At 62.6% G+C, this 57,671-nt stretch carries 46 protein-coding genes (1 of these 46 running past the window's edge); 25 read left to right on the forward strand and 21 right to left on the reverse strand.

Features of this window, described 5'->3' with window-relative positions:
• The 4 genes from KBB36_RS03915 to KBB36_RS03930 form a co-directional block, all read left to right on the forward strand.
• Positions 1-1,420, forward strand: a 1,420-nt coding sequence (locus KBB36_RS03915) for a ShlB/FhaC/HecB family hemolysin secretion/activation protein (RefSeq protein WP_290977169.1), incomplete at its 5' end; no start/stop codon positions are given.
• Between the two features lie 11 nt (positions 1,421-1,431).
• On the forward strand, positions 1,432-15,309 hold the full coding sequence (locus KBB36_RS03920) for a filamentous hemagglutinin N-terminal domain-containing protein (RefSeq protein ID WP_290977172.1): 13,878 nt from the start codon (positions 1,432-1,434) through the stop codon (positions 15,307-15,309).
• A 103-nt stretch (positions 15,310-15,412) separates the two neighbouring features.
• Positions 15,413-16,171 (forward strand): SapC family protein, encoded by a 759-nt coding sequence (locus tag KBB36_RS03925; protein ID WP_290977175.1) that lies wholly within the window; start codon positions 15,413-15,415, stop codon positions 16,169-16,171.
• A 20-nt stretch (positions 16,172-16,191) separates the two neighbouring features.
• The gene (locus tag KBB36_RS03930) at positions 16,192-16,839 is read left to right on the forward strand and encodes a hypothetical protein (protein WP_290977178.1); all 648 of its coding nucleotides are present in this window, start codon (positions 16,192-16,194) and stop codon (positions 16,837-16,839) included.
• A gap of 56 nt (positions 16,840-16,895) precedes the next feature.
• Here KBB36_RS03930 and KBB36_RS03935 read toward each other — a convergent pair whose 3' ends face one another.
• Positions 16,896-18,182 carry a PLP-dependent transferase gene (locus tag KBB36_RS03935; protein ID WP_290977181.1) on the reverse strand — a complete coding sequence of 429 codons (1,287 nt, stop codon included), beginning with the start codon at positions 18,180-18,182 and terminating at the stop codon, positions 16,896-16,898.
• Positions 18,183-18,338: 156 nt separating this feature from the next.
• On the opposite strand from KBB36_RS03935, the gene KBB36_RS03940 reads away from it, so the two are divergent.
• Positions 18,339-19,328: a transcriptional regulator GcvA gene (locus tag KBB36_RS03940; protein WP_290977184.1), complete on the forward strand. Its 990-nt coding sequence runs from the start codon at positions 18,339-18,341 to the stop codon at positions 19,326-19,328.
• A gap of 109 nt (positions 19,329-19,437) precedes the next feature.
• Positions 19,438-20,430 (forward strand): sulfate ABC transporter substrate-binding protein, encoded by a 993-nt coding sequence (locus KBB36_RS03945; RefSeq protein ID WP_290977188.1) that lies wholly within the window; start codon positions 19,438-19,440, stop codon positions 20,428-20,430.
• A gap of 5 nt (positions 20,431-20,435) precedes the next feature.
• Here the strand turns inward: KBB36_RS03945 and KBB36_RS03950 are convergent, their stop codons facing one another.
• On the reverse strand, positions 20,436-21,338 hold the full coding sequence (locus KBB36_RS03950) for a LysR family transcriptional regulator (RefSeq protein ID WP_290977190.1): 903 nt from the start codon (positions 21,336-21,338) through the stop codon (positions 20,436-20,438).
• A 101-nt stretch (positions 21,339-21,439) separates the two neighbouring features.
• On the opposite strand from KBB36_RS03950, the gene KBB36_RS03955 reads away from it, so the two are divergent.
• Positions 21,440-23,590, forward strand: a complete 2,151-nt coding sequence (locus KBB36_RS03955; RefSeq protein WP_290977192.1) for a malate synthase G — start codon at positions 21,440-21,442, stop codon at positions 23,588-23,590.
• A gap of 47 nt (positions 23,591-23,637) precedes the next feature.
• Here the strand turns inward: KBB36_RS03955 and KBB36_RS03960 are convergent, their stop codons facing one another.
• The 10 genes from KBB36_RS03960 to KBB36_RS04005 all read right to left on the reverse strand — a co-directional run bounded on the left by KBB36_RS03960 (position 23,638) and on the right by KBB36_RS04005 (position 34,490).
• Positions 23,638-24,039 (reverse strand): GNAT family N-acetyltransferase, encoded by a 402-nt coding sequence (locus KBB36_RS03960; protein WP_290977195.1) that lies wholly within the window; start codon positions 24,037-24,039, stop codon positions 23,638-23,640.
• Positions 24,040-24,158: 119 nt separating this feature from the next.
• Entirely contained in the window at positions 24,159-24,440 is a 282-nt protein-coding gene (locus tag KBB36_RS03965) for a DUF1778 domain-containing protein (RefSeq protein ID WP_290977197.1), read from the reverse strand.
• Positions 24,441-24,505: 65 nt separating this feature from the next.
• Positions 24,506-27,523, reverse strand: coding sequence for an FAD-binding and (Fe-S)-binding domain-containing protein (locus KBB36_RS03970; RefSeq protein ID WP_290977199.1), 3,018 nt, complete (start codon positions 27,521-27,523; stop codon positions 24,506-24,508).
• A 4-nt stretch (positions 27,524-27,527) separates the two neighbouring features.
• Positions 27,528-28,217, reverse strand: coding sequence for a GntR family transcriptional regulator (locus tag KBB36_RS03975; protein WP_290977201.1), 690 nt, complete (start codon positions 28,215-28,217; stop codon positions 27,528-27,530).
• A 15-nt stretch (positions 28,218-28,232) separates the two neighbouring features.
• Positions 28,233-29,015, reverse strand: coding sequence for an enoyl-CoA hydratase/isomerase family protein (locus KBB36_RS03980; RefSeq protein ID WP_290977202.1), 783 nt, complete (start codon positions 29,013-29,015; stop codon positions 28,233-28,235).
• Entirely contained in the window at positions 29,012-30,232 is a 1,221-nt protein-coding gene (locus KBB36_RS03985) for a CoA transferase (protein ID WP_290977203.1), read from the reverse strand. The genes KBB36_RS03980 and KBB36_RS03985 overlap by 4 nt, the downstream gene beginning before the upstream one ends.
• Before the next feature lie 3 nt (positions 30,233-30,235).
• Positions 30,236-31,423 carry an aminotransferase class V-fold PLP-dependent enzyme gene (locus KBB36_RS03990; protein WP_290977205.1) on the reverse strand — a complete coding sequence of 396 codons (1,188 nt, stop codon included), beginning with the start codon at positions 31,421-31,423 and terminating at the stop codon, positions 30,236-30,238.
• Positions 31,424-31,526: 103 nt separating this feature from the next.
• Positions 31,527-32,846, reverse strand: coding sequence for a TRAP transporter large permease (locus KBB36_RS03995; RefSeq protein ID WP_290977207.1), 1,320 nt, complete (start codon positions 32,844-32,846; stop codon positions 31,527-31,529).
• Positions 32,846-33,427, reverse strand: coding sequence for a TRAP transporter small permease (locus KBB36_RS04000; protein ID WP_290977208.1), 582 nt, complete (start codon positions 33,425-33,427; stop codon positions 32,846-32,848). The genes KBB36_RS03995 and KBB36_RS04000 overlap by 1 nt, the downstream gene beginning before the upstream one ends.
• Before the next feature lie 76 nt (positions 33,428-33,503).
• The gene (locus KBB36_RS04005; RefSeq protein ID WP_290977210.1) at positions 33,504-34,490 is read right to left on the reverse strand and encodes a TRAP transporter substrate-binding protein; all 987 of its coding nucleotides are present in this window, start codon (positions 34,488-34,490) and stop codon (positions 33,504-33,506) included.
• Between the two features lie 196 nt (positions 34,491-34,686).
• Between KBB36_RS04005 and KBB36_RS04010 the strand changes: the two genes are divergently transcribed.
• The 4 genes from KBB36_RS04010 to KBB36_RS04025 are packed head-to-tail and all read left to right on the forward strand — an operon-like array spanning position 34,687 to position 37,369.
• The gene (locus tag KBB36_RS04010) at positions 34,687-35,124 is read left to right on the forward strand and encodes a heme-binding protein (protein ID WP_290977213.1); all 438 of its coding nucleotides are present in this window, start codon (positions 34,687-34,689) and stop codon (positions 35,122-35,124) included.
• 4 nt (positions 35,125-35,128) lie between these two features.
• On the forward strand, positions 35,129-35,809 hold the full coding sequence (locus KBB36_RS04015; protein WP_290977216.1) for an SDR family oxidoreductase: 681 nt from the start codon (positions 35,129-35,131) through the stop codon (positions 35,807-35,809).
• A 43-nt stretch (positions 35,810-35,852) separates the two neighbouring features.
• Positions 35,853-36,161 carry a putative quinol monooxygenase gene (locus KBB36_RS04020; RefSeq protein ID WP_290977219.1) on the forward strand — a complete coding sequence of 103 codons (309 nt, stop codon included), beginning with the start codon at positions 35,853-35,855 and terminating at the stop codon, positions 36,159-36,161.
• 32 nt (positions 36,162-36,193) lie between these two features.
• Positions 36,194-37,369, forward strand: a complete 1,176-nt coding sequence (locus KBB36_RS04025; RefSeq protein WP_290977222.1) for an FAD-binding oxidoreductase — start codon at positions 36,194-36,196, stop codon at positions 37,367-37,369.
• A 159-nt stretch (positions 37,370-37,528) separates the two neighbouring features.
• Here the strand turns inward: KBB36_RS04025 and pyrC are convergent, their stop codons facing one another.
• Positions 37,529-38,566, reverse strand: coding sequence for a dihydroorotase (gene pyrC / locus KBB36_RS04030; protein ID WP_290977225.1), 1,038 nt, complete (start codon positions 38,564-38,566; stop codon positions 37,529-37,531).
• Between the two features lie 186 nt (positions 38,567-38,752).
• On the opposite strand from pyrC, the gene KBB36_RS04035 reads away from it, so the two are divergent.
• Genes KBB36_RS04035 through KBB36_RS04070 form a run of 8 tightly spaced genes read left to right on the forward strand, consistent with a single transcriptional unit; the run spans position 38,753 to position 44,872 of the window.
• Complete coding sequence (locus tag KBB36_RS04035; RefSeq protein ID WP_290977228.1) at positions 38,753-39,202, forward strand: (2Fe-2S)-binding protein; 450 nt, start codon at positions 38,753-38,755, stop codon at positions 39,200-39,202.
• A gap of 14 nt (positions 39,203-39,216) precedes the next feature.
• On the forward strand, positions 39,217-41,397 hold the full coding sequence (locus KBB36_RS04040) for a molybdopterin cofactor-binding domain-containing protein (RefSeq protein ID WP_290977231.1): 2,181 nt from the start codon (positions 39,217-39,219) through the stop codon (positions 41,395-41,397).
• On the forward strand, positions 41,394-41,849 hold the full coding sequence (gene soxX / locus KBB36_RS04045) for a sulfur oxidation c-type cytochrome SoxX (RefSeq protein WP_290977234.1): 456 nt from the start codon (positions 41,394-41,396) through the stop codon (positions 41,847-41,849). Before KBB36_RS04040 ends, soxX begins: the two co-directional genes overlap by 4 nt.
• Before the next feature lie 4 nt (positions 41,850-41,853).
• A complete protein-coding gene (locus KBB36_RS04050) occupies positions 41,854-42,300 on the forward strand; it encodes a SoxY-related AACIE arm protein (RefSeq protein WP_290977236.1) in 447 nt (148 codons plus the stop codon).
• Positions 42,301-42,302: 2 nt separating this feature from the next.
• Positions 42,303-42,623: a thiosulfate oxidation carrier complex protein SoxZ gene (gene soxZ, locus KBB36_RS04055; RefSeq protein ID WP_290977238.1), complete on the forward strand. Its 321-nt coding sequence runs from the start codon at positions 42,303-42,305 to the stop codon at positions 42,621-42,623.
• On the forward strand, positions 42,620-43,357 hold the full coding sequence (gene soxA / locus KBB36_RS04060) for a sulfur oxidation c-type cytochrome SoxA (protein WP_290977240.1): 738 nt from the start codon (positions 42,620-42,622) through the stop codon (positions 43,355-43,357). The genes soxZ and soxA overlap by 4 nt, the downstream gene beginning before the upstream one ends.
• Complete coding sequence (locus tag KBB36_RS04065) at positions 43,354-44,277, forward strand: alpha/beta hydrolase (RefSeq protein ID WP_290977243.1); 924 nt, start codon at positions 43,354-43,356, stop codon at positions 44,275-44,277. Before soxA ends, KBB36_RS04065 begins: the two co-directional genes overlap by 4 nt.
• The gene (locus KBB36_RS04070) at positions 44,264-44,872 is read left to right on the forward strand and encodes a glutathione S-transferase family protein (protein WP_290977245.1); all 609 of its coding nucleotides are present in this window, start codon (positions 44,264-44,266) and stop codon (positions 44,870-44,872) included. Before KBB36_RS04065 ends, KBB36_RS04070 begins: the two co-directional genes overlap by 14 nt.
• A gap of 29 nt (positions 44,873-44,901) precedes the next feature.
• Here the strand turns inward: KBB36_RS04070 and KBB36_RS04075 are convergent, their stop codons facing one another.
• The 7 genes from KBB36_RS04075 to KBB36_RS04105 all read right to left on the reverse strand — a co-directional run bounded on the left by KBB36_RS04075 (position 44,902) and on the right by KBB36_RS04105 (position 52,255).
• Positions 44,902-46,008 carry a CaiB/BaiF CoA-transferase family protein gene (locus KBB36_RS04075; protein ID WP_290977248.1) on the reverse strand — a complete coding sequence of 369 codons (1,107 nt, stop codon included), beginning with the start codon at positions 46,006-46,008 and terminating at the stop codon, positions 44,902-44,904.
• 4 nt (positions 46,009-46,012) lie between these two features.
• Positions 46,013-47,173: an acyl-CoA dehydrogenase family protein gene (locus KBB36_RS04080; protein WP_290977251.1), complete on the reverse strand. Its 1,161-nt coding sequence runs from the start codon at positions 47,171-47,173 to the stop codon at positions 46,013-46,015.
• 1 nt (position 47,174) lies between these two features.
• Positions 47,175-48,458, reverse strand: a complete 1,284-nt coding sequence (locus tag KBB36_RS04085) for a TRAP transporter large permease (protein ID WP_290977254.1) — start codon at positions 48,456-48,458, stop codon at positions 47,175-47,177.
• The gene (locus KBB36_RS04090) at positions 48,455-48,943 is read right to left on the reverse strand and encodes a TRAP transporter small permease (RefSeq protein WP_290977257.1); all 489 of its coding nucleotides are present in this window, start codon (positions 48,941-48,943) and stop codon (positions 48,455-48,457) included. Before KBB36_RS04090 ends, KBB36_RS04085 begins: the two co-directional genes overlap by 4 nt.
• A gap of 139 nt (positions 48,944-49,082) precedes the next feature.
• Complete coding sequence (gene dctP / locus KBB36_RS04095) at positions 49,083-50,138, reverse strand: TRAP transporter substrate-binding protein DctP (RefSeq protein WP_290977260.1); 1,056 nt, start codon at positions 50,136-50,138, stop codon at positions 49,083-49,085.
• A 120-nt stretch (positions 50,139-50,258) separates the two neighbouring features.
• A complete protein-coding gene (locus KBB36_RS04100; RefSeq protein WP_290977262.1) occupies positions 50,259-51,224 on the reverse strand; it encodes a transketolase C-terminal domain-containing protein in 966 nt (321 codons plus the stop codon).
• A complete protein-coding gene (locus KBB36_RS04105) occupies positions 51,215-52,255 on the reverse strand; it encodes a thiamine pyrophosphate-dependent dehydrogenase E1 component subunit alpha (RefSeq protein WP_290977265.1) in 1,041 nt (346 codons plus the stop codon). The genes KBB36_RS04100 and KBB36_RS04105 overlap by 10 nt, the downstream gene beginning before the upstream one ends.
• Before the next feature lie 171 nt (positions 52,256-52,426).
• Here KBB36_RS04105 and KBB36_RS04110 point away from each other — a divergent pair, with 171 nt between their 5' ends.
• Positions 52,427-53,128 (forward strand): TetR/AcrR family transcriptional regulator, encoded by a 702-nt coding sequence (locus KBB36_RS04110; RefSeq protein WP_290977268.1) that lies wholly within the window; start codon positions 52,427-52,429, stop codon positions 53,126-53,128.
• Between the two features lies 1 nt (position 53,129).
• On the opposite strand, the gene KBB36_RS04115 is transcribed toward KBB36_RS04110, so the two are convergent.
• A complete protein-coding gene (locus tag KBB36_RS04115; protein WP_290977271.1) occupies positions 53,130-53,636 on the reverse strand; it encodes a PAS domain-containing protein in 507 nt (168 codons plus the stop codon).
• A gap of 165 nt (positions 53,637-53,801) precedes the next feature.
• Between KBB36_RS04115 and KBB36_RS04120 the strand changes: the two genes are divergently transcribed.
• The 5 genes in view from KBB36_RS04120 to KBB36_RS04140 are tightly spaced (at most 46 nt apart) and all read left to right on the forward strand, a layout consistent with a single transcriptional unit that may run on beyond the window.
• Positions 53,802-55,232: a cytochrome ubiquinol oxidase subunit I gene (locus tag KBB36_RS04120; protein WP_290977273.1), complete on the forward strand. Its 1,431-nt coding sequence runs from the start codon at positions 53,802-53,804 to the stop codon at positions 55,230-55,232.
• Positions 55,229-56,236: a cytochrome d ubiquinol oxidase subunit II gene (cydB, locus tag KBB36_RS04125; protein ID WP_290977275.1), complete on the forward strand. Its 1,008-nt coding sequence runs from the start codon at positions 55,229-55,231 to the stop codon at positions 56,234-56,236. The genes KBB36_RS04120 and cydB overlap by 4 nt, the downstream gene beginning before the upstream one ends.
• Entirely contained in the window at positions 56,220-56,357 is a 138-nt protein-coding gene (locus KBB36_RS04130; RefSeq protein WP_290977278.1) for a hypothetical protein, read from the forward strand. Before cydB ends, KBB36_RS04130 begins: the two co-directional genes overlap by 17 nt.
• A gap of 46 nt (positions 56,358-56,403) precedes the next feature.
• A complete protein-coding gene (locus tag KBB36_RS04135; protein WP_290977280.1) occupies positions 56,404-56,982 on the forward strand; it encodes a TetR/AcrR family transcriptional regulator in 579 nt (192 codons plus the stop codon).
• Positions 56,979-57,671, forward strand: the 5' portion of a protein-coding gene (locus KBB36_RS04140; protein WP_290977283.1) for an MATE family efflux transporter. The gene runs 681 nt beyond the window's last position; the window shows 693 of its 1,374 coding nt (coding positions 1-693); the start codon lies at positions 56,979-56,981; its stop codon lies off the right edge, out of view. Before KBB36_RS04135 ends, KBB36_RS04140 begins: the two co-directional genes overlap by 4 nt.

The following is a 57,671-nucleotide window of genomic DNA, read 5'->3' on the forward strand; positions in this document are numbered from 1 at the left end:
CGGCGAATTGCAGGCTGGCCATGCGGCGCTGATCGGCAAGGAAATCAGTGTTGCCGATGCTTTCAAGATCGCCAACGATATCGAACTGCGTTACCGCAATGCCGGTTTTGTCACCAGCCGCGTGATGGTGCCCGAGCAGGCGATTGAGGATGGCAGCTTCCGCATTGTGGTGTTGGAAGGCTTCATCTCCAAAATCGTGGTGCAGGGCGATATCGGCCCGGCCAAGGCGGCGGTGGAGATGCTGCTCAACCCGCTGCTGAACCAGACACCGGTGAGCATCACCGAAATTGAACGCCGCCTGCTGCTGGCCACCGATATCGCCGGCCTGACCGTGCGCGGCAATCTTGAAGCCGCAACTGACACGCCCGGCGCCTCGGTGATGGTGGTGCAGAGCGCGCGCAAGGATACCGATACGGTATTGACCTTCGATAACCGCAATTCAACCTATCTCGGCGGCGCCGAGACGCTTGCTTCGGTCAATTACAACGCTTTCGGCAGCAATGCCGACCAGCTTTCGCTGCGCGCCAAGCAGTCCATGCCCTGGGGGCGTTCCTGGTCGGTGGGTGGCGGCTATACCGGCCTGTTCAGCGAAGACGGCCTGACGCTTGGCTTCAACAGCAATTATTCGCGCTCCTATCCGGGCAAGGAATTGAAGCGGCTCGAAATCCAGAGCGATGTGTGGTCGCACACTGCTTCAACCACCTATCCGCTGATCCGTTCGCGCATGGAAAACCTGCGACTGACCGGCGAATTCGAATACCGCATGGTGGATACCGACCTGCGTAATGCGGCCTATAACCGTGACCGCCTCAGCATCCTGCGCGCCGGCATCAGCTATGACCGCACCGATACCTGGGACGGTATCTCGGCAGCCCGCTTCACCATGCATCGTGGCCTCGACATGTTGGGTGCCACCAATGAGAATGACGCGCAGGCTTCGCGCAGCGATGGCCATAGCAGCTACACCAAATGGACGCTGGACCTGACCCGGGTGCAGCAGCTGCCAGCCAATTTCAGCCTGCTCGCCACTGCCAGCGGCCAGTATACCCGCACAGCGCTGCTCTCCAGCGAGGAGATGGCTTTGGGCGGCCCCAATTTTGGCCGCGGCTTCGATGTCAGCGAGGTTTCCGGCGACAATGGCTGGGCGGGGCTGATCGAACTGCGTTATGCGCCGGAACAGACGCTGTTCCCCGATGGCCTGCAATTCTATGTCTATTTTGATCGCGGCCAGGTCTGGAGTGTCGGACCTGAGACCACAACGTCCGACCGGATCAGCGTTGCCTCCGCCGGCGGTGGTGTGCGCGTCAATCTCAATCAGACCCTGTTCGCTTCTCTGGAAACCGCGCGCGGCCTGAATCGGCCGCAGGCGACGATTTCCAATAAGCCGAACGTTTACTTCACCTTGAGCGCACGTTTCTGAGGTAGGTTGTCATGGATCGCAAAGATTTCCTCTCCCATTCCCTCGGTGTTGCGCGCAGCTTTCGGTTTCGTCTGCTGACCAATCTTACCAACGGCCTGGCGATATTGCCGCCAGATGCCCTTAGCGGGCGTCGACGTGGACGCGGCGCTGCCGGCCGCAAGGCCGCTTTGGGCGCCGCTGCCGGTGCATTGTCGCTCACCGCTTTGTTCAGCCATGCCGGCCAGGCGCAAACCCTGCCGCAGGGCGGCAGCGTTGTTGCAGGTAGTGCCAGCATCAACCAGCCTTCGCCCACGGCACTCAACGTGGTGCAGACCAGCAACACGGCGATCATCAACTGGCAGTCTTTCAGCATCGGCGCCGGCAATAGCGTCAATTTCCAGCAGCCTTCGTCGTCTTCGGTGACGTTGAACCGCGTGCTCGGCAATGATCCTTCGGCGATTTTCGGCACCCTGACGGCGACCGGCACAGTGATGCTGGTGAACCCGAATGGCGTGTTCTTCGGGCCTGGCTCGCGCGTCGATGTCGGCGGCCTGGTGGCCTCCACGGCGAATATCAAAGATGCCGATTTCCTCGCCGGCAAATACCTGTTCGGCACGCCTTCGGCCAATCCGGATGCGCGCATCGTCAACCAGGGCGATATCAGCATCAAGGATGCCGGCTTGGCCGCGCTGGTGGCGCCGCAGGTGCATAACAACGGTGTGATTCGCGCCCGGCTTGGCCGTGTGGCGCTGGGTGCCGCCCAGAGCTTCACGCTCGATTTCCATGGCGACGGCCTGCTCAGCTTTGGCGCCGGCAGTGAAGTGGCGGCGGTTTCCGCCAATGCCGATGGCAGTATGCCGGCAGCATTGGTCGTGAATACCGGGCAGATCAGCGCCGAAGGCGGCGTGGTGGAATTGTCGGCGCGGGCCGTCAAGGGTGTCATCGACAATGTGATCAACACCTCGGGCGTAGTTTCGGCCAAGAGTGTGGGCGTGCAGAACGGCAAGATCGTGCTGTCCGGCGGTTCTGCCGGCAAGGTGCAGGTTGCCGGCACTCTCGATGCCAGCGGCACCGGCGCGGGCGAAACCGGCGGCAGCATCATCGCCACCGGCGAATCGATTGCCGTGGCTGGCGGCGCCACGATGGATACATCCGGCCAGGCCGGCGGCGGCCTGATCGCAATTGGCAGTGACGGCAGCGGCGCGGGTGCGCGCGGCACCGGCGCCTGGGCCGGCAGCGTTTCGGTTGCGGCCGGCGCGCAGCTCAAGGCCGATGCGCTGGGCCAGGGCGATGGCGGCACCGTGGTGGTGCTGGCTGAGGACAAGACCGTGTTCGCCGGCCATATTTCGGCGCGCGGCGGCGCCCAGGGTGGCGATGGCGGCTTCGCGGAAGTTTCCGCCAAGCAGGATATTGTGCTCACCGGCAGTGCCGATCTGACGGCGGCGCATGGCAAGACCGGCACGCTGCTGATCGATCCAGCCACGCTGAAGATCGTGGCCGCCGGCGGCGGTACGCAGAACAGCAATGCCGGCGATGGCACAGTGGCGTCGGGCGATGCCGATAGCGGCGAAAACACCATCAGCGTTGCCACGCTGACCGGCCTGAACAGCACCACCAATATCGTGCTGGAAGCCACCGGCCTGATCACGGTGGATACCAGCATCAGCCTGGCCACCGGCAACGGCAACAGTGTTACGCTGCGCTCCACCGGTGCGGGCGGCGGCATCACCTTCACCAAGGCCACCGACACAATCTCCACCCAGGGCGGCAGCATCAGCCTGGAGGCGACCGCCCCCGGCGGCAGCCTGAGCAATATCGGCGGCCTCACCAGCAATGGCGGCAACATCACCCTGTTGGCAGGCGGCAATATCAGCCTGGCCGGCAATATCAATGCCGGCGGCGGCGCGCTGGTGATCTCCAGTTCGGCGGGTTCGATCACGCGCAGCGGCACCGTGCTGCTGACCGGCAACAGCCTGCGTCTCAGCGCCTTGGGCGGCCATATCGGCGCCAGCGGTTCGGCGCTTGCGTTCAATTCCGGTTCGTTGACGCTGGAAACCGGCGGCAATATCTACGTCACCACGGATCGGAAACTATCGAGCCTGTCGGTGCGCGCCAATCACGCGCTGCTGGCCAGCGGCAATCAGTACAGCGTTGTCGCCAATGGTTTGACCTTCACGGTCAGCGACGACAATGTGAGCGCCGGTCATACGCTGACCAACATCACTTCATCCGGCACCAATATCAGCTTCATCTCGGATGTTGGCATCACGGCCGGCATTGTGAATGCCGGCGCCGGCGATGGCACTGTCAGCCTGACCGCGAATGGCGGCAATATCGTGTCGGCTGCCAGCGGTTCGCCGCTGATCACCGGCAGTAGTCTCACGCTGACCGCGCTGGGCAGCACCGGCCTGAATGGCGCCATCGGCGCCAGCGGCTCGGCCTTGCTTACCGCAGTGAGCAGCCTTACCGCCACGTCCGGCAGCGGCATTGTCAATATCAGCAATACCGGCACCCTTACGCTCAGCAATATCAGCAGCACCACAACCACTGCGTCCACCATCGCCGCCACCGGCAACATCACGCTGGGCAATGTCAATTTTGCGCCGACCAGCGGCAGCAGCAGCCTGACCATCAGCAGCAGCGCCGGCAGCATCCTGGATGATGGCGACAGCGCCACCAAACTGACCGCGAATACGCTAACCCTGAATGCGGCCAGCGCAATCGGCTCCAGCGGCACGGCGCTTGCCGCAGCCAATGCCAGCTCGATCAACCTGACCGCCACTGCCGGCGACGTGTATTTCTCCACGGGCGCCACCACCACCGCCACCTTCACGTCTGTCAGCGCCGGTGGACTGATTAATTTGACCAGCGCGGCAGCTGCCACGATCACCAGCGCCGCCACCGCCGCCAATGGCAATATTGCCATCACCAGCGGCGGCGACCTTACATATTCCAAGATCAATGCCGGCACCGGCAATGTCACCTTGCAGGTTGGTGGTGGCAATCTCTCCGTGGCAATCAGTGGTTCGCCTGAAGGCATCACCGCCAACAAGCTGACCACCAGCACCACGGCCGCGACCCATACTGCCACGCTCAAGACCCAGGTCAGCGAAATCGTATCCGCTGTGGCGGGCAGCACCAGCGGCAATATCACCGTCAATCAGACCGGCTCGGTAACGCTGACCAATCTGGTCGCCGCCAGCAGCAGCGGCAGCGTCACGGTCACGGTTACCGGCGATGGCGCGGTCACCACAGTGAAGAATATCAGTGCCGGCGCCGCGGTGAGCGGCGGCACGATCTCGCTGACCACCTCTGGCGCCATCGTCGCCAGTGCCGGCAATACGCTGGCGGCCAAAACCCTTACCATCAATGCCGGTGGCGCGGTGGCCAGCAGCGCGCAGCATCTCAAGACGCAGACGGCGCAGCTCTCGCTGACCAATACCGGCAGCTACTATGTCGATAACAGCCAGGAATTGCTGACCAGCCTCACTATCAACAACAAGCATAACGGCTCAACCGCCAATGACCTCCAGCTAACCTCGCAGGAATTGGGCTTCACAGTTACCGATGATGGCAGCAAGAGCACGCTGTCGGAGATCAACAGCACTTTCCTGACCACGTTCAGCTACACCAGCGACAAGACACTGGTGGTGGGTCAGCTTGACCTAGAGAATGTCACCACGGCGAAGCTGACAACCAGCAATGGCTCGATCATTGATGACGCCAGCGCCAATACGCGTATTTCCGCCAAGGCGTTGCAGTTGACTGCCACCGAGAATGTCGGCGAAAGCGGCAATGCCATCGGCATCAACACCACCAAGCTGGCGGTGACCACCGGCGGCAACCTGCTGATCGACAATGCCAATCACTTCAGCGAACTGACCATCGTCAGTACGCATAAGGACACGTCGGCCAATTACACCTATGCCATTACGGGCCGGCATCTTGATTTTGCAATGACCGATTCGGCCGGTGGCTACACCTTCACCCGCCTGATCGATAGCGGCTTTGGCGCCTATGGCGAAAATGATGCTGCTGGCGGCTTGCAATATTTCACCTTCAGCGGTGATCGGGATATCACGCTGGGCCAGGTCAATACCGGCACTTTCAAATACAGTTACACCCCCGACAACAGCCAAAACTCCTCATCCGCCGAAAATTCAGTCTCCTTCAGCACCTCGAAGGGCGCTATCCTGGACGACGGCAACGACAGCACTTATGTGCTTGCTTCTTATATCGCGCTCAGTGCCACAAAGAATGTCGGCACCTCGGCGACAAACGGCGATATCGACATCGTGGCCAGGGGCATTGCCGTAACGGCTGGCACGGCTTCTGACCTGACCCCGGGCACTGGCGGCATCTATATCAATGCGCTGCGCACCACCGGCGCCGATAACACCGCCAATACGCTTTATCTCGGCGGCAGAACACGGACTGAGTCCGGCGGCAGCGGCAGCTTTGCCACCAATTCCGGCGATGTGGTGGTGAAGCTGCAGGTCGGCGATATCGCCACCAGCACCAGTGTTGGTACCGTGAGCGGGTCGGTGACCTTCGAAGCCCTGGCCGGCTCGATCCTCAATCCCAGCAGCAACACCATCAACGCCACCACCAAAATGACGTTGAAGGCCAGCGAAGCAATTGGCAGCAGCACCAGCGCGGTGCGTTATAAAGCCAACGAGCTTGATGCCATTGCCACCAATGGCCTGGTTTCGGTCAGCTACACCGGCAGCAGCAGCATTAAGTTCAATGAGGTGACCGCCGGCAGCACCATCACGTTAACTAGCAGCAGCGACAACGGCGTCACGCTCGGCAAGGTGATTGCCAATGCCGGCGCCAGCAAGCTGACGATCACCAGCTCGGGCAATCTCAACGATGATGGCAATGATGCCACCGTGATCCAGGGCAGCGAAATTGCGCTGAGCACCGGCAGCAGCAGCATTGGCGCCACCAACCAGCTCAAGGTCAATACCCCCAAGCTGACGGTTACCAATAACGGTTCGGTCAATATCGTTTCGTCCCAGGCGCTGACCGATCTGACCATCAGCCGCAGCAGTTCCGCCTCGACAATCAGCATCGCCGGCACTAATCAGACTATCAGCATCAGCAGCAGCAGCGGCTATGCGCTGAACACGATCACCAGCAGCAGCAACCTGAATTTTGCCCTGAATGTCAGTAGTTCCACTGCTGTTTCGGTGGGCGCTGCCAATGTCGGCACCGGCAAGTTCACTGTGTCCACCGCCAGCAACATCACTTACAGCGGCAGCGGCGAGATCCGGGCCGGTGATATTGTCCTCACCGCAGGCAGCTCCAGTTCCATCGGCACGTCCACCAGCGCTGTTGCCGTCAATGGCGGCAAGCTGACAGTTGAATCCGGCCGCAATATCTATGTCGCCGGCGTCGTGGCGTTGACCGACCTGACCGTCGTCAGCACCAATTCCTCCACGTCCACGGTCAGCAATTTCGGCATCAGCGGCACCGGCGGAAAAGAGTTCTCGATCACCGATAGCGGCACCACCAATACAATTGATGTCGCGGGCAATAGCGGCTCGGTCACCAACTTCAGCTTCACCGGCAAAAAGAATATCGCCGTTTCGGAGATTGTCGCCACCGGCGCCGTGACGCTGAAAACCGATGGCGGCGGGGTCAATTCCAACATCACCATGGTCGGCGGCGGTACGATTAGTGGCAGCAGCGTCACGCTCTATGCCATCGGCAGTGACACCAAAGACAGCATCGGCAATGGCTCAATCGGCACCAGTGGCCGGGCGATCAAGCTCGGCGCCACTTCTTTGACTGCTGTCAGCAATGGCAATATCTACATCGACAACAGCAGCACCGCGCTTAGCACGATTGACCTGACGCTGACGCACAAGACTTCGGCGACCACAGACAACAACACCTACAGCTTCAGCAATATCGGCACCGACGGCAGCCTGACGATCGGCGATAGCGTAGGCGTCATCACCGTTTCTGGCTCGTCCGGCTCCGGCACGATGGATTTCACTTTAAATGCCGACCGCGCCATTTTGACCGCCGGCATTGACGCCGGCACCAACACCACCGGCAAGATCACATTGCAATCAACCGGCGGCGCCACCAACGTGGCCGGCACGATCAATCGTGATAGCGGCACGCTTACTGCCGGCGAAGTGAGCCTCATTGCCAAGGCCAGCACCGGCAGCCATGTTGGTAGCTCCGGCCAGGTCACCACTGCCACTAAGAAGCTGTCGATCAGCAGCGGCGGCAGTATAGATGTCTCTAATAACACCACGCTGACCGATCTCAGCCTTGATGTCAGTTTCAAGGCTTCCGGCACCGCGAGTAGCAGCACCTACAGCTATGCGGTTGCCGCTACGGGCCTGACTTTCACTGTAGAAGATGTGGTCAGCAGTGGTTCGGTAAACGCCTTCAAGCTGACCAGCATTTCTCAGAGCGGCCTGAATCTGACGGTCACTTCCGCCAAGACAATTCAGGTTACCAATGTCAATGTCGGTGCCGGCACGGTGAAGCTGACGGCGGATTCCAGTTCCAACATCAATGCCACCAACACCAGCAGCAGTGTGATCACTGCCGGCCGCTTGGAAATGACCGGTTCGAGCATCGGCAATAGCAACAATGGCAGCTCGACATTTTATGGCACGGTCGGCACGCTGAGCATCAGCGCCAGCGGCACCGTCAATTATAATAATCAGGGTAATCTGGCGGTCGATGGCCTTAGCAATCGCGGTTCATCCGGCAGCGACAACACGCTCACCTTGACCGTGAATAGCGGCACGTTGACCCAGGCCTCTGGTTCCACGGCGGCGATTTCGACCAATAAACTGATCCTGACCGTGGATAACGGCGCCATTGGCACCAGCGGCACGCCCCTGGTGATCAATGCCGAAACGCTGACGCTTTCCAGCGGCAGCAATGTGTATTTCACCAATCAGGCCGATCTCTTCACTTTCGACTGGACTGTGAAGCACAATGTTGGCGGCACCAACAGCTATGGCATCACCGGCAAGAATCTGAGTGTCACGATGCCGGACAGCGCCAGCGCCGGCAGCACCACGCTGACGCAGTTTGTTGATACTTCCGGCCTTGATTTCACCTTGTCTACCGCCACCGGCTTGGCGCTCGGCACGGTGAATGTGCAAAGCGGCCGCCAGCTATCGCTCACCACTACCGGCACCACCAAGAATATCACCACCACTGATACCTCGCTGGCGGTCACTGCCGGCAAACTCAGCCTCACGGCCACCGGCAGCGTCGGCGCCTCCGGCACCGCGATCAAGACCAGCGCTCAGGATCTATACGTTACCACCGTCGGCAACGTGCATCTGAATAACAGCTCGGCTGATCTGCAAACCCTCAGTATCACCAGCACGCAGGCCACTGGCGGCTCTGCCCCCACCTTCGGCATCACCGGCGAGAATCTGACCCTTACCATCACCGATAGCGGTGTGGCGGCGGTGTCTGTGGTGGATACCACCGGGCTGGATTTCACTTTCAGCACCAAGCGCGGCCAGGAGTTGGGCAAGATCGACCTGACCAAGGCCGGCACCGCCACTCTGTCCAGCAGCAGCGCAGCCATCACCACCACCGGCACCAGCACTGATCGCCTGACCGCGGCGGTGGTCTCAATCACCGGCACGGCGCTGGGCTCCAGCACCAACAAGCTGCGTGTCGATTCGCCTTACCTGACGCTGTCCACTGGCGGCGACGTGTATCTGACTTCCAATCTGCATGTCGAAAAACTGAAGCTGACCAATTCCACGGCCAGCAGCACGGCAGACCGTACCTTCGATATCACCGGCAAGAAGCTGGATGGCACCGATGGCATGACCGCGCAGGCAACCTTCACCAATGCGGGCGGCACGAAATTCTCCACCATCAGCGATACCAGCGGCCTGGATTTTGAATACTCAACCAGCGGCATGGTCACATACAGCACCATCAATGTCGGCAAGGCCAACCTGCTGACGATCACCGCTCCCTCCGGGATTCGCGAAACCGATGGCACGTCCAGCATGCTCGCCGGCAAGATTTATCTGGCGGCATCCAGTGGCGCGGTCGGCCAGACCAGCGGCACCGGTGGCGGCCTGCTCGATATCACCACTTCGCAGTTCAAGACTGCTGCCAATAACGGCGCTTATATTGATCTGAAGCAGAAGGCCAAGGTTGCGGGCTTCACCGTGGGCGGCACCAGCGAGATCAAGGTCAGTGCCGGCGACCTGCAAATCGGTACTAGTAACGATACTGATGGCGGCCTGTCGCTGAATGGCGCCACCACCACGATCACGGTGGTGAATGGTTCGATCTTGGGCGGCGGAAGCATTAGCGGCTCCGGCACCCTGACACTGAGCGCCTCGGGCGCTATCGGTTCGGCCAATAGTGCGTTGACGACCAGCGCCAATAGCAGCGGCACCACCACGCTGACCGCCACGGCCAGCGGTGGCGGTATCTATCTGATGGAAAGCTACAGCCTCACTGTGTCGTCGATGACGGCAGCCGGCGATGTGGTGCTGAACAACGGCAGCAATAATGCCGGCAATAACTTCACGCTGGCCGGTGCGCTCACTGCCACTGGTCATAACGTGTCAATCATCACGTCGGGCACCGGCTCCATCACATCCAACACGGCCAGCACGATCGATGCGGCCAGCCTCACCCTGAGCGCCATCGACGGCTCGATTGGTGCCAGCACGAATGCCAATACCAGGGTCAAGACCACCGCCACCAAGCTCACCATCAAGACCATTGGCGGCTTCGTTGTTGGCAGCAGCAGCGACTTGACCGATCTCAGCATCGACCGCACGCCGACTAGCGGCACCAATAACAGCAGCGGCACGGTTTCGATCACTGCGACCAACCTGACCTGGAGCGCTACAGATTCCAGTGGCACGATCACCTTCACTGATGTGTCTGATACGACCGGGCTGAATTTCACCTACCAATCGCGTGGCAATATCGCCGTGAACACGCTGAATCTGGGCAGCGGCACGGCTTCACTCACCGCCACACAGGGCGTTAGCACCGCAGCCGCCACCATCACCGGCACCGGCAGCAACAAGCTCACCGCCGGTGCGCTTACCCTGGCCGCCAACACGGGAACCGCCGCTGCCATCGGCAGCAGCGAAACCGCGCTGGGTTTGAGTGTCTCCAGCCTCGCAGCCTCTGCCGGTACCGGCGGCATCTTTGTCAGCAACGACAAGGCGCTGACCACAGGGGCGATCAGCTCCAACGGCGCGCTCAGTGTCAAAACCACCACTGGCGATCTGACATTGAATGGCGCCACCAGCTGGGGCAGCGGCACAGCGTTGACCTTGGAGGCTGCCGGTGCGCTGCGTAGCAACAATATTGCTCTCACTGCCGGCTCAAACGCCAATTCCTCGATCACGCTGAAGGCCGGCACCGGCATCGGCAGCGCCGATAGTGCGATCCGTATCGCGCCGTATACCAGCGGCAGCACCGGCTCGACCGTCAGCGCCACGGTCACCGGCACCGGCTCGCTTTACCTGAATGTCACCAGCAGCCTGGTCGGCGGTCTCACCACATCGGTGAATAACGGTGCCACGGTGGTGACCGGCGCCGGCAATATGACTATTGCCGGCATGACATCGACCACTGATGCAGCGGGCAACGACATCAACGTCACCCTGTCCAGCGGCAACCTGACGATTGGTTCCACCGGCGCCGCCGCCACAATCAGCGCCGGCATGCAGAATGGCAAGGTGGTGCTCAACGCCCAGTCCGGCAGCATCAGCCAGGGCAATGCCAACAGCACCATCAATGGCGGTGGCGTGCTGCTTAAAAGCAGCGGCGTGATCGGCGCCAGCGGCTCGGCGCTGGGGGTGAATTCGCGGCGCCTGGAAGCGGCACTGACGCAATCCGGCTCGGCGATCTACCTCAAGACCACCAGCGAATTGAGTGCTGCTCTGTTGTCGACCAACAATGGCACCATCAGCATCGCCGCTGGCGATGCGGCTGCCATTGACCTGAATTCGGTCACCTCCGGCGGCGGTATTATATCGGTCACCACCACCACCGGCGGCAGCAGGATTGGTATTGGCAATGTGAATGCCGGTAGCGGCGCGGTAACGGTGAATGCCGGCACCGGCACGGTGTTTGACGATGGCAAGAGCGACACGCTGATCACCGCCAGCACCTTGAGTGTTTACGGCGGCGCCGGCGTTGGCAGCAGCAGCGCGTATCTCAATACCAAGACCGCCACCATCACCGGCGGCGCCGGCACCGGCTCGGTCTATATCGCCGATAGCGGCACAACGGGCATCTCGCTCGGCACCAGCGGCACTGCCTTGTCGGTGACGGATGGCTCGCTGGTGGTCACCACCGCCGGCGCCACCGCTGTGGTCAATGTCACGCAGACCACCGATGGCAGCGGCAAGGATGTAAAGATCACCGGCAGCAGCGGTAATGTCACGGTCACCAAACTCTATGCCGGCGCTGCCGCCAGCACAGGTTCGCCCAGCAGCAGCCTGGCCGAAATCAGCGCGGCCGGTTCAATCCTCACCAGCGGCAGTGACACCCATATCGTTGCCGGCAAGCTGTCGCTGACCTCCACTGGCGGCAATATCGGCGCCGTCACCGATAGCGCCACTGGCGCCGGCTCGCCGGTGCTGGTCAAGGTGGGTGGTATCGACAAGCTCTCGGCGGCCACCAATGCCTCAGTGATCTCGGTCAGCAACAGCGGCACCACAGCGGTCACCCTGGGCAGCACCGCCATCACGCTTGGCACCGGTTCTTCGGCCTATATCAAGACCGCCGGTGATATGGATGTCAGCGCCGGCCTGTCGGTCAGCAATGGCAACCTGCTGCTTGAATCCGGCGGCACGCTGACGCTGCCGGCTGCCGGCAGCATCACCATCACCGGCGCACTGACGCTCAAGGGCACCACCGATGTGGTGGCCAGTGGCGGCGGCCGTGATCTGACCATCACTGCCTCCGGCCTCACCTTCACCAGTGGCTCGACGGGCGGCAACACCAAGCTGACCACCACAACCGGTGCGCTGAATGCCAGCCTGACCGGCACCGGCAAGAACCTGACGGTGAGCAATACCGGCACGTTGACCGGACTCACCCTGGCGGCGAATGGCGATATCGCCTTCACCAACTCGGTTGGCTTCACCGCCACCTCGGTCACCGCCACCGGCACCAGCCGTAATGTCAAGCTGACCGCCACGACCGGCAATCTCACTGTGACCACGGCGAATGCCGCGGCCACCGGCACGCTGGAATTGGCCGCGGCGGCGGGCAGCATCCTGGGCGCTTCCGACGGCAGCATGACGGCGGCGGAACTCAAGATGACCTCGCAGACCGCCATTGGCACCAGCAGCCAGGCCTTCACCACGGCAATCAGCAAGGTATCGGCCACCGTCACCGGCACCGGCGATATCTACCTGGCCTATACCAGCAATGGCGCCACCACCGGCGATCTCAGCACCGCCAGCGGCGATATCAACGTGTCGCTCAATACCGGCACGCTGACCGTGGATGGCAGCAAGATCAGTGCCGGCAATAGCGGCAGCCTGTCGCTCAAGTCGGGCGGCACCGTGGCGCTGACCGGCGGCTATATCAACAAGGGCGGCGACACAACCAAGTCCGGCCTGGCTGTCGAAGCCAGCACCATCACGCTGGCCGGCGCCATCAACACCACCGGCGCCCAGGTCTACAAGGGTGCCGCTACCGTCAAGGGTGACCTCACCGCCAAGTCGATCTCCTTCGACAAGCAGGTGAAACTCAGTGACACCGCGGACCAGACCTTCAATACCAGTGCGGCCAATGGCGATGTCATCCTGGCCGGCGGCTTCTTTGGCCAGGCCCAGTCGCTGGAGATCAAGGCCGGCACCGGCAAGGTGGCGATCCAGACGGCAAGCTCCAATGGCGGCAGCCTGACCATCTCTGGTGGCACTATCGAGCTTGCCTCGATCACCACGGAAGGCGCGCAAAGCTATACTGGTGCCACCACGCTGAATGGCAGCAGCTACACCACCAATGGCGGCGCCTTTGGCGTGACCGGCGCCACCACGCTGGCCAGCGACCTCACAATCGCCACATCGAATGGCGGTGTCAGCTTTGGCGGCACGCTGGATGGCGCTCACACCCTGACCGTCAATAGCGGTAGCGGCGATATCAGCTTTGGCGGTGCAACGGGCAGTACCACCCGTCTCGGCGCGATAACGCTGAACAGCACCGGCGCCACCAAGCTCGTCAACGGCATCAAGGCGGCGTCGCTCACCACCAACAGCGACGGCACATTGCAGCTTGGCGGCAGCATCGACACCACCGGCACCCAGAGCTATGGCGAACTGGCATCGCTGCAAAGCAATACCAGCTTCACCGGCACCACGGTGACATTGAGCAAGGGCGCCCAGGGCACGGCTTCGGGCAGCCAGACCATCGGCGTCACCGGCAATCTGGTGCTCACCGAAGGCTTTGGCACGGACGCGAATGCGGTCGGCGGCCTGTCCGTCAGCGGCACCACCACACTCGGCGTCACGGCGATCGGCACCACCGGTGCGCAGACCTATACCGGCAAGGTGACGCTGGCGCATGGCACCACCACTTTCACCGGCAGCACGGTTTCGCTGCTGGATGGTGTGGTGAATACTGGCGGTGACAGCATCGCAATTGTTGGCAATGGCGCCTTCAAGGGTGATTTCGGCACCACCAACACGCTTGCACAAGTCACCGTCAGCGGCACCACCAGCTTCGGTGGCGGCACCATCTCCACCTTTACCAAGCAGAGCTATACAGGCGCGGCCAGCCTTACCGGCAACCAGATCCTGAAGGATGTCAGTGTTGCCACCATCACCTTCGGCAGCACCATCGACAGCAGCAACCAGTCCAACCTGACGCTGGAAATCGACGGTTCTTCGGTGGTGTTCAATGGCGCCATTGGCAGCACCGGCAAGCTCGGCACCTTGACCATCAATGCCGGCACCACCGGCAAGGCCACGTTTGCCAGCACCGCCCATACCAAGCTGGCCGGCGATCTGGTGCAGACCGGCGGCGCCAGCATCATCCTGCCGGCAGTGCTGGACGTGGATGGCGCCATCACGTTGGGCATTGTCACCAGCGCAGATGGCAAGGCCCAGGCCATCACCGGCCCCAGCGTCACGGTCCCCACCGGCCAGGTGCAGATCAGCGCCGGCAAGGATATCGTGATGGGCAGCCTGAAGGGTGAAGGCGATATTCAGCTGACCATCAACAGCAGCAATGGCTTCATCAAGATCGGCAGCAAGGATGTTGCCGGCGAAGAGGCGCAACCGGCCAGGAAGATCGTGGTCGCTTCGCTCACCTCGTCGCGCGCCACGGCCATCAACATGTATGGCACGGTGGCCGGTCGTTCGGATGCCACGGCGGCCTATATCGTCGGCCCGCTGCGCGATCCGCCGTATTTCATCAACGACATGCGCTGGGGTCCGCTCGACGTGGTAATCATCCCGCCCTCGGTGGTGCCGCCGGTGGTGGCGGTGCCCAGCACGCCGGGCGCGTCGTCGCTGTTCACCGGTAATGTCAATCCGGGCGGCATCACCCCGAACGCTCTGGCGGCCTTCGCTGCGCCGCCGGTGCTCACCGTGTCGAACAATCTCGGCGGCGGCATCAATCCGGGTCTTGTGGTGCCAAGCCAGTCGGGCGGCGTCATCGGCAGCCCGGGCGCGGGCAGCGGCGGCAGCACCCCAGTTGGCGGCGGCAATTCGGGCGGTGGCACTGGCGCCATCCCGGTAACACCGACTCAGGGTTCGGCTCCGCTTGGTTCGTCCACGCCCAGCCAGGGCCAGGGTTCCGGCCAAAGCCCGCAGGGTCAGGGCCAGGGCCAGGGTCAGGGTTCCGGTCAAAGCCCGCAGGGCCAGGGCCAGCCGCAGGGTGAGCAGGAGCGGCAGGGCGCTCAGCCGGGCGGTTGATCCAGCAGATAACCATCGGCCCGGGCCAGCGCAGCCGGGGCCGATGGTTCATTTTCGGCGCCAGTATGGCTAAACTGCCGCAAATTTATCGTGAGGATATGTCTTGAGCACCACACCGTCCAAGAGCGAGCCGGCGGAGGCTTCGGCCGGCCTGCCGCTATTCTACCAGCAGCCGCGCCCGCTGATCGCCGAGCGTGATGCCGAGCTCAGCATCGGCGCAATCGATGATCTTGGTTTTGCCGCCAACACCAATTCCCTGCCGGTGGTGGGGGCAGAATTGCCGGTGGCCTGCAAACATTTTCCGATCCTGTTCACCACCGGGCCGGAGCCGGCCATGGTGGCGTTGCTGGGTCTGCGCTCGGGCGAAAATCTGTTTGTGGATGCAGCCGGCGCCTGGGCGCCGGGGGTATATATGCCGGCCTATCTGCGGCGCTACCCGTTCATTTTCATGGAAAACAGCGAGCGTGGCGAATTGACGCTGTGTCTCGACATGGCGGCATCCTGCGTCGGCAAGGCCGGCAACCGGTTATTCGAGGCCGGCGAACCGACCGACTTCACCAAGGCGGCGCTGGATTTCTGCCGCGAATACCAGTCGCATTTTGCCTTCACGGCCGATTTCATAACCGCCTTGCGTGAGGCTGATCTGCTGGTGGATAATCGCGCCGATATCACCATGGCGGATGGCCAGAAACTCAGCCTGGGCGGTTTTCAGGTGATCGACGAGGCGCGCTTCAACAGCCTGTCGGCAGAAACCTTCCTGGATTGGCGCCAGCGTGGCTGGCTGCCGATGGTGTATTGCCATTTGATCTCCACCGGCAACTGGGCCGGCCTGATCGACCGTGCCGGCGCACGACCGGCCTGATTACGCGAGGAAGCAACGCCATGTTGAAATCGCTGCGCGCCGCTGGTCTATGCCTTGGCCTGCTGTTCGGTTTGTCCCTCATTGGCGCGCAGGCTGGCGCGGCCCAGGCGCAAGATCGCGCGTCGGCCCCCAAAGCCGCGGTTGAAGGTTTCCGCAGCGCCAAATTCGGCATGGATGAAGCCGCTCTGCGCAAGGCGGCGGAGAAGGATTTTGGCAAGGCGGCAATCTCGGTGGAGACCAATCCGCTGGAAAAAACCAAGGTGCTGTCGCTGGAAGCCGTTGATCTGCTGCCCGGTACCGGCAAGGGCCGGGTTTCGTATATCCTGGGCTATTCCAGCCAGAAGCTGACCCAGGTGACGGTGGTGTGGCTTGGCGCCGCCGCCAATGAGGCGGAAAACAATCGCCTGCGTGGCATCGCCTCCGCCTTGCAGACCTATTTCACCCAGGCCGGCTATGTGAAGGAAAGCATCATCCTGGAAGGCAGCATGCCGGATGGTTCGCAGGTGGCGTTCCATGGTGCGGATGACAAGGGCCGACTGACCCTGCTGCGGTATTCCATCGGCCGTGCCGACGACAAGGGCAAGATGGATGTGCCGGTGGTGGTGCTGACCTATACCGAGAATCCGAAAAATCCGGATGTGTTCCGCATCAAGCCGGGTTCTTTCTAAACCGCTCAGATCGATTGAAAAACGCCCCGCAGGTTGAAGCCTGCGGGGCGTTTTCGTTACAGGCCGGCCAGTGCCTGGTCAAGATCGGCCAGGATGTCGTCGATATGCTCGATGCCGACTGAAAGCCGCACATAACCCGGTGTGACGCCGCTGGCCACTTGTTCATCGGGGCTGAGCTGGCTATGCGTGGTGGTGGCGGGATGGATTGCCAGGCTGCGCGCATCGCCGATATTCGCCACATGGTAAAACAGCTTCAGCGCATTGATGAACTTGCGCCCGGCCTCGGCTCCGCCTTTCAATTCAAAGCCCAGCAGCCCGCCATAGCCGCCGGCCAGATACTTGTCGGCGCGGCTGCGCGCTTCGCCGCTTTGCAGGCCGGGATAGATCACATGCTGCACCGCTGCATGTTTCGCCAGGAATTGCGCTACGGCGGCGGCATTGCGGCTATGCTCGCGGATGCGCAATGGCAGGGTTTCCAGGCCCTGAATGATCTGGAAGGCATTAAACGGGCTGAGCGCCGCACCCAGGTCGCGCAGCAGGGTGACGCGCGCCTTGATGATATAGGCCACCGGGCCGATTGGCTTAACCGCCTCGGTCCACACCGCGCCGTGATAGCTCGGATCAGGCTGGTTCAGCAGCGGCTGGCGCTTCGGGTGTTTCGCCCAGTCGAAATTGCCGCCATCGATGATCACGCCACCAATCGAGGTGCCATGGCCGCCGATGAATTTGGTGGTGGAATACACCACCACGGCGGCGCCATGGGCCAGCGGCCGGGCCAGGATCGGCGCAGCAGTATTATCCACGATCAGCGGGATGCCGAGCGCGCGGCCGATGGCGGCCACTTCGGCGATGGGGAAAACCTGCAATTTCGGATTGGGCAGGGTTTCGGCATAATAGGCGCGGGTACGCTCATCCGTGGCCCGGCGAAAATTCTCCGGATCGCCCGGGTCAACAAACCGCACCTCGATACCCTGCTGCTTCAGCGTGTTGGCAAACAGGTTCCAAGTGCCGCCATAAAGGTCGGTGGAACTCACCACATTGTCGCCGGCCACAGCCAGATTCTGCAGCGCCAATGCCGAAGCGGCCTGGCCCGAAGCCACTGCCAGCGCTGCCGCACCGCCTTCCAGCGCCGTCAGGCGCTGTTCCAGCACATCCACGGTCGGATTCATGATCCGGGTGTAGATGTTGCCGAATTCCTTCAGCGCAAACAGGTTGGCGGCATGCTCGGCATCGCGAAACTGGTAGGAGGTGGTCTGATAAATCGGCACCGCCACCGCGCCGGTGGTCGGGTCGGCGCGATAGCCGGCATGCAGGGCAATGGTTTCGGGATTGCTGTAAGCCATGATGTTTGAGCCTCGAATGGGTTCGATGGAGACGGGTACTTTATTTCACAATAAATAACTGTTTACAAATTAATTTAACATCAAATTTGACATAATAACATTCGTTGTTAGTATTCATGGTGTGAAAAATCTGCCGCAGCCAGCCGAGATCAGCCCATGAACCAGATTGCCCGCGCCGTGCCGGCGCTCCAGTTGCCGGCCAAGCCGAATATCGCTGCATTGCCCAATGCAGCGGCCCGGGCAGCGCCCAAGCGCCGGTTGCCGCCGCTGGGTGCGTTGCGCACTTTTGAAGTGGTGGCGCGCCATCTCAGCCTGGCCCGAGCTGCCGATGAGCTTTGCGTCACCCCGGCGGCGGTCAGCCATCAAATCCGCACGCTGGAAGATCATCTCGGCGTGCCGCTGTTTCGCCGCTCGGGGCGTAACATCCTGCTCACTGATGCTGGCCAGGCCTGCCTGCCGGGTATTCGTGACGGCTTCGAACGCCTGACCAGCGCGGTGAACCAGATCGACAGTTTTGGCCAATCCGGCATCCTTACCGTCAGCGTGGCGCCGTCTTTTGCGGTGAAATGGCTGGTGCCGCGGCTGGACCGTTTCCAGGAACAGCAGCCCGGCATCGATATCCGGGTCTCGGCTTCCAATCAGTTGGCCGATTTTGCCAGCGATGATGTTGATCTGGCGATCCGCTATGGCTCGGGCCGTTATCCCGGCCTGATGGTGGAGCGCCTGCTGCCGGAAGCGGTGTTCCCGGTTTGCAGCCCGGATTTGCTGGCGCAGATCAAAAGCCCGGCCGATTTGCAAAGCCAGATGCTGCTGCATGACGATAGCCCGGATGATGACCAATCCTGCCCCACCTGGCAGATGTGGCTGCGCGCTGCTGGTCTGGCCGATGCGGAGTGGAAGCGCGGCCTGCGCTTCACCCAGTCCAGTCTGGTGCTGGAAGCAGCGATCCATGGCAAGGGTGTGGCGTTGGCCAAGGCCACCCTGGCTGAAAGCGACCTCGCCAGCGGGCGGCTGGTGCGGCTGTTCGGGGATGCCACGCCGCTGGATTTCGCCTATTATGTGGTAGGCCCGGAACGTAAGGTGGGTTTGCCCAAAGTGGCCGCCTTTATCAATTGGCTGCGGGGCGAGGTGGCAACGCCTGCGTAATTCTCTGATAGTTTTTTGTAAATTATAAAACAAAAACCTCTCAGTATGTAAAATAAAGCGGGTGGCCTAGTTTGAAGCCTGACGGTTACCAACAGCCAGGAGGCTCAGCATGAAACGGTTTGCCAAATCCCTTGCCTTTGCACTGGCGCTTGCCATGGCAGGCGGCGCTGCGCAGGCGCAGGACACATTACTCAATGTTTCCTACGACCCGACCCGCGAATTATACCAGGAGGTTAATGCCGCTTTCGTCAAACAGCTTGGCCGCAAGCTGACCATCAACCAGAGCCATGGCGGCTCGGGCAAGCAGGCGCGTTCAGTGATCGATGGCCTGGAAGCCGATGTCGTCACCCTGGCGCTGGCTTATGATGTGGATGCCATCGCCGAGCGCGGCCTGCTGGCCAAGGATTGGCAGAGCCGGCTGCCCGACAATGCCTCGCCCTACACTTCCACCATCGTGTTCCTGGTGCGCAAGGGCAATCCCAAGGCGATCAAGGATTGGGATGACCTGATCCGCAGCGATGTGAAGGTGATCACGCCGAATCCAAAAACCTCGGGCGGTGCGCGCTGGAACTATCTCGCCGCCTGGGGCTATGCCGAGCGCAAACCCGGCGGCAGCAAGGAAGAGGCGCGCAAGTTTGTGCAGGCGCTGTACAAGAATGTGCCGATCCTTGATACCGGCGCGCGCGGCTCGCTTATCACCTTCACCCAGCGCCGCCAGGGTGACGTGTTCCTGAGCTGGGAAAACGAAGCCTTTCTGGCAGTGAATGAACTGGGCAAGGACAAGTTCGACATTGTGGTGCCGAGCGTGTCGATCCTGGCCGAGCCGCCGGTGGCGGTGGTGGACAAGGTGGTGGACAAGCGCAACAGCCGTGCCCTGGCCGAAAGTTACCTGAAATTCCTCTACACCAAGGAAGGCCAGGAAATCGCCGCCAAGCATTATTATCGCCCGCGTCTCAAGGAAGTGGCCGACCGGCATGCCGCCACCTTCACCAAGGTGGAATTGTTCACCATCGACCAGCAATTCGGCGGCTGGGCCAAGGCACAGCCCGAGCATTTTGGCGAAGGCGGCGTGTTCGACCAGATCTACAAGCCGGGTTCGTAGGGCGTTTATTGTGGCAGGTCGGCGTCCCAGTAGGGCGCCGGGCCATACAATGCCCGCAGATGGTCGATGAAGCGGGCCAAACCGGCGGGCACAAAGCTGCTCGCCGGATGCACCGCGAAGATGCTGACATCGGTGGCGCCGGGATGCTCGGGCAGCACCACACGCAGCCGCCCGGCGCGCAGGTCTGGCCCGATATCCCAGGTTGAACGCAAGGCGATGCCCAAGCCCGCCAGGGCCAGTTCGCGCACCACTTCGCTGGAATTGGTGCGCAGGAAGCTGCTACCGGCTACATTCACCGGACCATGGCGGCCTTGCAGGCGCCAGGGCAATTGCCCCTCGGCGGCCAGCAGGCGATGGCGGCTCAGATCCTTCAGCCGCAACGGCGCGCCATGCTCGGCCAGATAGGCCGGGCTGGCGCAGAGAAAGCGCCGGTTCGGTGCCAGGCGATGCCCGGTCAAGCCGCCTTCGATGCCGGCCGCCACCCGGATCGCCACATCGATCCGCTCGGCCACCAGATCAACATAGGCATCCGATAAATCCAGCTCGACTTGAAGCCGCGGCCAGCGATCCAGGAAGGGCTTGAGATGCGGCGCCACATGCAGCCGGCCAAACGAGGTTGGTGCCGAGATGCGCAGCAGGCCACTCGGATCGCCGGCCAGGCCAGTAACCAGCGTTTCCGCTTCGCGCGAGGCGGCCAGGATCGCCACCACCCGCTCATAAAACCGCTGCCCGGCTTCGGTGGTGGAAAGTTTGCGTGTGGTGCGATGCAGCAGCCGTGCGCCGAGCCTTTCTTCCAGCCGGGCGATGCGCTTCGATACCATGGCCGGCGACAAGCCCAGCGAGCGCCCGGCGGCGGCCAGGCTGCCGGTCTCGATCACCCGGGCATAAAGCTGGTATTCATGGTCCATCGCCATTGTTTCCCATAAAGAACGACTGTGTTCAATTATTGCCGGCTTTTGCAAGAATGTAGCAAAGGCTATGCTGCCGCCATCGCATAGGGGAAACGACCATGACCGAGACCGTAGACCGCGCCGGCCTGCATGTGGCCACTTCGCTGGCCCGCTTCATTGAGGACAAGGCATTGCCCGGCACCGGCCTGGACGCCGCCGCCTTCTGGCGCGGTGTGGCCGATATCTACGCCCGCTTCACGCCGGAAAACCGTGCCTTGCTGGCCAAGCGCAATGATCTCCAGGCCCGCATCGATGCCTGGCACCAGGGCCGTCGCGCCGCCGGCCAGCCGCATGATGCCGCTGCCTATGAGGCCTTGCTGCGTGAGATCGGCTATCTGGTGCCCGAGCCGGCGCCGTTCAAAATCGCCACCGAGAATGTTGATCCCGAAATCGCCGTGATGGCCGGGCCGCAATTGGTGGTGCCGGTGCTGAATGCGCGTTTCCTGCTCAATGCCGCCAATGCGCGTTGGGGCAGCCTGTATGATGCCTATTACGGCACCGATGCGATTCCGCAGTTGCCCGGTACCAAGCCGGGCTACGATCCGGCGCGCGGCGCCTTGGTGATTGCCAAGGCCAAGGCGTTTCTGGATGCCGCCGTGCCGCTGGCCCAGGGCAGCCATGCAGAGGTGACCGGTTGGCGCGTGGTGGGCGGCAAGCTGGAGCCGGCGCTGCGCGATGCAGCGGCCTTTGCCGGCTATCGCGGCGATGCGGCGGCGCCCAGCGCGGTGCTGCTCAAGCATAACGGCCTGCATATCGAACTGGTGCTGGACCGCACACATCCGATTGGCAAGTCCGACCCGGCTGGCCTGGCCGATGTGATCCTGGAATCAGCCCTCACCACCATCGTCGATCTGGAGGATTCGGTGGCGGCGGTGGATGCCGAGGATAAAGTGGAAGCCTATGCCAACTGGCTGGGCCTGATGCGCGGCGATCTGGAAGCCAGCTTTGAGAAGGGCGGGCGCAGCATCACCCGCGCCCTTGAACCGGATCGCGACTATACCGCGCCGGATGGCGGCAGGCTCAGCCTGCCCGGCCGCTCGCTGCTGTTTGTGCGCAATGTCGGCCATCTGATGACCAACCCGGCGATCCGGCTGCCCGATGGCAACGAGGCGTTTGAAGGCATCCTGGATGGCATCGTCACCAGCCTGATTGCGATCCACGATCTCAAGCGCCAGGGCCGCTTCGTCAACAGCCGCGCCGGCTCGGTCTATATCGTCAAGCCGAAGATGCATGGCCCGGAGGAATGCGCTTTCACCAACCGGCTGTTCGATGCCATCGAGGATCTGCTCGGCCTGCCGCGCCACACGGTAAAGGTGGGCGTGATGGACGAGGAGCGCCGCACCTCGGCCAATCTGGCGGCCTGCATCGCCGCTGTGCAATACCGCATCGTGTTCATCAATACCGGCTTCCTGGATCGCACCGGCGACGAGATGCACACTGCCATGCAGGCCGGCCCGATGGTGCGCAAGGCCGAGATGAAATCCAGCGCCTGGATCAATGCCTATGAGCCGCGCAATGTCGCTATCGGCATTGCCTGCGGCCTGTCCGGCAAGGCGCAGATCGGCAAGGGCATGTGGGCGGCACCGGATCGGATGGCGGACATGCTGGAGCAGAAAATCGGCCATCCGCGCACCGGCGCCAACACCGCCTGGGTGCCAAGCCCCACCGCCGCCACCCTGCATGCCACGCATTATCATGCCGTGGATGTGTTCAAGCGCCGCGAGGAAGTGGCGCGCGAAGGCGTGCCGCCGCTCGGCAACCTGCTCACCCTGCCGCTGGCCGTGGGCCGGAACTATTCCGAACAGGATGTGCGCGACGAACTCGACAACAACGCCCAAGGCATTCTGGGCTATGTGGTGCGCTGGGTGGATCAGGGCGTCGGCTGCTCCAAGGTGCCGGATATCCATGATATTGGCCTGATGGAAGACCGCGCCACCCTGCGCATCTCATCGCAGCATATCGCCAACTGGCTGCTGCATGGCCTGTGCACGCCCGAGCAGGTGGATGCGGCCCTGCTGCGCATGGCGGCCAAGGTGGATGCGCAGAATGCCGGCGATCCGCTCTACCAGCCGATGGCGGTTGATCCAGAAAGCAGCCTGGCTTTTCAGGCCGCGCGCGCCCTGGTTTTTGAGGGCCTGGTACAGCCCAATGGCTATACCGAGCCGCTGCTGCATTCCTTCCGCCAGAAAGTGAAGGCGCAGACGGCGTAGGGCTTGGGTTGAATTATCTGCTTGGTCAGCGGGGCGTTGGTTTCTTCCTACGTCCCGCCGGCCAGACGCCGTATGGTCGCCATTGGCAGAAAAAGCCGTTTTTCGCTGCGGTTGAACGGAATGAAACCGTATTTGCGGTAGAAGGCTGCGGCAGCATTGTCCTTTGCATCCACGATCACGGCATTTACAGCGAGTGTTTGCGTTGCCAGCAGGATGCGGTTCAGCGCATCCATGAGCAGGAAGGCCCCGAGCCCCTTGCCCTTCATGCTGTGATCAACAGCCAGCCGGCCGAGCAGGGCGGCCGGCACCGGATAGTGCGGCAGGCGCTTCGCCTGATCGGGCGGCAGGCTGTCGCGCTGGAAACTGGCGGCACTCAGGCTGTAATAGCCGCAGAGCGTTGAGGTGTTATTTTTCAGGGCAACAAAGACGCGGGCCACATCCCGCTTCACATCCTGCGAAGCATGTTCTCGAATATACCTGTCCAGATCAGGGCTGCCGCACGAGAAGCCCGCCCGATCATGGGTCTTGCTGTCGAACGGCGTAATTTGCCAGGGCGTTTGCGCCGGCCTCATCCAGTCAGCTTTTTGTACTTGGCGAATGCCTTGCGCAAAGCTGCATTGGGCTCCGGCGGGTTGGTCAGTGCGTCATAGAAGATTTTCCAGTCCGGGCCAGACAGGGTAACAACCTCATTCTCGCGGATGACCTTTTCCGCCTCTTCCAGCGCCGTTGCCAGCACAAACTGGCTGACCGTTTTGTGGCGATAGCTGGCGGCGCGCTGAAGCATGTGCTTGGCTTCAGCATCCAGGCGCACCTGGAGCCGGTCGTCCTTGGCTTCCGCCATACGGGGCATGACAATTCTCCTTGTCGCTGTACTCACAAATGTGATCCATTTGTGAGTACATTTCAAGGGGGCGTTTAGACCAGCAATTGCGCCAGCAGGCGGGCGACATGTACCGCTTGCCGGCTGGTGCCATCGGCAATCTGGTGCCGGCAGGAAGTGCCGTCCGCCACCAGGATGGCATCGGGTGCCTTGCGGATGGCCGGCAGCAGGCTTAATTCGGCCATCTGCATCGAGATGTCGTAATGCTCGGCCTCATAGCCGAAGCTGCCAGCCATGCCACAACAGGAAGATTCGATCAGTTCCGGCTTGGCGCCGGGAATCAGCTTCAGCACATCCAGGATCGGATTGACCGCGCCGAAGGCCTTTTGGTGGCAATGGCCATGCAGCAGGATCGGCTGCGCTGCCGGTTTCAGTTTCGGCGCAAAACGCCCGGCCTTGGCCTCGCGGGCGAGGAATTCCTCAAACAGCATGGCCTGGCCGGCCACGGTTTCGGCCTTGGGGCCAAAGCCGAGCGACAAGGCTTCATCGCGCAGGGTCAGCAGGCAGGAAGGCTCCAGGCCAACTATGGCAAGACCGGCTTCGGCCAGCGGCAGGGCGGCATCCAGCAGCGCGCCCAGCCTGGCCTTGGCGGCGTCGATCATGCCGGCAGCCAGATAGGTGCGGCCGCAGCAATGCTGGCCGCCGGCTTTTTCCAGCAGATGCAGTGTATAGCCGGCAGCTTGCAGCACTTGGGCAGCCGCCAGGGCATTCTCGCTTTCGAAAAAGCCATTGAAGGTATCCACAAACAACACCACGCCCTTGGCGCCGGCGGCGATGGTGGCGGCTTGATCAGCAAAGCCCAGATCCTGCGCGCTGCGCCAGAAGGTGTCGCTGCGCCAGCGCGGCAGGCTGCGCCGGGCGGAAAGGCCCAGCAAAGTCTCGCTCAGTTTCGCCGCGCCGGGTATCTGGTCGCGCAGATTGAACAGCCAGGGCAGCCGGCTGGCGCTGGCGGCATAATCCGGCAGATGCGCAATCAGCCTGTCTTTCAGTGAATGGCCATGGCGGGCTTTGTAATGGCCCAGGAATTCCAGCTTCATCTTCGCCATGTCAACGCCGGTGGGGCAATCGCGCTTGCAGCCCTTGCAGGAGACACAGAGATCCAAAGTCTCGCGCATCGCCTCGCTGGTGAAGGCGTCCGGGCCAAGCTGGCCGGAAAGCGCCAGCCGCAAAGTGTTGGCGCGGCCACGGGTCAGATGCTGCTCGTCGCGCGTGACACGATAACTCGGGCACATCGTGCCAGCATCGAATTTACGGCAATGACCGTTGTTGTTGCACATCTCCACGGCCATCGCCAGGCCGCCGGTGCTGTCGCCGCCGCTACCCGGCGGCGTGGTGGCTTCGGTCACGGCATCGGCTTGCAGATTCCATGCTGACCAATCCAGCTTGGGCTTTAGCGCGATACGGCGATAGGGCTTGGGCGCGGCTTCCGAGGGAAAGCGGAACAGGCTCGCATCGTCCATCTTCGGCGGGTCGATGATCTTGCCCGGATTGAACAGGTTGAGCGGATCAAGCTGCTGCTTGATGGCGCGGAAGGCATCATTCAGCTTGGGGCCGAATTGCCACTCGATCCATTCGCCACGGCACAGGCCGTCGCCATGCTCGCCGCTATAGGCGCCCTTGTACTTCCGCACTAAGGCGGCGGCTTCCTCGGCGATGGCGCGCATTTTAGCTGCGCCGCCTTCCGGGCCGGCGCGGCGCATATCCAGGATCGGGCGCACATGCAGTGTGCCCACCGAGGCATGGGCATACCAGGTGCCGCGTGTGCCATGGCGGGCAAACACCTCGGTCAGCGCATCGGTGTAATCCGCCAGATGTTCCAGCGGCACGGCGCAATCCTCGATGAAGCTGACCGGCTTGCCGTCGCCTTTCAGGCTCATCATGATGTTGAGGCCGGCTTTGCGCACTTCCCACAGGTTTTTCTGCCGCGCATCATCGGGCATTTCCACCACGCTGCCGGGCAGGCCGAGATCGCCCATCAGTTCCACCAGCTGGCGTAATTTGGGCAGCAAAGGCTCGCGGCTGTCGCCGGAAAATTCCACCAGCAGGATCGCCGCCGGGCGGCCGATCAGCGCGGTTTCCATGGTCGGGCGGAAAGCCGGATTGGCCAAAGCCAGTTCGATCATGGTGCGATCAACCAGCTCCACCGCCGTGGGGCCAAGCTTGACGATATGCTGCGCCGCTTGCATGGCAGCGCGGAAGGTGGGGAAATTCACCACGCCCAGAACTTTAGCGCGCGGCAATTCGGCAAGTCTCAGGGTCAGGCTGCGGGTATAGGCCAGGGTACCTTCGGCGCCCACCAGCAGATGCGCCAGGTTCACACTGTTGTCGGCGGTGTAGGGCCGTTCGCTCTGGTTATCGAAGATATCCAGATTGTAACCGGCGACGCGACGCATCACCTTGGGCCAATGCGCGGCAATCTCGCCGGCATAACTGCGTGCCAGGGCTTCGGCGAAGATGGCGATTTCGCGGGCAGCGCTGCTCAGTTGCGGCACCGGGCCAAAATCCAGCAGGCGGCCATCCGACAGCCAGGCACTGATGCCCTGCACGTTATGCACCATGTTGCCATAGGCGATGGAACGCGAGCCGCAGGAATTGTTGCCGGCCATGCCGCCCAATGTGGCCTGGGCCGAGGTGGAAACATCCACCGGATACCACAGGCCATGCGGCTTGAGCGCGGCATTCAGATGATCCAGCACCATGCCGGGCTGCACCGTCACCTGCCGCTGCTCCACATCCAATGCCAGGATGTTGCGGATATGCTTGGAATTGTCGATCACCAGGGCGGTGCCGGTGGTCTGGCCGCATTGGCTGGTGCCGCCGCCGCGTGGCAAGACCGGCACTTTCATGTCACGGGCGATGTCGATGGCGCTGGCAATATCGGCTTCGGTCTTCGGCACCAGCACACCCACCGGCATGATCTGGTAGATCGAGGCATCGGTGGCATAACGGCCGCGCGAGGGCAGGTCGAACAACACCTCGCCTTCAGTTTCGTTTTGCAGCCGGCGGGCCAGCAGGTCACTGGTATCGGTATGGTGCTGTGGGGCAGCAGACATCACTTCACGCTTTCAGGTTTGCCGGATAAATCTCGCCGGCCCGCAGCAGGTCCAGGATGGTGTCACGCTTGCGATACAGATGCTGCACCAGCAGGGCTTTCATTGCCGCCGCATCATGCGCTGCCAGAGCCTCCACCATCTGCTCATGCTCCTGCACCGCCAATTGCCACTTGGTCTCATTCTGGTTGGTGCGGAAACGCAGCGACTGCACCCGCGCATTGATGGCGCGATAGGCATTGCCCAGTACCGGATTGCGCGCCGCATTGTTGATCGCAGAATGAATCCGCGCATTGATGCGGTAATAGCCGGAAAGATCACGGCGCGCGAAACAGGCCATCATCTCGTATTGCAGGGCGCGGATTTCGGTCAGTTCGGCATCGGTGATGCGTTGTGCCGCCAATTCGCCAGACATGCCTTCCAGCATCGCCAGTACTTCGAAGGTGTTCAGCACATCGGCTTCGGTCAGCTTCACGGCGATGGCACCGCGATTGGGCAGCAGGTCCACCAGACCCTCGGCGGCCAGCAGCTTGATCGCCTCACGCAACGGCGTGCGTGATACGCCCAGGCGTTCACAAAGTTCGCGCTCATTCAGCTTGGCGCCGGGCTGGATCAAACCTTCCACCAGCATGGTGCGCAGCCGCGCCGCCACCTGATCATGCAATCCCAACCGGGGGATCTCTACAATATCAGCCATGGCCTGCCCCTTGTTTCAGCTGCCGGACCAGCGCGGTGTCCGCTTGGCAACAAAAGCGGCAACACCTTCGCGGAAATCTTCGCTGCCGTAAACCTGGCGGACCAGATCGGCATCTGCAGCTTGCGCGTCATTGCCCAGGCGGCGCAACGCTTCCTTGGTGGCCTGCAAGGTCAACGGCGCCAAGCCCGCGATATGGCCAGCCAGGGTGGTGATCCGTTCCTCCAGCGCATCGGGCGGCACGATTTCCACATAGCCAGATGGTAGCGTTTCGGCTTCAGGCATTTCGGCTGCCAGCAGCATGCGGCAGACCCAGGCTTGCCCCAGCTTGAGGCACAGCCGGCGCAGATTGGCAGCGGAAAGGCAATTACCCAGCGTGCGGCCAATCGGCACGCCAAAGCGGCTGCCCGGCGTGGCAAGGCGCAGGTCGCAGGCATTGGCCAGTGCCATGCCGCCGCCCACGGCCCAGCCCTCGATCACAGCAAGGGTCGGTATCGGCAGGCTTTCCAATGCGCCAACAAACTCATCCACGCGCTTTTCGTAGGCGATGCCATCCTCACCTGAATTGAAATGCTGGAACTGCTCAATGTCGGTGCCGGCCACAAAGGCCTTGCCGCCAGCGCCGCGCAACACCGCCACGCGGATCGCCGGGTTGGCGGCAATGGCGGCGCAGGCGGCGGCAAGCTGCTCATACATCGCCCAGGTCATGGCATTACGCGCCGCCGGGCGGTTGAAGGTGACATGGGCAATGGCGCCATCCAGCACTAGATCGGTGCTGCCGGCTGGATCGCCCGGGCTCATGGCAAAAATGCTCCGCCGGCTCGCAGCCGCTGGCGCGCCGCTTCATCCAGGCCCAATTCGTCCAGGATTGCCTCGGTATGCTCGCCCAGCAGCGGCGGATGGCGCCGCACCTGCTGCGGTGTGCCGCGCAGCTTCACCGGAAAGCCGATATTCGGCACGCTGCCTTCAATGGGATGCGCGATTTCCATGCGCATCTGGCGTTCGCGGCCCTGTTCGCTGGCATAGGCCTGCGGGTAGCTATACATGGTGCCGGCCGGCAGGCCGGCGGCCAGTAATATGTCCACCCATTCATCCGAAGTCTTTTCAGCGAAAGTCTTTTCCAGTTCCTCGATCAGCACCGGGCGATTGGCCAGCCGCGCCGGATTGTCGATGAAGCGCGGGTCGGCGGCCAAATCCTGACGCTGCATCACATCACAGAGTTTGAGCCACAGTTTCTGATTGGTGGCGCCCATCACGAACCAGCCATCCTTGGAGCGCACCGCCTGATAGGGTGCACTCATCCGGTTGGCGGTGCCAACCGGTTCCGGCTCGCGGCCGGTGCCCCAATATTCCGCCGTGTCCCAGATCGAGAAGGCCAGCGCGGCATCAAACAGGGCGGCGTCGATATATTGGCCCTCACCACCATTCTTCACGCCAATATAGGCGGCCAGCACGGCATAGACGGTGAACAGGCTGCAACCGATATCGGCCACCGGCACGCCGGCCTTCACCGGCGGGCTGCCGGGATGGCCGGTCACGCTCATCACGCCCGACATCGCCTGGGCCATCAGATCAAAGCCCGGCCGGTCGGCCCAGGGGCCGCTCTGGCCAAAACCGGAAATGCTGGCATAAATCAGCTTGGGATTAAGCGGACGCAGATCGTCATAGCCGCAGCCCAGCTTGCGCATCACGCCGGGGCGGTAATTCTCCACCAGGATATCGGCGGTTTTCGCCAGGTCGTGAAACAATTCCCGGCCAGCCGGGCTTTTCAGGTTGATCGCAATCGAGCGTTTGTTGCGGTTCATGTTGAGGAAGCCCAGGCTGTCATTGCCCTTGAGCTTGAAGCCCATGGCGCTGCGGGTCTGGTCGCCGCTGCCGGGCGGCTCGATCTTGATCACATCAGCGCCAAGATCGCCCAGCAACATGCTGCAAAACGGCCCCGCCATCACCTGGCTGACATCCAGCACCCGCACCCCTTCCAGCGGCAGCGGGCGCGGCTTTTCGGCGGTGGCGTTCATTCCTTAGGCTCCGGCCTGCTGCGCCAGATAATCCATCGCCGCCTGCACGCCGCCCTTGTTATGCGGCAGCTTGGCCAAGCCCAGGCCCATTTCCACCCCGGCCAATGCGCCCAGGATGGTCAGGTCGTTGGTATCGCCCAGATGGCCGATGCGGAAGACACGGCCCTGCACCTTGCCCAGCCCGGTGCCGAGCGAGATGTCAAAATGCTCCAGCGCCACCTGGCGGAAATCATCGGCATTATGGCCTTCCGGCAGCAGGATGGCGGTGAGCGACGAGGAATAATCCTCTGGCTTGCGGCACAGGATTTCCAGCCCCCAGGCGGTGACGGCACGGCGCGTCGCCTCGGCATGGCGGTCATGGCGGGCAAACACATTCTCCAGGCCCTCTTCATGCAGCATGTCGATGGCTTCGGCCAGGCCGTAAAGCAGGTTGGTGCCGGGTGTGTAGGGGAAAAAGCCCTTGGCGTTATGCGGCAGCATTTCCTCCCACGACCAGAACAGCTTCGGGCTGCGCGAGGCCTTGGCGGCGGCCAGCGCCTTGTCGGAAAGCGCGTTGAACGACAGGCCGGGCGGCAGCATCAGGCCCTTCTGCGAGCCGGAAATGGTGACATCCACACCCCATTCGTCATGCCGGTAGTCAATCGAGGCCAGCGAGGAGATGGTATCCACCATCAGCAAAGCCGGATGCCCTGCCGCATCCATCGCCTTGCGGATCGCCGCAATGGGCGAGACGCAGCCGGTGGAGGTTTCGTTATGCACCACGCAAACCGCCTTGATCGCCTGCGCCTTGTCGTCGCGCAGGCGGGCCTCGATGGCGTCCGGATCGGCACCGGTGCGCCAGTCACCGGCGATGAATTCGGCATCCAGCCCCAGCTTGCCGGCCATGTTTTTCCAGAGTGTGGCGAAATGCCCGGTTTCAAACATCAGCACCTTGTCGCCGGGCGACAGCACATTCACCAGCGCCGCTTCCCAGGCTCCGGTGCCGGAAGCCGGGTAGATCACCACCGGATTGCTGGTGCGGAAGATGGTTTTCATGCCTTCCAGCACGCGGCGGCCCAGTTTCTGGAAATCCGGGCCGCGATGGTCGATGGTCGGCATGTCCATGGCGCGCAGAATCCGCTCCGGCACCGGGGTGGGGCCAGGGATTTGCAGAAAATGACGCCCTGCCTTGCGTGCGGCATTGCTGGCCATGATGTTGTTCCGTCCTTTTTTGTTTCGTTTGAACGCTACGCTACTGACCGGTTAACAATCCTGCCCGGCAAAAAATGCATTATGAATGCAAAATCCTGATACCTCAACTGCCTGGTATGCTGCCGATGCTGGGATCGCCATAGAACCATTGCGTCGGCGCCAGTGCCAGCCAGGGCACATAGGTGCAGATCATCAGCACGGTCAGCAGCACCACCAGGAAGCCGATATTGGCCTTGGTGGTTTCCCAGATATCCGATTTGGCAATGGAGCATGAAGCGATCAGCACTGAGGCGACCGGCGGGGTTTGCTGGCCGATGGCCAGGTTAAGGGTCAGCACCAGGCCAAAATGCACCGGGTCGATGCCCACCTCCTGGATCAATGGCAGCACCACCGGCACGGTGAGGATGATCGCCGCGGCCGAATGCAGGAACATGCCCAGGATCAGGAACAGGATGTTGAGCAGCAGCAGCACCATATAAGGATTGGTGGTGAAGCTGGAGATCGAACGCGCCAGAGCCTGCGGCACCTGGCTTTCGGTGAGGAAGGTGCCGACCAGGGCGGAAGCCGCCACCAGCAGCATCACCACGGCGGTTTGCAGCGCGCCATCCACCAGCGCCTTGTACAGCGCCTTCAGATCCAGTTCGCGGTAGATCACGATGGAGATGAACAGGGCTGCCACCACTGCCAGTGCGGCGCCTTCCGTCGCGGTGACAAAGCCGCCGAAAATGCCGCCCAGGATGATCACCGGCAGCATCAGCGCCCAGGCTGCTTCCTTGGTGGCCTGCACCAGATTGCTCCAATGGAATTTCTGCTCCACCGGAAACTTGTATTTCAGCGCATAGATATAGCTGGCCACTGCCAGGCCGAAGCCGCCGAGCAGGCCGGGCAGCAGGCCGGAGATGAACATCTTGACCACCGAAACCTGGGCCATCACGGCATACAGGATCATCGGGATCGACGGCGGCAGGATGATCGCCAGGCTGGAAGCCGAGGAGGTGACGGCGGCGGCGAATTCTTTGCTATAGCCACGGCTTTTCATTGCCGGAATCAGCAGCGAGCCAAGCGCCGCCACGCCAGCCACCGCCGAGCCGGAAATCTCGGCAAAGAACATCGAGGCGCCAACCGTGACCATGGCCAGGCCGCCGCGAATGAATCCCAGCAAGGCGGTCGCCAGCCCGATCAGGCGGCGCGAAATGGACGAGGAATTCATCACCCCGCCGGCCAGGATGAAGAGCGGGATTGCCAGCAGCGGGAAATTGGTGGCGCCCTCATACATCACCAGCGCGGTATTCACCAGCATGTCGCTGCCCTGGCTGGTCCAGATCGCCACCACGGCCACAACGCCCAACGCAATGGCGATCGGCACATTCAGCAGCACCAGGGCGAACAGGCCAACCAGCATATAGAGCATGATGCCAGACATCAGCGCTGCCCTCCCTTATCGGCCGGATTGCCGTTTTCCAGATTCTCCAGGGCCTCCTTCAATTCATGATCTTCAAAGCCGCCGCCGCGCGCCGCTGCCAGAACATCGGGCAGGCGCAGCAATTCGGCGATGATGAACAAAATCGCCGTCACCGGGATCACCGATTGGGTTATCTGCAATGAAACCCCCGGCAGCGACACCATTGTGCTGCCTTTGAGAATATCCACCACCTCAATGCCGGTGACAGCCAGCAGAATAAAAAAGCCGATCACCACGGCTTCGGCAAACAAAGCCGCTGCAACGCGCAGGCCACGCGGAAAGGCATTGACGATGCCGGGAAAGCCGATATGGGCGCCACGCAGGGCGGCCAGCGCACTGCCGTAATATGTCAGCCAGCACAGGCCGATGGATGCAATTTCGTCATACCACACCAATGACAGGCCGATGGCGCGAAATACAAAGCCCATCACGATGACGATGGTGAGCGCCGCCATCAGGAAGGCGGAGATCACTTCCAGCAAGCGGTCATAGCCGCGCCGGAAAGGCAGCAGCGGCGCAGGGTAAGCAGAGGTGGCGGACATGCTTTGGCTTTCAAAAATCAACGTGACGGAACTAAATGGCCCGCCGGTTTATATCGGCGGGCCATGTCGTGTCGGATCAGGAGCCGCCCTTGACCAGGCTCAGTGACTTGTCGACCAGTTCCTTGCCGCCCGGCACTTCCTTGGCGAACTGCTCATAAACGCCCTTGCTGGCGGCAACAAAAGCGGCCTTGTCCACCTCGTTGATGGTGATGCCGGCGGCCTTCATCTTGCCGAGCAACTCATCATCCAGCTTGGCGGCAATATCCAACGCCACTGGTTCCATTTCGATAGCGGTGTCTTTCAGCGCCTTCTGCACATTGGCCGGATATTTGGCCCAGGAGCGGCCGGCGGTGAGATAGGCCGGGGTGTAAACATGGCCCGACATGGAGAGATATTTCTGCACTTCCTGGAAGCGCGACGGATAAATCTGCGCCAGCGGATTTTCCTGGCCATCCATCACGCCGGTCTGCAAGGCTACAAACACTTCCGATAGCGCCATCGGGCTGGGTGTTGCGCCATAGGCCTGGAACATGCGCACCCGCCACACACCCTGCGGCACCCGCAGCTTGATGCCCTTCAGGTCATCCGGCTGCTTGATCGGGCGTTTGCTGTTGGTGATATGGCGCACGCCGTTTTCCCAAACGGCGATGATGTCGTAACCCTGCTTGGCGGCAATCGGTACCAGCGTGGGCTTGATCACGGCCTCGCGGATGCGCGCGGCATGGCCACGATCCTGCACCAGATAGGGCATTTCGAACACGCCGAATTCCGCCGCCACAGTGGTCATTACAGTGGAGGGCAGCGCCAGGTCGACGGTGCCGAGCTTGAGCTTCTTGAGCAATTCGGTATCGCCACCGAGCTGGCTTGAGCCATAGGTGGTTACCTTGGCGGCATTGCCCAGTTTGGCATTGGCGCGTTTGGCATATTCCTGGCTGGTCACGTCAAACAGCGAGCCCGGCTCGCCGACATGGCCGAGCTTGATTTCCAGCGTCTGGGCGCTGGCGGCAGCGGCAAACAGGGCTGTACCGAGAAAAGTGCAGGCGAAGCGGACCATCTGTCCCATTGGTTCCTCCTTGGGGTTTCCTCAAAAATTTTTGGGCCCGAAGGGCCGGTTGCCATTGCTACAGGCGTTGATCGCGAACCTGGCTCCCGGTGCCAGGGGTAATTTTGAATTATGAATGCAAATTATTTCGACTTTGGCAAGGCAATACTGTTTTATTGTCTCACGCTTGTGTTGTTTCGCCGTTTCGGAGCCGATCATGACCGACCTCAGCCTGGCCGCCGCGCGCCAGATTCTCGATACCGCTCAATTGCATGGCCGCAAGGCCGGGCTGAAGCCGCTGGCAATTGCCGTGCTGGATGCGCGCGGCGCGCTCAAGGCCTTTCTGGCCGAGGATGGCACCAGCCTGAAACGCGCCGAGGTGGCGCAGGGCAAGGCTTTTGGTGCCCTGGCGCTCGGCCTTGGCTCGCGTTCGATCCACAAGCGCGCCCGCGAGCAGGATTATTTCATCGCCGCCGTCAGCCATGTGGTGGGCGGCGCGCTGGTGCCGGTGCCGGGCGGGGTGCTGATCCGCGATGCCGGTGGCGCTGTGATCGGCGCGGTGGGGATTTCCGGCGATACATCGGATAACGACGAGGCCGCCGCCATTGCCGGCATCCAGGCTGCCGGCCTGGCGGCCGATCCGGGCGTGGATTGAACCGATGAGCGGCATGCTGGCCGGCAAGCGGGTGGTGATCACCCAGGCCGATACATTCATGGGGCCGACGCTTTGCGCGGTCTTTGCCGCCCATGGCGCCGTGGTGATTGCCGATGATCGTGTGCTTGCCGACCCGGCCTTGCCGGCGCAACTGATCGCGGCTGCCGGGCATGTGGATGTACTGGTGGCCAATCTGGCAATTCCGGCGCCTAGCACCCCGGCGGTGCAGGTGCAGGAAGATGAATGGCGCATGGCCTTCGCCCATATGGTCGATCCGCTGCCACGGCTCTGCCGCGCCGTGCTGCCGCAGATGCTGGCGCGCCAAAGCGGCAAGATTCTGCTGATGGGCAGCGCCTCGGCTTTGCGCGGCATGCGCAATGCCTCCACCTACAGCGCGGCGCGCGGCGCACAACTGGCCTATATCCAGGCTTTGGGCGTGGAAGTGGCGCCGCAGCAAGTGCAGGTCAACGCCATCGCGCAGAACTTTGTTGATAACCCGACCTATTTTCCAGAGAGCGTGCAGCAGAATCCGCGTTTCCAGGAACGGCTCAAACGCGAGGTGCCGCTTGGCCGCCTGGTGGCGCCGCAGGAAGATGCTGAATTCGCCGCCTATCTATGCAGCCCGGCCGCCAATTGCTTCGTCGGCCAGATATTCCCGGTCTGCGGCGGCTGGGCGCCACGCTGAAAAGCCGCTAATTTTGCCGGCGAATCAGCCCGAGGGAACCGCCATGATCCATGTTGTCGCCGTCATCACCGCCCAGCCCGGCCAGCGCGCCGCCCTGCTGGAACTGTTCAATGCCAATGTGCCGGCAGTGTTGGCCGAAGCCGGCTGCATCGAATATGGCGCGGCGGTGGATATCGATGCCATCGGCAAGGCGCAGGCGCGGTTTGGCGATGACAGCTTTGTGGTGATCGAAAAGTGGGAAAGCATCGAGCATCTGCGCGCCCATGCCGTGGCGCCGCATATGCAGGACTATGCCGCCAAGGCCAAGCCGCTGATCGCCAACCGCGCCATCCATGTGCTCGGCCCGGCCTGACGCCATAAAACAAATCCCGGCACGATAAATCTATGACCAGTTACGATGTTGTCATCATCGGCGGCGGGGTGATCGGCTCGTCCGTGGCCTATCACCTCAAGGCGCTGGCGCCGCAGCTTGGCGTGGCGGTGGTGGAGCGTGATCCGAGCTACAAGACCGCATCTTCGGCGCTTTCGGCTTCCTCGATCCGGCAGCAATTTTCCACCCCGGTGAATATCGCCATCTCGCGCTTCGGCATCGAATTCCTGCGCCGGCTGCCTGAGGTATTGGCAGTGGATGGCGAGCAGCCGGCCATCGGCCTGGTTGAGCCTGGTTATCTCTACCTCGCCACGTCGGCCGGTGCGGCGGTGCTGGCGGAAAATAACGCTATCCAGCGCGCTCATGGCGCCGACATCGCATTGCTGACGCCGGATCAATTGGCGGCGCGTTTTCCCTGGCTCGCCACGGGTGATCTGGCATTGGGCGCGCTGGGCCTGCGCGATGAAGGCTGGTTCGATGGCTATGGCCTGTTGCAGGCTTTCCGCAACAAGGCACGCGCGCTCGGCGTGGTCTATATGGCGCAGAATGTTGTAGCGCTGGAGCATGCCGCCGGCCGCGTCAGCCGTGTGAGGCTGGAGAATGGCGACAGCCTGACCTGTGGCCATGCCGTCAATGCCGCCGGGCCGCATGCCGGCAAGCTGGCCGCCATGGCCGGCCTGGATTTTCCGTTGGTGCCGGAGCGGCGCTGCGTGTTTGTGTTTTCCTGCAAGGACAGCCTGCCTGATTGTCCGCTGCTGATTGATACATCCGGCGTCTGGTTCCGCCCGGAAGGCGCTTATTTCATTGCCGGGGCGCCGCCGCGTGATGGTGATACACCCGAGCAACATGCTTCGCTTGAGGTTGATTACGGGCTATTTGAAGACGTGGTGTGGCCGGCTCTGGCCGAGCGCGTGCCAGCCTTCGAGGCGATCAAGTTCGTCAATGCCTGGGCCGGGCATTACGACATGAACCTGTTCGACCACAATGCCATTATCGGCCGCGCGCCGGGCTTCGAGAATTTTTATCTCGCCAACGGCTTCAGCGGCCATGGCATGCAGCAATCGCCCGCCGCCGGGCGCGGCGTGGCCGAACTGATCCTGCATGGCGGCTATCGCAGCCTGGATCTTTCCGAACTTGGCCCGGAGCGCCTGCTGCGCAACCAGCCGATCATCGAGAAGAATATTATCTAGCGCAAAGGCGGGAGCTTCGCGGCTGCCTCGCTCATCCCCGTCGTCATGCGCGGACTTGATCCGCGCATCCCTTTCTGCCCGGTCGGCTGAATTTTTGTCTGGCAAAAAACAGATCGCCGGGTCAAGCCCGGCGATGACGAACGAGAGGGCAATCCGGCTTCAGCCGATGCTCCAGCGCAGCGGCTGCTCGGCGGCGAATACCACCAGGCGGTCGCTGCCGAGCGGGATTTCGGCAGGCTGTTGCTGTGTAGCCTTGCGCAAGGTCAGCTTGCCGCTATTCACCGGCAGGCCATAGAAGCGCGGGCCGTTCAGCGAAGCGAAGGCTTCGAGCTGGTCGAGCGCACCTTCCTCCTCAAACACCTGGGCATAACACTGCATCGCCGTGGGCGCGTTGAAGATGCCGGCGCAGCCACAGGCGGCTTCCTTGGTATGCGCGGCATGCGGCGCCGTGTCGGTGCCGAGGAAAAAGCAGGCATCGCCCGAGGTGGCGACGCGGCGCAAAGCCAGCCGGTGTTCCTCGCGCTTGGCGATCGGCAGGCAGTAGAAATGTGGCCTTATGCCGCCGGTGAAAATATCCGTGCGGTTGATCATCAGGTGATGTGGCGTGATGGTGGCTGCCAGTTGCGGCGCATGTGCCTGCACAAAAGCCGCCGCCTCGGCGGTGGTGATATGCTCCATCACCACTTTCAGTTCCGGAAAATCCTGTAGCAGCCGGATCAGGATCTGGTCGATGAACACCTTCTCGCGGTCGAAGATATCAACACTGTGGTCGGTCACCTCGCCATGCAGCAGCAAAGGCATGCCGATCCGTTCCATCATCGCCAGAACCGGGCGGATTTTGGCGATATCGGTCACACCATGCTGTGAATTGGTGGTGGCCCCGGCCGGATAGAGCTTGGCTGCCACCCAGGCGCCGGTTTCATGGCCGTGGCGGATTTCCTCGGGCGCGATTTCGTCAGTCAGGTAGGCGGTCATCAGCGGCTGGAAATCGCTGCCGGCCGGCAAAGCGGCCAGGATGCGGTCGCGATAGGCCAGGGCCTGGGCCGCGGTGGTGACGGGCGGCTTGAGATTCGGCATCACGATGGCGCGGCCGAATTGGGCCGCCGTGTGCGGCACCACGGTGCCCAGCACGTCGCCGTCGCGCAGATGCGCATGCCAATCGTCGGGCTTGGTGATGACCAACTCGTTCGCGCTCATGATGCTCAAGGCTCCTGCAACAATTTTGTCCATTTTGGCAAAAAGCGCGGCTTACGGCCAGTGCGGGCGCGGGTATTGCGGGGCGTTTTATCCGCTTGCGGAAATGTTACTGGCTGCCTGTTCCGCCCGAGGCTAGGCTGGCTGGCAATTCGCCCCACCAATAAGAAGACATCCCGGAGGACAATCATGGCCAAGCTGAATGTGAATGGTCGCGTTGTGGAATACCAGGCCGAGGAGGATACCCCCTTGCTCTGGGTTTTGCGCGAGCAGCTTGGCCTGACCGGCACCAAATATGGCTGCGGCGTGGCGCAATGCGGCGCCTGCACGGTGCATGTGGATGGCGAGGCGATGCGCTCCTGTGCCATGCCGGCTGCCGGCTTTGACGAAAAGCAGAAGATCGTCACCATCGAAGGCCTGTCGCCGGATGGTTCGCATCCGGTGCAGAAAGCCTGGGCAGCGCTGGATGTGCCGCAATGCGGCTATTGCCAATGCGGCATGATCATGGCCGCTGCCGCCCTGCTCAAGAGCAAGCCGAAACCCACCGATGCCGATATCGATGCCGAAATCACCAATATCTGCCGCTGTGGCACCTATAACCGCGTCCGCGCCGCCATCAAGGCGGCGGCGGCCGGCTGAAGGGAGAGCAAGTCATGACCATGCTGAAACCGCTCTCGCGCCGCCATTTCCTCGCCGGTTCCGGCGCCGCCATCGGCGGGCTGTGTGTCGGCTTCCATATTCCGGCCCAGGCCAAGATGGCAAATGCCGGCGCCATGCCGCCCGAGATCAATGCCTGGGTGGTGGTGAAGCCGGATGATACCGTGGTGATCCGCATTGCCCGTTCCGAGATGGGCCAGGGCACACTCACCGGCCTGGCCCAGCTGGTGGCCGAGGAACTGGAATGCGACTGGTCGAAGGTGACCACCGAATACCCGACGCCGGGTCAGAATCTGGCGCGCAACCGCGCCTGGGGCAATTTCTCCACCGGCGGCAGTCGGGGCATCCGTGAATCGCATGAGTATGTGCGCAAGGGCGGCGCGGCGGCCCGCCTCATGCTGGTTCAGGCCGCAGCCGAACACTGGAAGGTGGCGGCGGCGGAATGTGTAGCCGCCAACAGCATCGTGACGCATCAACCCAGCGGCCGCAAATTACGCTATGGCGAACTGGCCGCCGCTGCCGGCAGGCTGCCGGTGCCAACCGACGTGGTGCTGAAAGACCCGAAGGACTGGAAAATCGCCGGCCAGCCGGTGAAGCGGCTGGATACGCTGGACAAGCTGACCGGCAAGCAGGTTTATGGCGCCGATCTGAAACTGCCCGGCATGCTCAATGCGGCAATCCGCGATTGCCCGGTTTTTGGCGGCAAGGTGAAAAGCGTTGACGAAGCCGTGGCCTTGCGCATGCCGGGGGTGAAGAAGGTGGTGCGGGTCGGCGACAGCGCCGTGGCGGTGGTGGCCGATAGCTGGTGGCGCGCCAAGAGCGCCCTGGATGCACTGCCGATCGAATGGGATGAAGGCCCGCATGCCAAGGCCAGCAGCGAAAGCATCGCCGCTTTCCTGCGCGAAGGGCTGGATGCCAAGGAAGCCGCCGTGGGCAACAAGCAGGGTGATGCGCTGGCAGTGCTGGCTTCGGCCAAGCGCACAGTGACGGCCACCTACGGCTATCCATTCCAGAATCATGCCTGCATGGAGCCGATGAATGCCACGGCGCTTTACACGGCGCAGAAATGCGAAGTGTGGACGCCGACACAGAATGGCGAGGCGGCGCTGGCAGCGGCTTCCGAAGCTGCCGGCCTGCCGCCAGCGCAATGCGAAGTCTACAAGCTGCATCTCGGCGGCGGCTTCGGCCGGCGTGGCGCGGTGCATGACTGGGTGCGTCAGGCGGTGCTGATCGCCAAGGAAATGCCGGGCGTGCCGGTGAAGCTGCTGTGGTCGCGTGAGGAGGATATGCTGCATGGCCGCTATCATCCGATCACGCAATGCAAGATGACCGCGGCACTGGATGAGCAGGGCGAGGTGACCGCACTGCATATGCGTATCTCCGGGCAATCGATTCTGGCCGGCATCTTTCCGCAGAATATCCGCAACGGCGTCGATCCCGTGGTGTTCCAGGGCCTCAATCCGGGCGGCGCAGAAGCCGCCATCGGCTATACTTTCCCCAACCTGCTGATCGACCATGCCATGCGCAATCCGCATGTGCCGCCGGGCTTCTGGCGCGGCGTCAACCTGAACCAGAACACCATCTACCTGGAATGTTTCATCGATGAACTGGCCCAGGCCGCCGGCAAGGACCCGCTGGAATTCCGCCGCAAGCTGATGGCAAATCATCCCAAACATCTGGCGGTGCTGAATGCGGCGGCGGAAAAGGCCGGCTGGGGCAAGCCGGCGCCTGCCGGCGTGTTCCGTGGCTTGGCGCAAACCATGGGCTTCGGCTCCTATGTTGCCGCCTGTGCCGAAGTCAGCGTGTCGAAAGCCGGGCAGATCAAGGTGCATCGTATCGTCGCCGCCACTGATCCAGGTTATGTGGTCAATCCGCAGCAGGTTGCGGCCCAGGTCGAAGGCTCTTTCGTTTATGGCCTGACGGCGGCTTTGCATGGCGAATGCACGGTGGCCAATGGCCGTATCGAGCAGGAGAATTTTGATACCTATCCGATGCTGCGCATGGACGAGATGCCGGCGGTGGAAACCGTGACGGTGCCATCGGGCGGTTTCTGGGGCGGTGTGGGCGAGCCAACCATCGCGGTGGCGGCGCCGGCGGTGCTGAACGCGATTTTTGCCGCCACCGGCAAGCGTATACGCACCCTGCCGCTCAAGCATCACGACCTTAAATCGGCGTGAGGCTGCGCTATGGTATTGCTGCGCTGCTGATGATGCTGGCCGAGCCAGTGGCAGCGCAGCAAATACAGGCGGCAGCGCAGCAAATCCAGGTGGTGCAGGATGGCATCCCGCTGGCTTTGGGCGGGTTTGCTGGCGATGCACAGCGCGGCCGCGCTATCGTGGCGGATCGTCAGAAAGGGCTATGCCTGCTCTGCCATAACGGGCCGTTTCCGGAGCAGCGTTTCCAGGGCAATCTGGCGCCCAGTCTGGCCGGCGCCGGCGCGCGCTGGAATGTGGCACAGTTGCGGCTGCGCATCGCCGATAGCCGCCGTCTCAATCCGGCCACACTGATGCCGTCCTATTACCGCACCGACGATCTGGTGCTGGTCGGCAAGGCCTGGGCCGGCAGACCGGTGTTGAATGAACAGGAGATCGAGGATGTGGTCGCCTTCCTTGCCACCTTGCGGGACTGAAACCATGCCGAGCCGGCGCCGGCTGCTGGGGGCTGCGCTTTTGCTGCCGGTATTCTCCATTGTGGCCCACCCGGCGCGGGCCACGCCGGCAGCCATGCAGGCGGCGATCCGTGAACTGGTAGGCGAAGCGCCGTTGCGCCAGGGCCGCATCAAGCTGGAGATTGCGCCGCTGGTGGAGAATGGCAATACCGTGCCGGTCACTTTGCAGGCCGACAGCCCGATGACTGCCGCCGATCATGTGCGCCGCATGGCTTTGTTCACTGAAGCCAATCCGCAGCCGCAGGTCGCGGTGTTCCATCTTGGCCCGCGTGCCGGCCGTGCCATGGTTTATACCCGCATGCGGCTGGCAACCTCGCAGGCGGTGACGGCGATTGCCGAGATGAGCGATGGCAGCCTGTGGCAGGATAGCGCACAGGTGATTGTCACACTGGCTGCCTGTGTGGAGGGCTGAACATGGCGCGCGCGCTGATCAACTTTCCCCGCAATGCCCGCAAGGGCGAGGTGATCGAGATCAAGACCATGATCTCGCATGTGATGGAAACCGGCTATCGCCCCGGACCGGATGGCACAGTGGCGCCACGCGACATCATCCGCCGCTTCACCTGCCATTATGCCGGCGAGGAAGTGTTCCGCGCTGATCTCTATCAGGCCATCGCCGCCAATCCGTTCATTGCCTTCACCACCATCGCCACCCAGAGCGGCACGCTGAGCTTCACCTGGGAAGGCGATAACGGCTTCCGCCAGAGCGAAACCATGGCCATCATCGTGGCATGAAACGTCTGGTTTTTCTGCTGCTGTTGCTGGCCGGGCCGGTGCAGGCCGATGAGCGCCGCTCGGGCTTTGCCGATATGAGCCGCGAAACCCAGGCGATGCAGCAGGATGATGCGCTCAATCCAGCCATGTTGTGGGTGGCGGAGGGCGAGGTTTTGTGGAACAGCGGCTCGCCTGCTTGCGCCAGTTGCCATGGCGCGCCGCAAGCCATGCGCGGCGTGGCGGCGCGCTATCCGGCTTATGATGCGGCCAGCGAAAAGGTTTTTGATCTGGCGCGGCGGGTAAATGCCTGCCGCAGCCGGCATCAGGGCCAGGCGCCGTTTGCGCCGGAGAGTGACGAGATACTGGCGCTGACGGCGCTGATCGGCCAGCAATCGCGCGGCCTGCCGTTGGCGCCGCCGGATGATGCGCGACTGGCGCCGCATCGCCAACGCGGCGCGATGCTGTATCGCCAGCGCATCGGGCAACTGAATTTCTCCTGTGTGCAATGCCATGACGACAATGCCGGCCGCCGCCTGGCCGGCAGCATCATCCCGCAGGGCCACCCGACCGGCTATCCGCTTTATCGCCTGGAATGGCAGGGCCTGGGTTCCTTGCAGCGCCGCTTGCGCAATTGCATGATCGGCTTGCGGGCCGAGCCTTTTGCCTATGATGCGGATGCGATGATCGAACTGGAATTGTATCTTGTTGAGCGTGCGCGCGGCATGCCGGTGGAAACCCCGGCGGTGCGGCCATGAGCGATATCACGGAATGCGGCGCGTCACCCTTCCTGGCCGGTTTCCGGCTGGTGGATGTGGCGCTGGAAAACGGCATCCGCATCCGGGCGGCGCTTGGCGGCAGCGGCCCGCCCTTGCTGCTGCTGCATGGCCATCCGCAAACCCATGCCACCTGGCACAAGATCGCGCCGGCCCTGGCTGAACATTACAGCGTGGTTGCCGCCGATCTGCGCGGCTATGGCGATAGTGCCAAGCCGGATCCGGGGGATTATTCCAAACGCGCCATGGCGGCCGATCAGGTGGCGCTGATGCGCCGGCTCGGCCATCAGCAGTTCCGCGTGGTGGGGCATGATCGCGGCGGCCGTGTGGCGCATCGCATGGCGCTGGATTTTCCCATCCTGGTGCAGAAGCTGTGCGTGATCGACATCGCGCCCACTGCCACGATGTATGCCCGCACCGACAAGACCTTTGCCACGCGCTATTTCTGGTGGTTCTTCCTGATCCAGCCGGCGCCTTTGCCGGAGCGCATGATCGGCGCCGATCCGGAATTTTTCCTGCGCCACCATATCAACGGCCAGAGCAAGACGCCGGGCGCCACCGGGCCGGCATTATTCGCCGAATATCTGCGCTGCTACCGTGATCCGGCGACGATCCATGCGATCTGCGAGGATTACCGCGCCGCTGCCGGCATTGATCTGGAGCATGATGCTGCCGATGCCGAGGCGCGTATCCAGGCGCCTGTGCTGGCGCTATGGGGTGCCAAGGGGGTGGTGGGCGCGCTCTATGACGTGCTGCAAACCTGGCGCGAGAAAGCCGTGGATGTGCGCGGCCGGGCGCTGCCTTGCGGCCATACCTTGCAGGAAGAATTGCCCGAGGAAACGCTGGCCGAATTGCTGGCCTTTCTGGGTGAAAAAAAGGAGGGACGGGATGAAACTTTATAATCTGAAAGCCGGGATGAATCCGCGCCGCGTGCGTATTTTCATGGCCGAAAAGGGCCTGCATTGCGAGACGGTGGATATCGACATGGAGGCGGGCGAAAACCGCCGCCCGGAATTTCTGGCCAAGAATCCGCTCGGCACCCTGCCGGTGCTGGAACTGGATGATGGCACCATCATAGCGGAATCGATGGCGATCTGCCGCTATCTTGAGGAACTGCATCCGGAGCCGGCCTTGCTTGGCCGTACCGCCCTGGAGCGCGCACAGGTGGAGATGTGGAACCGCCGCATGGAACTGGAAATCCTGGTGCCAACCACCAGCGTGTTCCTGCACACGCATCCATTCTGGGATGGCCGCATCACGCAATATGGCGATTACGGCCAGAGCTGCCGCGACCTGCTGCTCAAGCGCTTTGCCTGGCTGGATGGTGAAATCGCTGGCCGCGACTACATAGCCGGCAACAGCTACAGCGTGGCCGATATCACGGCGCAATGCGCGCTGATCGTGGCCAAAGCTTGCAAGCTGCCGGTGCCGCCGGAACTGGCCCATCTCACAGCCTGGTTCGCCCGCGTCAGCAGCCGGCCGACGGCGCGGGCCTAGAATGTATTGCGATTAGATTGCTGGCGGCTTCAGGCAAATTCCGCACGGATCATGTCGGTATGCTGGCCCAAGGCCGGCACTGCGCCTTGCGCAATCTGCTGGCGGCCGGCCGGGCGCGGAATTGCCACTGCCTCGCCATTGGGCAATGTCACCTCGGCACGGCGCAAAGCCGGATGCTGCGACAGATCGGCCACGGTTGACACATTGCCCCAGGCAATCTGTGCCGCTTCCAGGCGGGTGATCATCTGCTGGCGCGTTTCGGCGGCAAAAACCGGCGCGATCTCGGCATCCAGCGCGGCGCGATTGGCCACGCGCGCGGCATTATCGGCAAAGCGGGCATCATCGGTCAGGTCCGGTCGCGCCAGGGCGGCGCAAAGCCGTGCCCATTCGGCCGGATTCTGGATGGCGATGACAATCTGGCCATCCTGGCAGGCGTAAGGCCGGTAGGGATATATCGAGGCATGCGCCAGGCCATGACGATGCGTCTCGCGCCCGGCTGCTTCCAGATGCAGCAGCGGCACGCTCATCCAGTCGGCCATGGTGTCAAACATCGCCACTTCGATCTGCTTGCCGCGCCCGCTGCGGCTGCGTTCGATCAGGGCTTCCAGGATCAGCGCATGGGCCTGCATGCCGGTCGCGATATCGGCCACGCTGACGCCGACCTTGGACGGCACATCCGGCGTGCCGGTGACGGCGCAGAGGCCGCTTTCCGCCTGCACCAGCATGTCGTAGGCGCGCATGGCGCGATAGGCCGTGTCCTGGCCATAACCCAGGATATCCACCAGGATCAGGCCGGGATTATGCGGGTGCAGATCGGCGGCACCCAGCCCAAGCCGGGCGGCAGCGCCGGGCGCCAGATTCTGCACAAACACATCGGCCTTCAGCAGCATGCGGCGCAGTATGCCTAGATCATCGGCGGCCTTGAGATCGAGCACGGCGCTCTGCTTGCCGCGATTGAGCCAGGCGAAATAGGCGCTGGTGCCTTGCACCGCCTTGTCGTAATGCCGCGCCGTCTCGCCCTCGGCGCGTTCGATCTTCACCACCCGGGCGCCGCCATCGGCCAGCCTCAGCGTGCAGACCGGCGCCGCCACCGCCTGTTCGATGGCTACAACCAGCAGGCCGTCCAGCGCACCCATGGTGTCAATACGAACGCGGCATGCCAAGCACATGCTCGGCCAGGAAACTGAGGATCAGGTTGGTGGAGATCGGCGCCACCTGATACAGCCTTGTCTCGCGGAATTTGCGCTCGATATCAAATTCCTCGGCAAAACCGAAGCCGCCATGGGTCTGCACGCAGGCTTCGGCGGCGGCCCAGGAAGCTTCGGCGGCCAGCATCTTCGCCATATTGGCCTCGGCGCCGCAATCCGCGCCGGCCTCGAACAATTCCGCCGCCTTGTGGCACATCAGTTCGGCAGCACGCATCTGCGCATAGGCGCGCGCGATGGGGAACTGGATACCCTGGTTCTGGCCGATCTTGCGGCCGAATACCACGCGCTCCTTGGCATAGGCGCTGGCTTTCTCGATGAACCATTTGGCATCACCGATACATTCGGCAGCAATCAGGATGCGTTCGGCATTCATGCCGGAGAGGATGTAGCGGAAGCCCTTGCCTTCCTCGCCGATCAGGTTCTCCGCCGGTACGCGCACATTGTCGAAGAACACTTCCGTGGTGGAATGGTTCATCATGGTGCGGATCGGGCGGATGGTCAGCCCGGCCTGGCGGGCCTGCTGCATGTCCAGGATAAAGACCGACAGGCCCTCGGTGCGCTTTGCCACCTTGTCCTTCGGCGTGGTGCGTGCCAGCAGCAGCATCAGGTCGGAATATTCCGCCCGCGAGGTCCAGATTTTCTGGCCGTTCACCACGTAGTGGTCGCCCTGGCGCTCGGCGAAGGTGCTGAGCGAGGTGGTGTCGGTGCCGCTGCCCGGCTCGGTGACGCCAAATGCCTGCAAGCGCAACTCGCCGCTGGCGATGCGCGGCAGATACTGCGCCTTCTGCGCCGCGCTGCCATGCCGCAATAGCGCGCCCATGATATACATCTGGGCGTGGCAGGCGGCGCCGTTGCTGCCGGAACGCTGCATTTCCTCCAGGATTGCCGCCGCCGCCGAAAGCGGCAGGCCGGCGCCGCCATATTCCTCCGGGATCAGCGCCGCCAGATAGCCGGCTTCGCCCAAAGCCTGCACGAATTCCTTCGGATAGGCCATCTCGCGATCCAGCTTGCGCCAGTATTCACCGGGGAAGCGGGCGCAGAGCTTGCGGATCTCGTCGCGGATTTCGGGGAAGCTTTCAGTTGGCTGGCGCATCTTAATACCCCAGTGACTTCGGCAGCCAGGTGACGATATCCGGGAAGGCGATCAGTGCCACCAGCAGGATCAGCATGGCAAGCACAAACCAGATCACCCAGCGCACGGTCTGTTCAATCGGCACACGTGCCAACCTGGCTGCCACCATCAGGTTGACCGCCATCGGCGGGGTGAATTGTCCGATAGCCACCATATAGGTGAGCAGCACGCCGAACCAGACTGGGTCCCAGCCGAAGCCACGCATGATCGGCAGCAGCAGTGGAACAAAAATCAGGAAGATCGACACGCCATCCAGCACCATGCCAACGAGCAACAGCACCACAACGATAACGGTCAGGGTGGCATAGGAGCCGAAGCCGGAAGCGGTCACCAGCTTGGCCAGCGGATCGATGATGCCAAGCGTTGAGACTGCATAGGCGAACACACTGGCCAGGCCCAGCACCACCATGACGATGCCCGAGGTTTCGGCCGCTTCCACCAGGATCGAACCGATATCGCGTATCCGGATGGTGCGATGGATCACCATGCCGACGAACAGGCCGTAGAACACTGCCACCACGGCGGCCTCGGTGGGGGTGAACCAACCAGCGCGCATGCCGCCCAGGATCAGGATCGGCGCCACCAGGCCCCAGCTTGCTTCATACAGCGAACGCCAGAAGGGCGGGCGCGGCTGGTTCTTTTCGCTGGCACCGAAGCCATATTTGCGCGACAGCCAGACAGCGGGCACCATAAGTGCCAAACCGGTCAGAATGCCCGGGATGATACCGGCGGCAAACAAAGCCGGCACCGAAGCGCCCGGCACCAGCACGGAATAAACGATAAAGGCTATCGAGGGGGGGATGATGATATCCACCGCCGCAGATGAGCCGATCACGCTGGCAGAGAAAGCCGGCGGATAGCCGGCACGAGCCATCGCCACCAGCATCACACTGCCCACGGCAGCGGCGGTGGCCGGGCCGGAGCCGGAAATGCCGCCAAGCAGCATGGCCACACTGATCGCCACCACCGGCAGCATGCCGGGGCCACGCCCGACCAAGGCAGTGGCAAAATTTACCAGCCGTTGCGCCACGCCAGAGCGATCAAAGATGACACCGACCAGGATGAACATCGGCAAGGCCAATAGCGGATATTTCGCCAGGCTGGGAAAGAAGTTGTTGGGAATCGACATCATGCCGAGATCGGCAAAGCCGATGCCGATGGCGCCGCCGAGCAGCAGGGCAACGCCGATGGGAACGCCCATCAGCATCAGGATGCCAAAAACCAGGAAGATGCTGAACGCGATCATGCCTGCCGCCGCACTTTGAGGAATTGCTGAACTGCCCGCAAGGTAAGCGCCAATCCGAGAACCGGCAGCCAGATACTGTACCACCATTGCGGTAGGCCAATGCCGGGTGAGGTGACTTCAAAGCGGTAATCATCGTAAGCAAAACGACTGCCCAGGCCAGTCAGAATGGCAAAAGCCAGCGCGCTCGCCAGGGCAGAGCATTGCGCCAGAAAGTGGCGCCGTTCAGCTGATCCGGTCAGAAAGAAGATCTCGATCCGGATATGTCGATCGCGGATCACGGCTGCACTTGCTGCCGCCATGGTCAGGATCACCATCAGCCCGGTGGAGATTTCCTCGGTCCAGGCAAAGGACTGGTCGGTGAAATAGCGCGCCAGCACATTAGCGAAAGTGATCAGGGCAAGCAGGCCTAGCGAGAAGCCGGCAAGCCAGTCTTCCCAGCGCAGCTTTTCGGCGGTTGGGGCCGCCGGGCCGGGTTGCGGTTTCATCGATGTCGACATCCGCGATGCCTCCTCACACGCTAGGTCTACGCTGGGGCTTTACGTTGGCTTTACGCACTCCCCGGATAAACAAAGGCCGGGATAAACCCGGCCTTTGCCGCTTGCGTTATCGGGCCGTGTGGCCGGATCAGGCCTTCTTGCGCGAAGCCGCCACGGCGGCTTCGGCCTGCTTCACCAGATCGGCGCCGATTTCCTTGGTCCACTTCTCATAGGCCGGCTTCACCGCCGCCTTGAACGCATCCTTTTCGGCCGCGCTCAGTTCGGTGACGGTAACGCCGAGGCCCTTTACTTCATTCACCAGGGCGAGGTCGCCCTGCACCAGGCCCTTGCGGGCGATGGCGATTTCCTGCTTGCCGGCATCCATGGCTGCCTGGCGCACGATGTCGCGGTCCTTGGCCGACCAGGAATTGAACACATCCTTGTTGGCGGCAAAGATCAGCGGATCGGCAACATAGCCCCAGCGGGTGACAAACTTCTGCGCCAGGTTATGCAGCTTGGCGGCGGTGAAGATGTGCAGCGGGTTTTCCTGGCCTTCCACGGCGCCGGAAGCCAGCGCCGGCTGGGCATCGGCCCAGCTCATCTGGGTCGGATTGGCGCCCAGGGCGGTGAAGGTGTCGTTGAAGATCGGCGAGCCGACAACGCGGAACTTGAGGCCCTTCATATCGGCCGGGGTGCGGATTTCGCGCTTCGAATTGGTCACTTCGCGGAAGCCGTTCTCGCCCCAGGCCAGCGGCACCACGCCGGCCTTCTCCACCAGGTCCATCATCTGCTTGCCGATCGGGCCCTGCACCAGGGCATCCAGGCCGGCATGGTCCTGCGCCAGGAACGGCATTGAGAACAGGTTGAGCTGCTTGAGCTGCGGCGACCAGTTGATAGTCGAGCCGATGGCGAGGTCGATCACGCCCTGGCGCATGGCGTTGAATTCGCGGGTCTGATCGCCGCTGACCAGCGACGCACCCGGATACATCTTGATGTTGATGCGGCCCTCGGTGCGCTCACGCACCAGGTTGCCAAGGATTTCGCCACCCTGGCCCCAGGGGAAGGGCAGGCCGACCACGGTGGAGAGTTTGTATTCGGCCTTGTAGCCGGCTTGTGCCCAGGCTTGGCGCAGACCGATCAGAGCAGGGGCGGCAACGAGGCCAAAGCTGGCAACGCCCGCCTTGAGCAGGGTACGACGATTCATCGGGTATTTCCTCCGTTTCCCAGATACACAGCGGAAGGTTCAGTCCTTCCAGTTCAAATGTTTACAAATGATTGCCCTAAACTTTGCACAGCTTCTGCGGCAATTCCAGCCCCTTGCGCCCTATTTGCCACGCTTGAGCAGGGCCCGGGCGCGTTCGGCGATACGCGCCGGCGTCACCCGCACCTCGGCTTCCAGCTTCGGCGCATAGCCCACCGGCAGGCGCAGGCCACCCAGCCGGCTCACCCGCGCCTCGCTCTCCTCGGCCAGGGTGGCGGCGATTTCGGCGCCAAAGCCGGCCACCTGCACGGCTTCATGCGCAATCAGCACATGGCCGGTGCGGGCGGCGGAAGCCAGCACGGCGGCGCGGTCCCATGGCCACAGGCTGCGCAGGTCGATCACCTCGGCCTCAATGCCCTCTGCGGCCAATGTCGCGGCAGCTTCCAATGACCAATGTACGGCGCGGCTCCAGGTCACGATGGTCAGGTCGCGGCCCGGGCGGCGGATTGCCGCCTTGCCGATCTCGGCCGGCATGGCCGTGTCGACCTCGCCTTCCATACCCCAGAGTTCCTTATGCTCAAAATACGTCACCGGATCGCCGCAGGCGATGGCGGCTTTGAGCAGGCTGTAATTATCCTGTGCCGTGGCCGGCGCCAGCACCACGAGGCCCGGCACATGGGCGAACCAGCTTTCCAGCGATTGCGAATGCTGCGCCGCCGAGGCGCTCCAGATGCCGATGGGCATGCGGATCACCGCCGGCACGCGGCCCTGGCCGCCAAACATGAAGCGATTCTTGGCCGCCTGGTTGACAATCTCATCCATGGCGCAGAGGGCAAAATCCACCACGCGCATTTCCACCACCGGCTTCAGCCCGGTCAGCGCCATGCCCACGGCGGCGCCGACAATGGTGGCTTCCGAGATCGGCGTGTCCATCACCCGCTCGGTGCCAAATTCCTGCTGCAAGCCGCGATACTGGCCGAAGATGCCGCCACGACCGATATCCTCGCCCAAGGCCACCACGGTGGGGTCACTGCGCATTGTGTCGCCCAAGGCCGCCACGGCGGCGCCGGCATAAGTCATCACAGCCATTGCCCGGCCCCCGTATCCTGAATCTGCGTATAGGCGGCCTCGAGCTCCGGCCAGGGTGCCGCCGCCGCACTGGCCAGCGCGGCTTCCACTTCCTGGCGCGCTTCGGCCAGAATGGCATCAATGGCGGCATCGTTCATGCCGCCGGCCAGCATCTGGCGCCGGGCGATCAGGAACGGGTCGTTGCCGAGCGCCGCCTGCAATTCAGCCGGGTCGCGATAGCTTGCCGGGTCCACCGAGACATGGCCCTTGAAGCGATAGGTCTTGGCATGCAGCAGGCGCGGACCCTTGCCGGCACGGATATCGGCAATCAGCTGCTTGGCGGCTTCATGCACCGCCCAGGCATCATTGCCATCCACCATTTCGGCCGGGATGCCATGGGCGCGGGCGCGGGCCGCAGCACCTTCGCCGGCCGACATCGGCCCGGTCTTGGTGGTGGCCGACCATTGATTGTCTTCACACACGAACAGGATCGGCAGCTTGAAGGCGGCAGCCCAGTTCAGGCTTTCGGCAAACGGGCCGCGATTGATCGCGCCATCGCCAAAGAAGGTGACCGCAATGGCATCCTGCTTGCGGATCTTGATTGATTGCGCGGCGCCCACGGCAATCGGGATGCCGGCTGCCACCACACCATTGGCGCCCAGCATGCCAACCGAGAAGTCGGCGATATGCATTGAGCCGCCACGGCCGCCGCAGAAGCCGCTGGCGCGGCCAAACAGCTCATGCATCATGCCGGCCAGATCGGCGCCCTTGGCCAATGTGTGGCCATGGCCGCGATGCGTCGAGGTCAAGTAATCCGCCGGCTTGAGATGGGCGCAAACCCCGGCCGGCACGGCTTCCTGGCCGGTGGAAAGGTGCAGCGGGCCGCGCACCTGGGCGGTGCCGGCGGCGGCCTGGCCAAAAGCGGCAACGCCGCCCTTGCTGGCGGCTTCGGCGGCATCTTCGAAGGCGCGGATACGGCACATGGTGCGATACAGCGCCACCAGGGTGGGCAGCGCAATATTGCTGGCGGTGGCTGGAATGGTCTGGGTCAAAGCGCCGGTTCCCGGTTTTCTATTTGCTGGGGCCGTTGTTGATAGCAAAGCCCGGGGCATCGGTTCAATGGCGCCGGCTGTTCAAACGAACGGTTGTAAGAATATTCTCATATGGTAGGTATGCCCTAAGGAAACTGCCCGACTTTCGCCAGGGTTTGGAAGGAAGCCATTGTGAGCAATACCAAGCGGGCAGCGGCCAAAGTGCAAAGCCCGGCCCTGGCTGTGGCGGCCGAGGCTGAGCCGGGCGGCGAAAGCCGCGCCCTGGCGCGCCGCCGCATCATCATCACCGAAGCCGCCAAACAATTCGTCAAGCAGGGTTTTGACGGCACCTCGATGCGCGACATTGCGGCAGCCTCCGGCATCATGGCCGGTTCGCTGTATTACCATTTCGCTTCCAAGGAAGAATTATTCGTGGCGGTGCATGGCACCGGCATGGATCTGATCGAGAAGGCGGTGCGCCGCGCCATGGCCGGCTTGGACGATCCCTGGCTGCGGCTGGAAGCGGCGGCGGCGGCGCATTGCGAAACCATGCTGGGCGGCTCGGATCTGGGCGCCATCGTGACGCAGCATTTCTCGCCCTCGATGGCCAAGATCAAGCCGGAGCTGATTGCCCAGCGCGATAAATACGAAATCCTCATTAAGCAATTGGTGGCCGATCTTGACCTGCCGCCCAGCATTCCGCCGGCCGTGTTCCGGCTGCATTACCTTGGCGCCCTGAACTGGCTGCCGACCTGGTATCGCCCCGGCCAGGGCCTGCCGGTGGCGCAATTGGGAAAGCTGCTGGTGGCGATGCTGCGCGGTGCCGGCGCTTTTCCTGATCTGACGCTGGGCGCCGAGCCGGTGTTGCCGGCACGTAAGCCAAAGCGCAAATAACTCAATATATCCGGCGGCCATCCTGGTCGTAGAGATGCGAATAGGCGGCGATGATGCCGCCGAGGCCCGGATGCTGAAACGGCAGGAACAGGTTTTCGATCCGGGCCCAGTCGCGTTGTGCGATCATGCGCGGCTTGCCGCGCCGGAAATTCGGCCGCACCTGAGCAATCGCATCGGTATAGCGCTGGGTATAATCCGGCTGCCCGGCCAGATGCGGCCAGATTTCGTCAAACCACTTGCCTGTTGTCTCATGGCCAAACGAGGCGACGATGCGGGTGCCAACCAGCCGGTAGCGCAGGCGTCGCGGCGCCTCGTGCACTTCCACCACCCACAGGCAGGCCAGATGCTGCGGCACCTGGATTGGATCAAAGCTGCGCCAGGGCGGCAGGCCGCCGGCGGCATCGCGCAGCAGCTGCCAATATTGGAACAACGCCACATGATCGGCGCCATAAGGCGCAAGCGCCTCGGCGGCCTCAATCGGGAATGTTGTGTTGTCGATGCTGGTCATGGCGTGGCTATGGCCCGCTATACAACGCACTGCGTAGGCTGTCGAATCGATAATTCGACTTAGCGTTATGCTTGCGGCAATCCGCCACGCGGCAAATTGCCGGATGGCTATGACGGCTGGAATATGTGAAATTCAGCCCATTCGCAGCAACACTTCGGGTGGAAGATGGACCTGCTCCTCGATGCCGTGTTTCTGGCCCGGGCGCAATTTGCCTTCACGGTTGCCTTCCATATCGTGTTTCCAGCCTTCACCATCGGCCTGGCGAGTTACCTTGCCGTGCTGGAAGGGCTGTGGCTGTGGACCGGCCGCGAGGTCTATCTCCAGGTCTTCCGCTTCTGGCTCAAGATTTTTGCCGTCAGCTTCGGCATGGGCGTCGTCTCCGGTCTGGTGATGAGCTACCAGTTCGGCACCAACTGGTCGGTGTTTTCCGACAAGGCCGGCCCGATCATTGGCCCGCTGATGGGCTATGAGGTGCTATCGGCATTTTTCCTCGAAGCCGGCTTCCTGGGCGTGATGCTGTTCGGCATGAACCGGGTCGGCAAGCGGCTGCATTTCACTGCCACGCTGATGGTAGCGTTTGGCACATTCCTCTCGGCTTTCTGGATTCTGGCGGTGAATAGCTGGATGCAGACCCCGGCCGGCTATGCCATTGCACCGAATGGCCAGTTTGTGCCGGCAGACTGGTTTGCGGTGATCTTCAATCCGTCCTTCCCCTATCGCCTGGTGCATATGGTGCTGGCGGCCTATCTCACCACTGCCTTTGTGGTTGGCGCGGTTGGTGCCTGGCATCTCCTGCGCGATAGCGGCAATGCCGCCGCGCGGGTGATGTTCTCGATGGCGATGTGGATGGCGGCCATCGTGGCGCCGGTGCAGATCGTGGCCGGCGATTTCCACGGCCTCAACACATTGCAGCACCAGCCGGCCAAGGTGGCGGCAATGGAAGGGCATTACGAAACCCACCGGGGCGCACCGCTGATCCTGTTCGGCTGGCCTGATAACAAGGCGGCGGAAACCAAATACGCTATCGCCATCCCCAAGCTGGGCAGCCTGATCCTGACGCATGACTGGGAGGGTGAGGTGAAGGGCCTGAAGGCCTTCCCACGTGAGGATTGGCCGCCCACCGCTGTGGTGTTCTGGAGTTTCCGCATCATGGTCGGTATCGGCCTGCTGATGGCACTGCTCGGCGCGGTCACGCTGCTGTGGCGCTGGCGCGGGCGGCTTTATGCGGCACCCTGGCTGCATCGTTGTGCCCTGGTGATGGGGCCAAGCGGCTTTGTTGCCGTGCTGGCCGGCTGGGTCACCACCGAAGTCGGGCGCCAGCCCTATACCATCTATGGCCTGCTGCGCACGGCGGATTCCGTTTCGCCCATCGCCCTGCCCGGCGTGGCTGCCTCGCTGGTTGCCTTTGTGGTGGTGTATTTCATCGTCTTTGGTGCCGGCATCTTCTACTTGCTGCGGCTGATGGCCAAGCAGCCGGGGCCGGAGATGCTGCATGAGCCGGCAGTGGAAGCGCCGTTGCGCAGCGCCGGCAGCGCGCCGGTGGTGGATCTGCTCAGCGACGGCAAACAAGCCGAAATACAGGGAGGCCGGCCATGAGTCTCGATCTGCCGCTGATCTGGGCCGGGCTGATCGCCGTGGCCATCCTGGCCTATGTGATCCTGGATGGCTTTGATCTTGGCGTCGGTATGCTGTTTCCATTGTTCAAGCGCGAAGCCGAGCGCGACACGCTGATGAATTCCGTCGCCCCGGTCTGGGATGGCAACGAAACCTGGCTGATCCTGGGCGGTGGCGGCCTGCTGGCGGCGTTTCCGCTGGCTTATTCCATCGTGCTGCCGGCGCTGTATGCACCACTCACGCTGATGTTGCTGGGCCTGATCTTCCGCGGCGTGGCGTTTGAATTCCGCTGGCGCACCACACGCTGGAAAGCCGTGTGGGACTGGAGCTTCGCGGTGGGTTCCTATATCGCCGCCTTCACGCAGGGCATCGCGCTCGGCGGCCTGATCCAGGGTATCAAGGTATCGGGCCGCGCCTATGCTGGCGGCTGGTGGGATTGGCTCACCCCGTTCAGCCTCGCCACCGGGCTGGCGCTGGTGCTGGGCTACAGCCTGCTCGGCGCCTGCTGGCTGATCATCAAGACGGATAGCGAGATTCAGGCGCGCTGCTACAGCCTGGCGCGCCGCCTGGCGCTGGGGCTGGTGGTCATGATCGGCCTGGTCAGCCTGTGGACACCGTTTCTCGATCCACGCTTTTTTGCCCGCTGGTTCCACTGGCCCGGCCTGGCGCTCACCGCGCCGATGCCGCTGCTGGTGTTGGCCGCTGCCTGGGCCTTGTGGCGCGGCTTGCAGGATAAGCGCCGCGAAAAACAGCCATTTCTGGCGGCATTGGCGTTGTTTGTGCTGTCCTATCTCGGCCTTGGCATCAGCTTCTGGCCGCTGATGGTGCCGCCGGATATCACCATCTGGCAGGCAGCGGCGCCCGATGCCAGCCTGGGTTTCCTGCTGGTGGGGGCGGTCATCCTGCTGCCGGTAATCCTGGGCTACACGGCCTATGCCTATTGGGTGTTTCGCGGCAAGGTGGATAAGAATGCCGGCTACCACTGATTCAAAAGCCGGCGAAGCACCGCTGGCGCGGCGCCTGCTGTGGTTCGTGGCGCTCTGGGCTGGCGGTGTAGCCAGCGTGGCTCTGGTCGGTTTTGCCCTGAAATGGTTGCTGCGGCCGTAACTTTCTCACGCTTGCCTTTATGATGATCATCATCATATTGTGCCGTATGAACAGCCAGCCAAAAGCCACCAGCCGCAAACAGGAAACCCGCGAAAAGGTGCTGGCCGCTGCCGCCCGCGCCATCCGCGAGCAGGGGCCCACCCGGGTCGGGGTGTTGGAAATCATGCGCGAAGCCGGCCTGACTCATGGCGGCTTCTACGCCCATTTCACCTCCAAGGACGATATGGTAGCGGCGGCCATCGATTGGATGTTTGCCACCACCCGGGCGCGCAAAGCGGCCCGGGCCGAACGCGATCCGGCCAGCGATACACTGGCGCAATGGATCACGGAATATGTTTCGCCGCGCCACCGCGACGATGCCGGCCAGGGCTGCCCGCTCACCACGCTGACCAATGATATCCGCCATGCCAGCGCCCCGGCCCGCGCCGCTTTTGATGCCGGCGCCGCCGCCATGATCGGCCGCATCGCCGCCCGCCTGCCGGCGGATGAGCCTGAACCGGATAAGCGCGCCATGGCGATCCTGGCCCAGATGGTGGGGGCGGTGGCCCTGGCCCGCGCGGTCAGCGACCCGGCTTTGTCGGATGCCATCCTGGCCGCCACAAGCCAAGACCTGGTGCAGCCATGAGCCTGGCTGCCAGCCCCGCCAGCGCTGCGGCAAGCCATCGTGAAACCCTGCTTGGTGGCGCTATCCTGCCCACATTGCTGCGCCTCACCATCCCCACCACGGTGGCGATGCTGGCCACGGCATTAGCGGCGGTGGCGGAAACCACCTATGTCGGCCTGCTCGGCGTGGCGCCGCTGGCGGCGATGGCGCTGGTTTTCCCGATGGCGATGCTGATGCAGATGATGTCGGCCGGCGCCATGGGCGGCGGCGTATCCTCGGCGATCAGCCGTGCCATCGGTGCCGGTGATATAAACCGCGCCAATGCGCTGGCTTTGCATGCCATCGCCATTGCCGGCATTGCCGCTGCCGTGTTCACGCTGTTTTTCCTCAGCCTCGGCCCGGCGATCTATGCCCTGCTGGGTGGCCGCGGCGAAGCACTGGCGCAGGCCGTGGTTTATTCCAACACCTTGTTCATCGGCGCGATCTGCATCTGGATGTTCAACACGTTGTCATCGGTGCTGCGCGGCACCGGCAACATGAATGTGCCATCGCTGCTTGGCCTGCTGGTGGCCGGCGCCCAGGTGGTGATCGGCGGCTGCCTCGGGCTTGGCTTGGGGCCGTTGCCGCGCCTCGGCATGGTTGGTTTGGCGCTGGGCCAGTTGCTCGCTTTTGGCGGCGGCGCGCTGGTCTTGCTGTGGTTCCTGCGGTCC

It is taken from the genome of Ferrovibrio sp. (assembly GCF_017994015.1).
Taxonomy (GTDB): Bacteria; Pseudomonadota; Alphaproteobacteria; order Ferrovibrionales; family Ferrovibrionaceae; genus Ferrovibrio.

Coding starts and splice junctions, on each gene's coding strand:
- KBB36_RS03920 (WP_290977172.1), top strand. CDS start 1,432: ATGGATCGCAAAGATTTCCTCTCCCATTCCCTCGGTGTTGCGCGCAGC.
- KBB36_RS03930 (WP_290977178.1), top strand. CDS start 16,192: ATGTTGAAATCGCTGCGCGCCGCTGGTCTATGCCTTGGCCTGCTGTTC.
- KBB36_RS03935 (WP_290977181.1), bottom strand. CDS start 18,182: ATGGCTTACAGCAATCCCGAAACCATTGCCCTGCATGCCGGCTATCGC.
- KBB36_RS03940 (WP_290977184.1), top strand. CDS start 18,339: ATGAACCAGATTGCCCGCGCCGTGCCGGCGCTCCAGTTGCCGGCCAAG.
- KBB36_RS03945 (WP_290977188.1), top strand. CDS start 19,438: ATGAAACGGTTTGCCAAATCCCTTGCCTTTGCACTGGCGCTTGCCATG.
- KBB36_RS03950 (WP_290977190.1), bottom strand. CDS start 21,338: ATGGACCATGAATACCAGCTTTATGCCCGGGTGATCGAGACCGGCAGC.
- KBB36_RS03955 (WP_290977192.1), top strand. CDS start 21,440: ATGACCGAGACCGTAGACCGCGCCGGCCTGCATGTGGCCACTTCGCTG.
- KBB36_RS03965 (WP_290977197.1), bottom strand. CDS start 24,440: ATGCCCCGTATGGCGGAAGCCAAGGACGACCGGCTCCAGGTGCGCCTG.
- KBB36_RS03970 (WP_290977199.1), bottom strand. CDS start 27,523: ATGTCTGCTGCCCCACAGCACCATACCGATACCAGTGACCTGCTGGCC.
- KBB36_RS03975 (WP_290977201.1), bottom strand. CDS start 28,217: ATGGCTGATATTGTAGAGATCCCCCGGTTGGGATTGCATGATCAGGTG.
- KBB36_RS03980 (WP_290977202.1), bottom strand. CDS start 29,015: ATGAGCCCGGGCGATCCAGCCGGCAGCACCGATCTAGTGCTGGATGGC.
- KBB36_RS03985 (WP_290977203.1), bottom strand. CDS start 30,232: ATGAACGCCACCGCCGAAAAGCCGCGCCCGCTGCCGCTGGAAGGGGTG.
- KBB36_RS03990 (WP_290977205.1), bottom strand. CDS start 31,423: ATGGCCAGCAATGCCGCACGCAAGGCAGGGCGTCATTTTCTGCAAATC.
- KBB36_RS03995 (WP_290977207.1), bottom strand. CDS start 32,846: ATGTCTGGCATCATGCTCTATATGCTGGTTGGCCTGTTCGCCCTGGTG.
- KBB36_RS04000 (WP_290977208.1), bottom strand. CDS start 33,427: ATGTCCGCCACCTCTGCTTACCCTGCGCCGCTGCTGCCTTTCCGGCGC.
- KBB36_RS04005 (WP_290977210.1), bottom strand. CDS start 34,490: ATGGGACAGATGGTCCGCTTCGCCTGCACTTTTCTCGGTACAGCCCTG.
- KBB36_RS04010 (WP_290977213.1), top strand. CDS start 34,687: ATGACCGACCTCAGCCTGGCCGCCGCGCGCCAGATTCTCGATACCGCT.
- KBB36_RS04015 (WP_290977216.1), top strand. CDS start 35,129: ATGAGCGGCATGCTGGCCGGCAAGCGGGTGGTGATCACCCAGGCCGAT.
- KBB36_RS04020 (WP_290977219.1), top strand. CDS start 35,853: ATGATCCATGTTGTCGCCGTCATCACCGCCCAGCCCGGCCAGCGCGCC.
- KBB36_RS04025 (WP_290977222.1), top strand. CDS start 36,194: ATGACCAGTTACGATGTTGTCATCATCGGCGGCGGGGTGATCGGCTCG.
- pyrC (WP_290977225.1), bottom strand. CDS start 38,566: ATGAGCGCGAACGAGTTGGTCATCACCAAGCCCGACGATTGGCATGCG.
- KBB36_RS04035 (WP_290977228.1), top strand. CDS start 38,753: ATGGCCAAGCTGAATGTGAATGGTCGCGTTGTGGAATACCAGGCCGAG.
- KBB36_RS04040 (WP_290977231.1), top strand. CDS start 39,217: ATGACCATGCTGAAACCGCTCTCGCGCCGCCATTTCCTCGCCGGTTCC.
- KBB36_RS04050 (WP_290977236.1), top strand. CDS start 41,854: ATGCCGAGCCGGCGCCGGCTGCTGGGGGCTGCGCTTTTGCTGCCGGTA.
- soxZ (WP_290977238.1), top strand. CDS start 42,303: ATGGCGCGCGCGCTGATCAACTTTCCCCGCAATGCCCGCAAGGGCGAG.
- soxA (WP_290977240.1), top strand. CDS start 42,620: ATGAAACGTCTGGTTTTTCTGCTGCTGTTGCTGGCCGGGCCGGTGCAG.
- KBB36_RS04065 (WP_290977243.1), top strand. CDS start 43,354: ATGAGCGATATCACGGAATGCGGCGCGTCACCCTTCCTGGCCGGTTTC.
- KBB36_RS04070 (WP_290977245.1), top strand. CDS start 44,264: ATGAAACTTTATAATCTGAAAGCCGGGATGAATCCGCGCCGCGTGCGT.
- KBB36_RS04075 (WP_290977248.1), bottom strand. CDS start 46,008: ATGGGTGCGCTGGACGGCCTGCTGGTTGTAGCCATCGAACAGGCGGTG.
- KBB36_RS04080 (WP_290977251.1), bottom strand. CDS start 47,173: ATGCGCCAGCCAACTGAAAGCTTCCCCGAAATCCGCGACGAGATCCGC.
- KBB36_RS04085 (WP_290977254.1), bottom strand. CDS start 48,458: ATGATCGCGTTCAGCATCTTCCTGGTTTTTGGCATCCTGATGCTGATG.
- KBB36_RS04090 (WP_290977257.1), bottom strand. CDS start 48,943: ATGAAACCGCAACCCGGCCCGGCGGCCCCAACCGCCGAAAAGCTGCGC.
- dctP (WP_290977260.1), bottom strand. CDS start 50,138: ATGAATCGTCGTACCCTGCTCAAGGCGGGCGTTGCCAGCTTTGGCCTC.
- KBB36_RS04100 (WP_290977262.1), bottom strand. CDS start 51,224: ATGGCTGTGATGACTTATGCCGGCGCCGCCGTGGCGGCCTTGGGCGAC.
- KBB36_RS04115 (WP_290977271.1), bottom strand. CDS start 53,636: ATGACCAGCATCGACAACACAACATTCCCGATTGAGGCCGCCGAGGCG.
- KBB36_RS04120 (WP_290977273.1), top strand. CDS start 53,802: ATGGACCTGCTCCTCGATGCCGTGTTTCTGGCCCGGGCGCAATTTGCC.
- cydB (WP_290977275.1), top strand. CDS start 55,229: ATGAGTCTCGATCTGCCGCTGATCTGGGCCGGGCTGATCGCCGTGGCC.
- KBB36_RS04130 (WP_290977278.1), top strand. CDS start 56,220: ATGCCGGCTACCACTGATTCAAAAGCCGGCGAAGCACCGCTGGCGCGG.
- KBB36_RS04135 (WP_290977280.1), top strand. CDS start 56,404: ATGAACAGCCAGCCAAAAGCCACCAGCCGCAAACAGGAAACCCGCGAA.